Annotated in this window: 46 protein-coding genes, 3 tRNA genes and 1 riboswitch (1 of these 50 only partly in view); of the genes, 29 read left to right on the forward strand and 20 right to left on the reverse strand. The window is 46.1% G+C overall.

Features of this window, described 5'->3' with window-relative positions:
* Window positions 1–4: 4 nt before the first annotated feature.
* From C7475_RS30445 to C7475_RS30455, 3 genes are read left to right on the forward strand one after another with little or no spacing between them, the layout of a single operon-like run.
* Complete coding sequence (locus C7475_RS30445) at window positions 5–358, forward strand: DUF4288 domain-containing protein (protein WP_110057217.1); 354 nt, start codon at window positions 5–7, stop codon at window positions 356–358.
* A gap of 25 nt (window positions 359–383) precedes the next feature.
* Complete coding sequence (locus C7475_RS30450) at window positions 384–1,442, forward strand: sensor histidine kinase (protein WP_199236314.1); 1,059 nt, start codon at window positions 384–386, stop codon at window positions 1,440–1,442.
* On the forward strand, window positions 1,420–2,160 hold the full coding sequence (locus C7475_RS30455) for a LytTR family DNA-binding domain-containing protein (RefSeq protein ID WP_110057218.1): 741 nt from the start codon (window positions 1,420–1,422) through the stop codon (window positions 2,158–2,160). The genes C7475_RS30450 and C7475_RS30455 overlap by 23 nt, the downstream gene beginning before the upstream one ends.
* Window positions 2,161–2,219: 59 nt before the next feature.
* Here C7475_RS30455 and C7475_RS30460 read toward each other — a convergent pair whose 3' ends face one another.
* Together C7475_RS30460 and C7475_RS30465 are read right to left on the reverse strand one after the other, a co-directional pair.
* On the reverse strand, window positions 2,220–4,097 hold the full coding sequence (locus C7475_RS30460) for an Nramp family divalent metal transporter (protein ID WP_110057219.1): 1,878 nt from the start codon (window positions 4,095–4,097) through the stop codon (window positions 2,220–2,222).
* Window positions 4,098–4,195: 98 nt separating this feature from the next.
* The gene (locus C7475_RS30465) at window positions 4,196–4,858 is read right to left on the reverse strand and encodes a metal-dependent transcriptional regulator (protein WP_233260019.1); all 663 of its coding nucleotides are present in this window, start codon (window positions 4,856–4,858) and stop codon (window positions 4,196–4,198) included.
* A gap of 138 nt (window positions 4,859–4,996) precedes the next feature.
* Between C7475_RS30465 and C7475_RS30470 the strand changes: the two genes are divergently transcribed.
* The gene (locus C7475_RS30470) at window positions 4,997–5,917 is read left to right on the forward strand and encodes a hypothetical protein (protein ID WP_146217712.1); all 921 of its coding nucleotides are present in this window, start codon (window positions 4,997–4,999) and stop codon (window positions 5,915–5,917) included.
* A 53-nt stretch (window positions 5,918–5,970) separates the two neighbouring features.
* Here C7475_RS30470 and aat read toward each other — a convergent pair whose 3' ends face one another.
* Window positions 5,971–6,588 carry a leucyl/phenylalanyl-tRNA--protein transferase gene (aat, locus tag C7475_RS30475; RefSeq protein WP_233260020.1) on the reverse strand — a complete coding sequence of 206 codons (618 nt, stop codon included), beginning with the start codon at window positions 6,586–6,588 and terminating at the stop codon, window positions 5,971–5,973.
* Window positions 6,589–6,614: 26 nt separating this feature from the next.
* The gene (locus tag C7475_RS30480) at window positions 6,615–6,923 is read right to left on the reverse strand and encodes an ATP-dependent Clp protease adaptor ClpS (protein ID WP_110057223.1); all 309 of its coding nucleotides are present in this window, start codon (window positions 6,921–6,923) and stop codon (window positions 6,615–6,617) included.
* A gap of 163 nt (window positions 6,924–7,086) precedes the next feature.
* Between C7475_RS30480 and C7475_RS30485 the strand changes: the two genes are divergently transcribed.
* Window positions 7,087–9,243 carry a cation:proton antiporter gene (locus C7475_RS30485; RefSeq protein WP_110057224.1) on the forward strand — a complete coding sequence of 719 codons (2,157 nt, stop codon included), beginning with the start codon at window positions 7,087–7,089 and terminating at the stop codon, window positions 9,241–9,243.
* Between the two features lie 286 nt (window positions 9,244–9,529).
* Window positions 9,530–10,864, forward strand: coding sequence for a glycosyltransferase (locus C7475_RS30490; protein WP_110057225.1), 1,335 nt, complete (start codon window positions 9,530–9,532; stop codon window positions 10,862–10,864).
* A gap of 138 nt (window positions 10,865–11,002) precedes the next feature.
* Here C7475_RS30490 and C7475_RS30495 read toward each other — a convergent pair.
* From C7475_RS30495 to mtaB, 3 genes are all read right to left on the reverse strand, one after another.
* Window positions 11,003–11,077, reverse strand: a tRNA-Val gene (locus C7475_RS30495).
* Window positions 11,078–11,109: 32 nt separating this feature from the next.
* A tRNA-Val gene (locus C7475_RS30500) sits at window positions 11,110–11,184 on the reverse strand.
* Between the two features lie 180 nt (window positions 11,185–11,364).
* On the reverse strand, window positions 11,365–12,642 hold the full coding sequence (mtaB, locus tag C7475_RS30505; protein ID WP_110057226.1) for a tRNA (N(6)-L-threonylcarbamoyladenosine(37)-C(2))-methylthiotransferase MtaB: 1,278 nt from the start codon (window positions 12,640–12,642) through the stop codon (window positions 11,365–11,367).
* 107 nt (window positions 12,643–12,749) lie between these two features.
* Between mtaB and C7475_RS30510 the strand changes: the two genes are divergently transcribed.
* The 3 genes from C7475_RS30510 to priA all read left to right on the forward strand — a co-directional run bounded on the left by C7475_RS30510 (window position 12,750) and on the right by priA (window position 16,464).
* Entirely contained in the window at window positions 12,750–13,202 is a 453-nt protein-coding gene (locus C7475_RS30510; protein WP_158286658.1) for a DUF4258 domain-containing protein, read from the forward strand.
* A gap of 64 nt (window positions 13,203–13,266) precedes the next feature.
* Entirely contained in the window at window positions 13,267–14,007 is a 741-nt protein-coding gene (locus C7475_RS30515) for a 1-acyl-sn-glycerol-3-phosphate acyltransferase (RefSeq protein ID WP_110057228.1), read from the forward strand.
* A 9-nt stretch (window positions 14,008–14,016) separates the two neighbouring features.
* A complete protein-coding gene (gene priA, locus C7475_RS30520) occupies window positions 14,017–16,464 on the forward strand; it encodes a primosomal protein N' (protein WP_110057229.1) in 2,448 nt (815 codons plus the stop codon).
* 3 nt (window positions 16,465–16,467) lie between these two features.
* Here priA and C7475_RS30525 read toward each other — a convergent pair whose 3' ends face one another.
* On the reverse strand, window positions 16,468–17,136 hold the full coding sequence (locus tag C7475_RS30525; RefSeq protein ID WP_110057230.1) for an NAD(P)H-binding protein: 669 nt from the start codon (window positions 17,134–17,136) through the stop codon (window positions 16,468–16,470).
* Between the two features lie 64 nt (window positions 17,137–17,200).
* Here C7475_RS30525 and murB point away from each other — a divergent pair, with 64 nt between their 5' ends.
* Window positions 17,201–18,220 (forward strand): UDP-N-acetylmuramate dehydrogenase, encoded by a 1,020-nt coding sequence (gene murB / locus C7475_RS30530; RefSeq protein WP_110057231.1) that lies wholly within the window; start codon window positions 17,201–17,203, stop codon window positions 18,218–18,220.
* A gap of 19 nt (window positions 18,221–18,239) precedes the next feature.
* Here the strand turns inward: murB and C7475_RS30535 are convergent, their stop codons facing one another.
* The 5 genes from C7475_RS30535 to nagB form a co-directional block, all read right to left on the reverse strand.
* Complete coding sequence (locus C7475_RS30535) at window positions 18,240–19,208, reverse strand: YpdA family putative bacillithiol disulfide reductase (RefSeq protein WP_110057232.1); 969 nt, start codon at window positions 19,206–19,208, stop codon at window positions 18,240–18,242.
* Between the two features lie 21 nt (window positions 19,209–19,229).
* Window positions 19,230–19,928: a type 1 glutamine amidotransferase gene (locus tag C7475_RS30540; protein ID WP_110057233.1), complete on the reverse strand. Its 699-nt coding sequence runs from the start codon at window positions 19,926–19,928 to the stop codon at window positions 19,230–19,232.
* Between the two features lie 321 nt (window positions 19,929–20,249).
* Window positions 20,250–21,143, reverse strand: coding sequence for an SAM-dependent methyltransferase (locus C7475_RS30545; RefSeq protein ID WP_110057234.1), 894 nt, complete (start codon window positions 21,141–21,143; stop codon window positions 20,250–20,252).
* A 130-nt stretch (window positions 21,144–21,273) separates the two neighbouring features.
* On the reverse strand, window positions 21,274–21,705 hold the full coding sequence (locus C7475_RS30550) for an HD domain-containing protein (RefSeq protein WP_110057235.1): 432 nt from the start codon (window positions 21,703–21,705) through the stop codon (window positions 21,274–21,276).
* Between the two features lie 88 nt (window positions 21,706–21,793).
* Window positions 21,794–23,719 (reverse strand): glucosamine-6-phosphate deaminase, encoded by a 1,926-nt coding sequence (gene nagB / locus C7475_RS30555; RefSeq protein WP_110057236.1) that lies wholly within the window; start codon window positions 23,717–23,719, stop codon window positions 21,794–21,796.
* Window positions 23,720–24,049: 330 nt separating this feature from the next.
* On the opposite strand from nagB, the gene C7475_RS30560 reads away from it, so the two are divergent.
* The 5 genes from C7475_RS30560 (at window position 24,050) to C7475_RS30580 (ending at window position 31,515) form a co-directional block, all read left to right on the forward strand.
* On the forward strand, window positions 24,050–24,469 hold the full coding sequence (locus C7475_RS30560) for a hypothetical protein (protein WP_110057237.1): 420 nt from the start codon (window positions 24,050–24,052) through the stop codon (window positions 24,467–24,469).
* 154 nt (window positions 24,470–24,623) lie between these two features.
* Window positions 24,624–25,184, forward strand: a complete 561-nt coding sequence (locus C7475_RS30565; RefSeq protein ID WP_233260021.1) for an RNA polymerase sigma-70 factor — start codon at window positions 24,624–24,626, stop codon at window positions 25,182–25,184.
* Between the two features lie 90 nt (window positions 25,185–25,274).
* Window positions 25,275–26,366 (forward strand): FecR family protein, encoded by a 1,092-nt coding sequence (locus C7475_RS30570; RefSeq protein ID WP_110057239.1) that lies wholly within the window; start codon window positions 25,275–25,277, stop codon window positions 26,364–26,366.
* 263 nt (window positions 26,367–26,629) lie between these two features.
* Window positions 26,630–30,037: a TonB-dependent receptor gene (locus C7475_RS30575; RefSeq protein WP_233260022.1), complete on the forward strand. Its 3,408-nt coding sequence runs from the start codon at window positions 26,630–26,632 to the stop codon at window positions 30,035–30,037.
* An 11-nt stretch (window positions 30,038–30,048) separates the two neighbouring features.
* Complete coding sequence (locus C7475_RS30580) at window positions 30,049–31,515, forward strand: RagB/SusD family nutrient uptake outer membrane protein (protein WP_110057266.1); 1,467 nt, start codon at window positions 30,049–30,051, stop codon at window positions 31,513–31,515.
* 89 nt (window positions 31,516–31,604) lie between these two features.
* Here C7475_RS30580 and C7475_RS30585 read toward each other — a convergent pair whose 3' ends face one another.
* Genes C7475_RS30585 through C7475_RS30600 form a run of 4 tightly spaced genes read right to left on the reverse strand, consistent with a single transcriptional unit; the run spans window position 31,605 to window position 36,071 of the window.
* The gene (locus C7475_RS30585) at window positions 31,605–32,366 is read right to left on the reverse strand and encodes a copper homeostasis protein CutC (protein ID WP_110057240.1); all 762 of its coding nucleotides are present in this window, start codon (window positions 32,364–32,366) and stop codon (window positions 31,605–31,607) included.
* Window positions 32,367–32,372: 6 nt separating this feature from the next.
* Window positions 32,373–33,425, reverse strand: coding sequence for a N(4)-(beta-N-acetylglucosaminyl)-L-asparaginase (locus C7475_RS30590; protein ID WP_110057241.1), 1,053 nt, complete (start codon window positions 33,423–33,425; stop codon window positions 32,373–32,375).
* A gap of 38 nt (window positions 33,426–33,463) precedes the next feature.
* Complete coding sequence (locus tag C7475_RS30595) at window positions 33,464–34,429, reverse strand: ROK family protein (protein ID WP_110057242.1); 966 nt, start codon at window positions 34,427–34,429, stop codon at window positions 33,464–33,466.
* Window positions 34,401–36,071: an MFS transporter gene (locus C7475_RS30600; protein WP_110057243.1), complete on the reverse strand. Its 1,671-nt coding sequence runs from the start codon at window positions 36,069–36,071 to the stop codon at window positions 34,401–34,403. Before C7475_RS30600 ends, C7475_RS30595 begins: the two co-directional genes overlap by 29 nt.
* A gap of 329 nt (window positions 36,072–36,400) precedes the next feature.
* Here C7475_RS30600 and C7475_RS30605 point away from each other — a divergent pair, with 329 nt between their 5' ends.
* The gene (locus tag C7475_RS30605; RefSeq protein WP_233260023.1) at window positions 36,401–37,699 is read left to right on the forward strand and encodes a sugar MFS transporter; all 1,299 of its coding nucleotides are present in this window, start codon (window positions 36,401–36,403) and stop codon (window positions 37,697–37,699) included.
* A 100-nt stretch (window positions 37,700–37,799) separates the two neighbouring features.
* Here the strand turns inward: C7475_RS30605 and C7475_RS30610 are convergent, their stop codons facing one another.
* Window positions 37,800–39,194 carry a Gfo/Idh/MocA family protein gene (locus C7475_RS30610; RefSeq protein WP_110057245.1) on the reverse strand — a complete coding sequence of 465 codons (1,395 nt, stop codon included), beginning with the start codon at window positions 39,192–39,194 and terminating at the stop codon, window positions 37,800–37,802.
* A 320-nt stretch (window positions 39,195–39,514) separates the two neighbouring features.
* On the opposite strand from C7475_RS30610, the gene C7475_RS30615 reads away from it, so the two are divergent.
* The 9 genes from C7475_RS30615 to argH all read left to right on the forward strand — a co-directional run bounded on the left by C7475_RS30615 (window position 39,515) and on the right by argH (window position 50,524).
* Window positions 39,515–41,596 carry an alpha-L-fucosidase gene (locus C7475_RS30615; RefSeq protein WP_233260024.1) on the forward strand — a complete coding sequence of 694 codons (2,082 nt, stop codon included), beginning with the start codon at window positions 39,515–39,517 and terminating at the stop codon, window positions 41,594–41,596.
* A 461-nt stretch (window positions 41,597–42,057) separates the two neighbouring features.
* On the forward strand, window positions 42,058–42,879 hold the full coding sequence (locus C7475_RS33375) for a GNAT family N-acetyltransferase (RefSeq protein ID WP_233260025.1): 822 nt from the start codon (window positions 42,058–42,060) through the stop codon (window positions 42,877–42,879).
* 63 nt (window positions 42,880–42,942) lie between these two features.
* Complete coding sequence (gene argG, locus C7475_RS30625) at window positions 42,943–44,142, forward strand: argininosuccinate synthase (RefSeq protein ID WP_110057247.1); 1,200 nt, start codon at window positions 42,943–42,945, stop codon at window positions 44,140–44,142.
* A gap of 24 nt (window positions 44,143–44,166) precedes the next feature.
* Window positions 44,167–45,150 (forward strand): N-acetyl-gamma-glutamyl-phosphate reductase, encoded by a 984-nt coding sequence (gene argC / locus C7475_RS30630; protein WP_110057248.1) that lies wholly within the window; start codon window positions 44,167–44,169, stop codon window positions 45,148–45,150.
* Between the two features lie 63 nt (window positions 45,151–45,213).
* Window positions 45,214–46,344 (forward strand): aspartate aminotransferase family protein, encoded by a 1,131-nt coding sequence (locus tag C7475_RS30635; RefSeq protein WP_110057249.1) that lies wholly within the window; start codon window positions 45,214–45,216, stop codon window positions 46,342–46,344.
* A 30-nt stretch (window positions 46,345–46,374) separates the two neighbouring features.
* Window positions 46,375–47,325, forward strand: coding sequence for an N-acetylornithine carbamoyltransferase (locus C7475_RS30640; protein WP_110057250.1), 951 nt, complete (start codon window positions 46,375–46,377; stop codon window positions 47,323–47,325).
* Window positions 47,326–47,332: 7 nt separating this feature from the next.
* Window positions 47,333–48,121 carry an acetylglutamate kinase gene (gene argB / locus C7475_RS30645; RefSeq protein ID WP_110057251.1) on the forward strand — a complete coding sequence of 263 codons (789 nt, stop codon included), beginning with the start codon at window positions 47,333–47,335 and terminating at the stop codon, window positions 48,119–48,121.
* Window positions 48,122–48,125: 4 nt separating this feature from the next.
* A complete protein-coding gene (locus tag C7475_RS30650; protein ID WP_110057252.1) occupies window positions 48,126–49,190 on the forward strand; it encodes a M20 family metallo-hydrolase in 1,065 nt (354 codons plus the stop codon).
* A gap of 2 nt (window positions 49,191–49,192) precedes the next feature.
* Window positions 49,193–50,524 (forward strand): argininosuccinate lyase, encoded by a 1,332-nt coding sequence (argH, locus tag C7475_RS30655; protein ID WP_110057253.1) that lies wholly within the window; start codon window positions 49,193–49,195, stop codon window positions 50,522–50,524.
* A gap of 73 nt (window positions 50,525–50,597) precedes the next feature.
* Here argH and C7475_RS30660 read toward each other — a convergent pair whose 3' ends face one another.
* Window positions 50,598–52,145 (reverse strand): DUF6770 family protein, encoded by a 1,548-nt coding sequence (locus tag C7475_RS30660; RefSeq protein ID WP_110057254.1) that lies wholly within the window; start codon window positions 52,143–52,145, stop codon window positions 50,598–50,600.
* Window positions 52,146–52,479: 334 nt separating this feature from the next.
* A complete protein-coding gene (locus C7475_RS30665) occupies window positions 52,480–54,855 on the reverse strand; it encodes a TonB-dependent receptor (protein WP_110057255.1) in 2,376 nt (791 codons plus the stop codon).
* Between the two features lie 60 nt (window positions 54,856–54,915).
* Window positions 54,916–55,008: riboswitch (TPP riboswitch) on the reverse strand.
* Between the two features lie 192 nt (window positions 55,009–55,200).
* On the opposite strand from C7475_RS30665, the gene C7475_RS30670 reads away from it, so the two are divergent.
* The 4 genes from C7475_RS30670 to der all read left to right on the forward strand — a co-directional run.
* On the forward strand, window positions 55,201–55,593 hold the full coding sequence (locus C7475_RS30670; RefSeq protein WP_110057256.1) for a single-stranded DNA-binding protein: 393 nt from the start codon (window positions 55,201–55,203) through the stop codon (window positions 55,591–55,593).
* A gap of 188 nt (window positions 55,594–55,781) precedes the next feature.
* Window positions 55,782–55,853: transfer RNA gene (locus C7475_RS30675), tRNA-Met, on the forward strand.
* A 75-nt stretch (window positions 55,854–55,928) separates the two neighbouring features.
* The gene (gene era / locus C7475_RS30680; RefSeq protein WP_110057257.1) at window positions 55,929–56,798 is read left to right on the forward strand and encodes a GTPase Era; all 870 of its coding nucleotides are present in this window, start codon (window positions 55,929–55,931) and stop codon (window positions 56,796–56,798) included.
* A gap of 12 nt (window positions 56,799–56,810) precedes the next feature.
* Window positions 56,811–57,671, forward strand: partial view of a ribosome biogenesis GTPase Der gene (gene der / locus C7475_RS30685; RefSeq protein ID WP_110057258.1) — the 5' portion only. 465 nt of this gene lie beyond the right edge of the window; only the first 861 of its 1,326 coding nucleotides appear in the window; its start codon is at window positions 56,811–56,813; the stop codon falls past the right edge of the window.

Consider the following 57,671-nt stretch of genomic DNA (forward strand, 5'->3'; position numbering starts at 1 on the left):
TTTTATGCAATGGTTTGTAGCCAAGATCGTTTACCAGATCATCACCGGAAAAGGAGAGCATAACCCACAGTTTGATGAGCAGTTACGACTGATCAGCGCCAACAACCGTGATGAAGCATGGAAACGCGCAAGTGAGATAGGTATACAGGAACAATACGCTTTCAAAAATCAAAGACAGGAACTGGTAGAATGGCGTTTCATTAACGTACCGGAAGTGAACTTGCTGAGCTCTCTGGGAGATGGTATGGAACTCTATTCACGGATAGAAGAACCGGGAGATGCCAAAGCATATATTTCCTGGTTGCAGGTAAAGGCCGCTCACCTGAAAGGCCCGCAACTGCTGGACGTTCACGCTTAATTGTTCAATCCTTATTCCGCACCCTTTGGCAAATCCAATACTGGCAAACAAATCTTTCAGATGGGCTTTAATAGGCACAACGTATGTGTTCACAATCATACAGGCCTATCTGCTGATATGCTGGTTTAGTATAAGCGATAGTATAGCATGGACAGATAGTGTGGTGCACAATGTGTTGCTCGCGCTGACAGGACTGGCAGTTTGTTTCAGTATGTCGCACTACCGGCCTGTAAAAGCTAAATACTTTTTCCTGCTGGTGTACTGCTCCGTACTGACGATCATCTGGATAACGTTCAGCTATTGTATCCTGTATCACACCTTCGGATCAGTAATCTTCTATCAACACTGGTTGTTCTTTGCTTTGCCGGTACGTTTTATAATAGGATGGCTGATCATTACTGCACTCGGTATTAAGACCGTAATGTGGTACAATATGGACGAACAGCGCGAAGAGCTGTCCCGTAAAGAGGCGACAGAACGACTGGCAAGAGAGGCCGAGTTGTATAAGTTAAGACAGCAGTTGCAACCGCACTTCCTGTTCAACAGCCTGAACTCTATCAATGCGCTGATCGCATTACGCCCGCAGCAGGCAAGGGAAATGGTTCTGAAGCTGAGTGATTTTCTGCGAGGTACGCTCAAACGTGAAGATCAGCAATGGATACTGTTACCGGAAGAACTACAGTACCTGCAGTTATATCTTGATATTGAAAAAGTGAGGTTTGGCCACCGGTTATCAACAGCAATTACTGCGGATGATGCTACTGCGCGACTGATGATACCGCCGATGCTCCTGCAGCCCGTTGTGGAAAACGCCATCAAGTACGGATTATACGATACGACAGAATCTATCACGATATCAATTACAGCATGGCAGACAGACGACATGCTTTTCATACAGGTGCAGAACCCTTTCGATCCTGAACTGCAAACACCCGCAGGTACTGGTTTTGGGCTCTCATCTATAGACAGGAGGCTCTATCTGTTGTTTGGCAGAAAAGACCTGCTGGAAACTAACGCAAACGGAAATATTTTTACTACCCTGATTAAAGTGCCACAGCTATATGATAAAAGCAGTAATAATTGATGATGAGCCTTTGGCGCGTGAGATAGTGAAAGAGTACCTGCAATCCTTTCCGCAGGTGCAGCTGATGCAGGAATGCGGAGATGGATTTGAAGGATTAAAGGCTATACAACAACAGCAGCCGGACATTATTTTCCTGGATGTGCAGATGCCTAAAATTAATGGCTTTGAAATGCTGGAACTGGTGGAAGAACTGCCTGCAGTCATATTTACCACCGCTTTCGAGGAACATGCTATCCGTGCTTTTGAAGTGAATGCGGTAGACTATCTGCTGAAGCCATTTTCAAAAGAACGTTTTGATAAAGCTGTACAGAAATGGCTGGACCGCCATGCAGCAGATGAATTGCAACAAACAAGCGCATTACTTGAAACGGCGGCTTCATCGCCAATACAGAGCAATAGAGTAGTGGTGAAGATCAATGGTAAGATCAAGATCATTCCTGTACAGGATATTCACTACCTGGAAGCAGCAGATGATTATGTAAAAATAATAACGCCGGAAGGAGCTTTCCTGAAGAACAAGACTATGCAGTTCTTCGAGAAATCGCTTGACCCGCAGCAGTTTGCGCGTGTACACCGCTCTTATATGCTGAACATAAACCAGGTAACACGTATTGAGCCTTATGAGAAGGAAAACCACCTGGCCATTTTAAAAACAGGTGCGAAAGTACCGGTGAGTAAGACAGGATATCCCCGGCTGAAAGCGGCGTTGGGATTATAAGATATATTGCTTTTTTCAGAAGAAAAGGGAAAGATCTCGTCATCTTTCCCTTTCTTTTTTTATTGTACGACCAATACTGGTATGCGCACTTTATGTCTTACCTGATTGGTGGTTTCACCATAGATCCAGTCTTTGATACCGGTATGTCCATGACCGCCCAGCACAAGGAAATCAGCCCTTTCTTCTTTCACGATCCGCACTATTTCTTCTGCACGATGCCGGTATCCCAGCAGGCCTTTTGCTCTGATGTTTTTTTCATGCAGCAGCCTGATATAAGCATCCATTTGCTCCTTATCTTTCCTTGTTTCAAAGTCGTCCGACTCTCTTCCAAGATACCTTGCAGAAGCGCTTTCAACAACATGTATGAGTAAGTACTCCGTTGATGGATTCCCATGTGCCAACGCATTGGAGATGATCTTTTCATCATCCCTACTGAAGTCAAGCGCCAGCGCGATGCGGTTATATACCGGTGGCTGAATATCTCCCAAAGAAAAATCAGGTGTGGTATGAATACGCGAAGATGCTTTCTGCTGATATCGGCTGATCAGCGGATAGGCAATCGTTATAGCAATGAGCGCCAGAAAACCAACGCCTGCGATAATGATCAGGATATCGATCCAGATGTTGCCGTTGTTGCTGATGTATTTTGCAGCTTCTGTATATACCATGCGGGTATTGAGGTAAACCAGTACGGCTGTGATAACCCAACTGAGAACTTTTACCAGTGGCCCGACTGCATAACTGCCCATGCTTTTTTTATCACTCACGAAATGTATAAGCGGAATGATAGCAAAGCCCAGTTGTAAACTTAAGAGCACCTGACTGAAGACCAGCAGTTCGCCTACTTTTTCCGGACCGGCAATGAGTATCACGAACAGGGCCGGTATAATAGCCAGCAGTCGTGTAAGCAGACGGCGGAGCCAGGGATTGATACGTAACCGGAGATAGCCTTCCATTACGATCTGTCCTGCCAGCGTACCGGTTACGGTGGAGCTTTGTCCGGCGGCAATCAGTGCGATGGCAAAGAGGGCAGGGGCCCATTTATTACCCAGCAAGCCTTCCAGCAGCTGATGTGCATCCTGGATCTCTGCAATATCTGTACGCCCGGTTTTGAAGAACACAGTTGCCGCCAGAATGAGTATGGCCGCATTTACAAAGAAAGCCAGGTTCAGCGCCACAGCACTATCTATAAAGTTAAGCTTCAGCGCCTGCCGGATACCTTTTTCGTCCCGCTGTATCTTACGTGTTTGCACGAGGGCGGAATGCAGATAGAGGTTGTGCGGCATGACAGTAGCGCCGATGATCCCAATGGCAATATATAATGCAGCATTGTCCGGTATGCTGGGTACAAAACCTGTTACTACCTCGCCCATAACAGGTTTGGCCATCATTAGTTCTGCCAGGAAGGATACGCCTACAATGGCTACCAGCGCAATGATAAAGGCTTCCATCTTGCGGATGCCATAGCGTTGTAATATGAGCAGCAGGAAGGTATCAAGCACGGTAATGCTTACACCCCATTGCAAAGGAAGGCCGGTCAGTAATTGTATACCAATGGCCATACCCAGCACCTCTGCAAGGTCTGTAGCTGCAATGGCTATTTCTGCAAGAACGTATAAGATGAAATTGACGCCGGGAGGATAGGTTTCACGATTGGCCTGTGCCAGGTCACGTCCTCTTACAATGCCCAGGCGGGCGCTCAGTGATTGTAGCAGCAGTGCCATGAGATTACTCATTAAGAGCACCCACAGCAGGGTATAGCCGTATTGGCTGCCGCCTGCAAGGTCCGTAGCCCAGTTGCCCGGGTCCATATATCCTACACTGACAAGATAGGCAGGGCCGAAGAAGGATAACAATTTGCGCCAGCGGCTCGTGCTGGCAACCGTAGTATCTACGCTCTGATGAACTTCACCTAACGAAGTATGCTGATGATTCATATATTACTTGTTATGCAGCCGCAGACCGGTGCCGGTTGCCCGTGGGAGGGCTTTCCTGTATGTTTGTACCTCCCGGGATGTATAGTCTGCAGTTTGCTTTAAATCGGTTTGACCATTATATTTTTTGAGACCTGTTCGCTGATGGTAAAGGCAGGCTGATTACGGATCTTCAGTTCAATAGAGTTATCAAACTCGTACCGTTCTATCACATCCAGTTGTGTCCCCAAACGGATGCCTTTAGCATTCAGGAATTCCAGTAATGCAGTTGATTTATCAGAAACGGCCACCACTTCCAGTCGTTTTGCTTTAGCCTTATGCAGTGGCGTTTGTACGCGGGGCTTGCCCAATTTACCCTGGGCGTCGGGAATAGGATCGCCATGAGGATCTATCTGCGGGTTTCCCAGGAACTCACTGAGACGATTGGTCAGCTTTTCGCTGCGTACATGTTCCAGCTCTTCCGCCAGCTCATGTACCTCTTCCCAGCTGAATGACAGCTTATCTACCAGGAAACACTCCCACAGGCGGTGCCTGCGGATAATAGAGAGCGCTGCCTTTTTACCCTCTGGTGTCAGGTTGATACCCTGGTATTTTTCGTATGCAATGAGCTTCTTTTCCTTTAGTTTTTTTGCCATGTCCGTAACAGACGCGGGCTTGGTATCCAGTTCGCCGGCTAATGCGTTGGTCGTAACCGCGTCCTGTCCCTCTTCCTCCAGTTTATAGATTGATTTGATGTAATTCTCCTCAGCAATCGACAAATTCATAATTCCTTAAAATAAAGTTTAGGTAAATCTAAATAAAAGGTGTGAGAATTGCAAATGCAGAAGGTTTTGCAATACCCTTATTTTGATCATATCATTTTTTTCTCTAACTTTTCAGCCATAATAAACAAGCATATACGCATGAATAAGCTCGTGTTAGCACTGTTGACTATCGGTTTACTGGCCGGTTGCGGATCAAAAAACAAGAATTCAGGAAAGGGTGCCTTCACGTTTGAGGATTTCCGTCATTTATTTACAGAGGCGAAATTGCCTTATAAACTGACGCCGGAAACCCTGGTGGAAAAATCAGCCGATTCTGCCGCTATTTCGCCAGAGGTGATGAAACAGTTCCTGACCGATACGTTAGGAATATCCGACTTTCCGGAAGGAACTGTGATCAAATTCTATCCGCTGGCCGCGATAGATGGTGCTGCCGTGAATTATTTTGTGGTGAAAGCTATAGGTAAGTCAACCACTACCGCGTATGTATGCTTCCTTGATAAAAAAGGTCATTACCTGAACCGGCTTGCAGTGGCGAAGGTGGAGAATAAAAAAGACCAGCATTATTTCTCGATAGATACCCGTCAGGTCATCAAGGTGACTAACGAGCATGAGCTTAGCCCCGGACGCACTGCCACCAGAGAAGATTTCTATGGTGTTGGTGAAGATGGAAAGACGACACTGATCATGACTAACTCCAGCGGAGACGCCGCTGCAGGCCAGATCTTTAATCCGATCGACACATTACCAGGTAAACATAAATTGTCGGGCGATTATCTTTCCGGCGAAACCAGCATTGTATCTATCCGCGATGGAGATGATCCGAAGTCATTCCTGTTTTTCATTACTTTCTCAAACGAGAAAACAGGTTGTAAAGGCGAGTTGTCAGGAACAGGACATTTTACAAGTGCTAATAAAGGTGAATACAAAGACAAAGAAACAGATTGTGGTATTGCATTCCAGTTTGCTTCAGGCAGGGTAAGCATCAGAGAGATTGGCGGATGTGGCGCCTATAGGGGAGTACGGTGTTTCTTTGAAGGAAGTTACAGCAAGAAAAAGTAAGTACGATTTAGTATAAGAACAGACTCCGCTTCATGTAATGGGGCGGAGTTTTTTTATTGGGATTTTTTGATGATGGTAAGGAACTCTTCACGGGGTATCATTCTTGCTCCCAGAGAAGCCAGATGCTCCGAATATACCTGGCAGTCTATCATTTCAAGGCCTTGCGCAGCCGCATATTGCACAAAAGTGATAAAGGCAGCTTTGGATGCATTGCTGACACGCGCAAACATGGACTCGCCAAAGAAGCAATCTCCTATCTGGATACCATAGAACCCGCCTACCAGCTCATCATCCTGCCAGCACTCAATTGAAAGTGCATAACCGGCTTCATGCAGGGCAATGTAGGCTTTTTCAATGTCTCTGGTGATCCAGGTACCATCCTGACCGGGCCGGGGCGCCTGCTGGCAGCCTCTGATCACTCCCGGAAAATCTTTATTGATAGTGAAGGTGAACACTCCTTTTTTCAGCACCTGTTTCATGCTGGCAGAAATTTTCAGTTCGCCGGGAAATAGTACGAATCTCGGGTCAGGGCACCACCAGAGAATAGGCGGTTCGTTATACCAGGGGAAAATGCCTTCACTATAGGCTAACAGTAATCTGTCTGACGAAAGATCTCCGCCATAAGCCAATAGTCCATCCGGCTCAGCCAGATCAACGGGCGGGAAAATCAAATCATTGGAGAGTTGAAATACAGGCATTATCTTTCAACCGCTTCTTCAAGAGTAGCGCTGATGCCTCTGTCAAGCAGAGCTTCGCACATGGGGCGTAGGCGGGAGAATTCGCCCTGCTTTACGGCATATTTGCCATTGTGGTGAATGATCAAAGCACATTGTTCAGCCTGTTCCTGGGTATGATCGCACACTTCGATTAAGGATTGTATTACCCAGTCGAACGTATTCACCTCATCATTCCAGACGATAAGGCTGAAAGGGAACTGCTCATCTTCAGCCACCAATACGTCTTCCCATTCTTTTGTCTGCGTACCTGTTTGCTTACGCTGGCTCATAATCCTTTAAAAACTTTACACAAAACTACGGCTAATAATCGTTATATTAAATAGGAAAGTTTAAGGATAACGCTGTAGCATTGATTTTGAGAATCATGTGTTTAACATAATCAGTAAGCATTGGCTGATAATTGTTATTATTGTAATCACTAGAAGCAAGGTTATGAATGTATTGAACGGCAGTAAATTGTTGATGGACATCAGCTTACCATTAAAAGATCCGGTACCAATTTTTTCCCTGGTATTGTTTATCATCCTGTTAGCCCCGATCATCCTGCGTAAGTTCCGTATTCCGAGCATCATCGGTTTGATACTGGCAGGGATGGCCATAGGAGACCATGGGTTTAAGATCATCGAGAAGGGGAGTATAGACCTTTTTGGAAAGGCCGGCTTACTGTATATCATGTTCCTTGCAGGTCTGGAGCTGGATATGACGGAGTTCAGGAAGAACCGGAACCGTAGTCTCGTTTTTGGTGCGTTCACATTTTTCATTCCGCTCATTTCAGGATATTTCGTTTGCACTTATGTACTGCACTTCAACTTTATGGCTACATTGCTGGTATCCAGCATGTTTGCTACCCATACACTGGTAGCGTATCCGTTGGCCAGCCGCCTGGGCATCACTAAAAATGAAGCAGTCACCGTTGCTGTAGGCGGCACCATTATTACCGATACTGCCGTGTTGGTGATCCTGGCCGTTATCACAGGTGCGGCGGCAGGCAACCTGAACACTCATTTCTGGGTCCGCCTGTCCGTGTCACTGGTGGTCTTCGGCGCTATTATCCTCTGGATATTCCCGCTGATAGGACGCTGGTTCTTCAAAAAGATCAAAGACGATAAAACTTCCCACTTCATATTTGTACTTGCATTAGTATTCCTGGCGGCCTTCCTCGCGGAGCTGGCGGGTGTGGAAGGCATCATCGGTGCATTCCTGGCGGGCCTTGCGCTGAACCAGCTGATCCCACATACATCGCCGCTTATGAACAGGATAGAATTCACAGGTAATGCATTATTCATTCCCTTTTTCCTGATCAGTGTGGGCATGATCGTGGACCTGCGCGTATTACTCAAAGGCCCGGAAGCCCTGATGATAGCAGGTGTGCTGACGGGTATGGCATTAGTCAGTAAGTGGCTTGCAGCTTTCTTTACACAGATCTCTTTTGGTTATACACCTAAACAACGTAATGTAATATTCGGACTAAGCAGTGCACATGCTGCAGCCACGATCGCCGTGATACTGATCGGGTTCAACATGGGCATTATTAACGAGAATGTGCTGAACGGTACCGTGGTACTGATCCTGATCACCTGCCTGGTAAGCTCTTTCGTGACGGAAAGTGCGGGCCGTAAACTGGCGATTATAGAGCTTGACAAAAAACCTGTGGTGGAAGAAATGCCTGAAAGGCTGCTTGTCCCTATCTCCCGGCAGGGACATATGGAATCACTGCTTGATTTCGCGCTGATGATCAAAGATCCGGATGCAAGCACGCCTATCTATCCACTGGCCGTTGTACAGGATGATGAAGAGGCTAAACAGAAGGTCGCGCTTACCAGTAAGATCATGGAAGCAGCTGTTATGTATGCCGGAGCGACAGAAAGTAAAGTACAGGCGGTTACACGCGTTGATCTCAACGTTTCAGATGGTATTGCCCGTGCAGCAAAAGAACTGATGATAACAGACGTGGTGCTGGGCTGGACAGACAAGACCACTACCACAGAAAGATTGTTCGGCTCCATCTTCGGTACCACGCTGGATAATGTGTTGCAGAGCGTATGGGAGACTGTCTATGTATGCGACTTCCACTATCCGCTGAATGCAACCCGGAAACTGGTGCTGGTGATGCCTAAGAACGCAGAATATGAACTGGGCTTCCTGCACTATATCCAAAAGATCTTCCTGCTCAGTAAACAGATCGGTGCAAGACTGTTACTGTGTTGTCATATCAAGACGCAGGCCGCTATAGAAGCCTATCTGCAGCAGTTTAAACTGAATGTGGAAATCACCTACAAGCAATTCGACAACATAGAGGAATTGTTACTGCTGGCAAAAGACATTACCAAAAATGATCTCGTAATGGTGGTAGCAGCCCGTAAAGGAACACTGTCCTACCGGCCTTACCTGGATGGTATGCCGGGACGTTTGAGCAGGCATTTCCCGGCTCATAACATCGTGCTGATCTATCCTGAACAAACAGAGATCGACTACATTGAAGCAGGCGTACAACCTGAAGATCTTACGCTGGCGCCGATCCAGGAACAGCTGGCTAATCTGAATAAGTTGGGTAAAGCTGTAAAACGTATCCTCAAAGGGAAAAAATAGTTTACCACATATACTCCGTCTATGACCCCTTCTCCGTATCGGGATGCTTTGCTGCGTCCTGTATATTGCAATGCCTATACCATTCACAGGAAGCAGGATCGGGGGAATGCCTGACCTGAAATAGGGGATGCCTTTTAACCGGATTAGGGGATAGCGGCTTCTTTATACCGGACCTACCTTTGACATTGTAACCCTTCCCAGGAAACAGACGCAGTATAAGACATAACTGTGTGGGTTATATGAGAGCAAAACCTCAGATCAGCAACATCTAAACAACTTTAAAACAATGAAAAACCACAACGAACAATTGAAGGGTAAAAAGGTGCTTTTTGCAACAGTACCTGCAGAAGGGCATATCAATCCATTGACAGGATTAGCTAAGCACTTACAGGAATCAGGATGCGATGTAAGGTGGTATACTTCCCCTCTCTTTGCACAGAAATTTGAAAAACTGGGTATTCATCATTATACGTTTATAACCGCGAAGGATGTGAACCAGGATAACCTGACCATCCTGTTTCCCGAAAGACTATCGATCGAAGATCCTGCAGTAAGGCTGGACCTTGATCTTACGGAAGTCTTTGCCAACAGGGGGCCTGAGTATTATGAAGATATCAAGGGCATTTATCAGTCTTTCTCTTTTGATATCCTGATCGCCGATTCTATGTTCTCGGGTATCCCGTTTGTTAAGCACCTCATGAAGATACCGGTATTGTCCATCGGCATCATTCCGCTGGCCGAGAACTCTGTTGATCTGGGACCTTATGGTATGGCATTGCCACCGGCTACCAACGAAGCTGAAAAGGCTAAATATGCAGAATTAGGGCAGCTGATGATCAATGTTGTGCTGAAGAAGTCGATCAACACTTTCGATGCTATTCTGAACAAACACAACATTCCTCATAAGAACTCAGTGCTGTTCGATCTTTTGATACGTGAAGCGCCTTTATACCTTCAGATCGGAACACCTTCGTTTGAGTATAAACGTAGCGACCTGGGAAGGAACATTCGTTACATAGGAGCGCTGATGGCTCATTCATCGAAAAAACAAGCGGCTGCTCCCTGGTTTGATGAGCGTTTAAAGAAGTATAAGAAAGTAATGTTGCTGACACAGGGTACTGTTGAAAAAGATATCAACAAACTGATCGTTCCGACATTGGAAGCTTTCAAAGGTACTGACGTGCTGGTAGTGACAGCAACAGCCAGTAATCAAACGGCCGCATTACGGGCTAAATATCCGTACGATAACATCATTGTGGAGGATTATATCCCGTTTGATGAGATCATGCCTTATGCTAACGTTTATGTTACAAATGGAGGGTATGGCGGTACGTTGTTAAGCATTAAATACAAGTTACCGATGGTAGCTGCAGGTGTGCACGAAGGAAAGAATGAGGTATGTGCCCGCATTGGTTATTTCAAACTGGGTATTAACCTGGCAACCGATACGCCAACGTCAGAACAGGTAAAAGAGGCGGTTGAAAAGGTGTTTGCTGATAGCAGTTACAAAGAGAACGTTACCAGGCTGGCGGAAGAAATAAATACTTATAATGCCATCGAGACAAGTGTGGGTTATGTGGCTGAACTGATTCAGACGCATGCTACTGCTGCGGTGCTGTAACATAGCTGTCAAGCCATCATGAACAAATAAGCCACGGATCATTGTGTATCTGTGGCTTATTCTTAGGACTGTGTTTTGTGCGCCTGGTATTTCCGGGCATAAAAAAAGCTTCATCTGTTAAGATGAAGCTTTCGTTTGTGGGAGTTGACGGATTCGAACCATCGACCCTCTGCTTGTAAGGCAGATGCTCTGAACCAGCTGAGCTAAACTCCCTTGAAGAAAAAAACAGTAAAAATTTTAAAGAGTGGGAGTTGACGGATTCGAACCATCGACCCTCTGCTTGTAAGGCAGATGCTCTGAACCAGCTGAGCTAAACTCCCTCTTTTTTTCTTCGTTACCGTCAGGCCTTTCGTCTGATGGGATTGCAAAGGTATAAACTATTTTTATTCTGCCAAATTTTTTTGAAGATATTTTAAAAAAAGTGATCAGCTGTTTTACTTGTTATGCTCTCAAATACCTTGCAGTAAAGGGTTTGAGAGTATGTAAGTTTATAGTGAACATTATTTCAGTTCCCATGCTATCAACTGATTTGTCCATTCCTGACGGTACGGAGTTGTCACTTTGATATAGTTATCTGTATACCCTTCCATCATACCATCCTTACCATGTTTTTCAAACAGTACTTTTCTTGTTTCACCGAGGTGTTGTTCATTGAAATACTGTTGTTTTTTGTGGCTCAGGTTACGCAGCATTTTATTACGTTCATTCCGCACGTTTACGGGTACCACTGGCGTAATATCAAGCGCAGCGGTATTGGCTCGTTCTGAATAGGTAAATACATGCAGGTAGGAGACGTCCAGTGAATGCAGGAAGTCGTACGTTTCCTGGAAGTGTGCGTCAGATTCTGCAGGGAAGCCAACGATCACATCCACGCCGATGGCGCAGTGTGGCATAAACTGTTTGATCAGGGCTACTTTCTCTGCATACAGCTCCCGGCGGTAACGGCGGCGCATCAGGCCAAGTATTTCATTACTGCCGCTCTGTAAAGGAATATGGAAATGAGGCATGAACTTTTTGCTGTTCGCTACAAATTCAATGATCTCATTACTTAACAGGTTAGGTTCTATAGAAGAGATGCGGTAACGCTCAATGCCTTCCACCTGGTCCAGTTCCTGTATCAGTTCAAAGAAGCTCTCTTCCCTTTTTTTACCGCCTTCCAGTCCTTTGCCAAAGTCGCCCAGGTTAATACCGGTCAGCACGATCTCTTTCACACCGCTGGCTGCCAGTGAATGCGCATGTGCTACCACACTGGCAACACTGTCACTGCGGCTTTTACCCCGCGCCATCGGGATGGTACAGAACGAGCAGGTATAATCACAACCATCCTGCACCTTCAGGAAGGTCCGGGTACGGTCGTTCAGTGAATAAGAGGCATGGAACGTGTTCACATCTTCGATATCGCAGGAGCAGATCTTCGCGCTGTCACCTTTGGTGAGTGTTTTCAGATGATCCACAATATTGAACTTCTCTGCCGCGCCAAGTACAAGGTCCACACCCTCGATCTCTGCGATCTCTTTGGGTTTCAGCTGTGCATAACAGCCGGTGATCACGATCATACTTTCGGGTGCTCTGCGCTGGATGCGGCGCACCAGGTGCCGGCATTCCTTGTCAGCGTTGTCTGTAACAGAGCAGGTATTGATCACATAGACATCGGCCCGCTCCTCAAAATCTGTCTTCACAAATCCATCCTGTTCCAGCAGCCTGCTCAGGGAGGAGGTTTCTGAAAAATTCAGCTTACAGCCGAGGGTATGAAATGCTACTTTTTTACCTGTTGTCATAAGGAGGGCAAAGGTAGCACCTTTTTTTTATACTGGTTATGTTGCCAAAATTGTATAGATTGCCGCCCGGCATGAGCAATGCTAAATATCGTAACAGGAGCGTAACCATGAAATCTAAGGGCAAGTATGTACCTATGTTGTTATTAGGACTATTGTTGTGGCTGGCCTGGCAACAACAATGGTGGAAGGGACCACAGCGGCAACCGCGTGTTTCTGCCCCCGGTAACACCAGCATCACTGAGACAAATCACAAAAAAATTAACACCGGCAATGATCCGGCTGCACTTGACCGGCATGCCATCCTTAAATATACCCGCCACGCCAGGTGCCGTATGGCCTGCCGGCACGTTACCGAAGATGAGGTGGTAGAGATCCTTGAAAACGGTAGCGTTAATACAGAAAAATCCAATCCGCACGACGAGCCTTGCCCTACCTATGCCCTGGAAGGCTATTCCGATGAAGGACAGCACCTCCGGGTCGTCTTCGCGCCCTGTGAAGACACAACAAGCGTTGTAACATGTATTGACCTGGACAAGGACTGGGCTTGCAGCTGTAATTAGGTATTTCCATCTGTAAGCAGTAATTTTCCGGCTTGCATCCGACTAAAAAGAGACTGGCATTATTATGAAGTTATTGCTCAAGCCGTTACATGTGGTGTATATGATATACGCCGCAATAGTATTCCTTGTGATCATGTTCCTTATCCTTCCGCCCATTTTTGTGGCTTCTTTCTTTGGAAAAGTAAAAGGTGGGAACGTTGTCTTCTATTTCCTGCGTTTTTGGTCTCATACATGGTTTCCTGCTGTTGGTATAAGAGTGAAAAGAATTTACAAACATGACAAAAAGGATAAGACTCCTTACCTCTATGTTGTCAATCACCGTTCCTACCTGGACGCCGCTCTTGCAGTGCAGGTAATGCGTCTTCCTTTCCGTCCGCTGGGAAAGATCGAAATGAAAAAGATCCCCTTTTTCGGGTTTATCTATAAACAATCTGTCGTACTGGTAGACCGTAAAGATGCGAAAGCCCGCTCCCGCAGCGTACGTGAGATGATAGCCGCCATTAAGGAAGGTATCTCTATCCTCATATTCCCTGAAGGCACTACCAACGAAACAGAAAAACCATTGCAGCCATTCCATAATGGCGCTTTCCGTATAGCCATTGAAACACAAACACCTATTCAGCCTGTTTTATACCTGGATAACGGCGACCGCCTGCATGCCAAAAGGTTCAATCTGAATCCCGGCCGTTGCAGAGTAGTGTATCTGCCACCTGTTCCTGTCACAGGACTGACAATGGACGACCTGCCGGTGCTGAAACAGCAGGTTTTTGATATTATGGAACGGGAATTGAAGGCTAGTGTATAACAATTACAAATGAAGTTTGCTGACGTCATACTGCCATTGGCCCTGCCAAAGAATTACACTTACTCGGTACCTCCGCATATGGAGGAATCTCTTAAGGTAGGCAGCCGTGTAGCCGTACAACTGGGCAAACAGAAGAAATATGCAGGCATCGTAAAAGCCATCCATGAGCAGGCGCCGGCCGATTACAGGACCAAACCTTTGCTGGATATGCTGGATAAAGATCCTGTCGTATATCCTACACAGCTGTCATTCTGGCAATGGTTGTCTGCCTACTACATGTGCAGTGAAGGTGAGGTGTTAAATGCAGCCTTACCTGCACACCTGAAACTCTCCAGCGAAACATTACTCCTTTTTAATGATGCCTACGGCGACGATTTCTCTGCCCTGGATGATGATGAATACCTGGTAGCAGAAGCACTGCATATACGAAAAGAACTCAGAATCGACGAAGTACAGCTTATCCTCGATAAGTCGGACGTGTACTCTACTATCAAAAAGCTGATAGAAAAGAAAGTGCTGCTGGTATACGAGGAGCTGAAGGAAGTTTATAAAGAGAAGAAAGAGAACTACGTGCAGCTGCACGCGCAATATGAAGATGAGGAACTACTGGCGCCGCTCTTTAATGAACTGGCCAGGGCGCCGAAGCAGATGGAACTCCTGCTGGCGTATCTTCATCTCGTAAAAACACAGGGCAGTGTACTGCAGAGTGAACTGCTGAAGAAATCAGGCGCTACCGCCGCACAGCTGAAAGGCCTGGTGGAAAAGAACATCGTGTGGATCGAACAGCGGGTGGTAGACCGGGTGCCCGGCAACGGTAAAGCAGAAGTGCAGATAGATTTTGTGCTCAGTCCTGCACAGGAGAAAGCCCTGGCAGAAGTGCGTGACAGCTTTGCTGCAAGACCTGTTACATTATTGCATGGCGTTACCTCCAGCGGTAAAACACAGTTGTATGTAAAACTGATAGAAGAATATGTTGCCAATGGTAAACAGGTGTTATATCTCCTGCCGGAAATTGCGTTGACTGCGCAGATCATCCGCCGCTTACAGAAACATTTTGGTAATAAGATCGGGATCTATCATTCCCGCTTTAATAATAACGAAAGAGTAGAGATCTGGAACAAGGTAAAGACCGGCGAACTGCAAATACTGCTGGGCGCACGTTCCAGTTTATTACTGCCTTTCCGTGACCTGGGTATGATCATCCTGGACGAGGAGCACGATACTTCCTATAAACAACAGGACCCCGCTCCACGTTATCATGCCAGAGATGCCGCTATTTACTATGCAGGTCTCTTCGGAGCAAAGGTCTTGCTGGGATCCGCCACGCCCTCCCTGGAGTCTTATTTTAATGCACAACAGGGTAAATACGGATTAGTGGAACTGTCTGAACGTTTCGGCGGACTGGAAATGCCGGAAATAGAAATTGTGGATGTAAAGAAGGAACGTGCAGAGAAGAATATGCAGGAAAACTTCACACCACAGCTCAACGCTGCTATCCATAGCAGCATGGCGGCACACAAGCAGGTCATCCTTTTCCAGAACAGGCGCGGTTATGCACCTTTTCTGATGTGTACGACCTGTGGCTGGATACCCAATTGTAAGAACTGCGATGTATCCCTGACCTATCACCGTAACCAGGATAAACTGCATTGCCACTATTGTGGTACCCGTTATCCTTATCCGCAGACCTGCGCCGCCTGTGGCAGCCAGACGCTTATTCCTAAAAGCTTTGGTACAGAGAAGATAGAAGATGATCTGCAACAGCTGTTCCCGAAGGCTCGCATCGCCCGTATGGATATGGACGCTGTACGCAATAAGGACAGTCATAACAAGATGATCCAGCTGCTGGAACAACGGGATATAGATATCCTGGTAGGTACGCAGATGGTTGTAAAGGGGTTGGACTTTGATAATGTGAACCTGGTAGGGATCTTAAGTGCGGATAGTTTACTGAGCTTTCCCGACTTCCGTGTGAATGAAAGGGCCTTTCAGCTAATGGAGCAGGTGAGTGGCCGTGCCGGCAGGAAACATGGAAAAGGTAAAGTGGTCATACAGGCCAGCAATACACGGCATCCCATATTACATTACGTTACAACGCACGACTATAAAGCGATGTACGCATCGGAAATAGCGGAGCGTGAGCGTTTCGGATATCCTCCTTTTTACAGGCTATTGAAAATAACCCTCAAGCATAAAAATCAGCAAACGGTAGAACAGGCGGCACAGGTACTGGGCAACTGGTTGCGGCCGCATATCGGGCCACGGCTGGTAGGACCTGCGGTACCATTGGTCGGCCGCGTACGCAACAACTATCTGCAGGAAATGCTGATCAAGTTGCCCCGTGATACAAAAGTGATTGCCAGCACCAAACGGCTGATACAGGAACATTTTATCAAACTGCTGGCAGAAAAGCAGTTCCGTTCTGTTTTCATTGTGCCGGATGTGGATTGTATATAACACTCATCTTTCCCTTGATGCCAGCTCTTTAATAGCATCATATTCATAAATATGCGTGCCGTCGGGCGCTTTCTTCGATGCGCTGAGCATAGCACGGGCTACATTTGCGGCCTTTACAGGACGATATTTTCTCCAGCGTCCCTGCCACAGGAAATAGAATACCATGACCACTACTTTTATGAGCCATTCCTTGAAACGGAACACTTTGCGTGCGCCCAGCAATATAGAAGGGCGGAAGATGTGCAGCGAAGGGAAGCCCAGTCTTTCTATGGCCTGTTCCACTTCTCCTTTGGTACGCTGATAGAAATTGCGGGAACGTGGGTTAGCGCCGGAGGCGGAGATTAGCTGAAACTGCCGGATACCATGCCTGCGGGCAAGGGTGGCACAACGTACTGGTATTTCAAAATCGACTTCCCGGAACCGTTCTTTTGTGCCCGCCTTACGAATGGTGGTTCCTACACAGCAAAAGATCACGTCCCCCTGCAATGCTTCGGAGAGGCTTTCTTCGTCGTTAAAATCTACCAGCACTGTTTCCAGGCCGGGCCGCTGTTTAAAGGACGGGGTACGCAACAATACCCTGACCTTACTGAAATGAGGGTCGTGTAGCAGTAAGGTGACCAGGGTCGTCCCCGTGAGTCCGGTTGCGCCTATAACAACAGCAGTTTGAGGCATGGTTTTATTATATTTGTCGGTTGTACAATGCTGCTGTGCAGCTTTAGACTAAATTTACGATCATATGCGCATATCCGAAAATGTTTCGCTCAGGTCTTATAATACGTTTGGCATTAGTAGTCAGGCGCGTTTCTTCGCGTCTTTTTCTTCTGTAGATGAATTGAAATATCTGCTGGAAAATCCACCGCTACCGGAACTGTCAACATTGATATTAGGTGGTGGTAGTAACATTCTCTTCGCCCGCAATTTCTTTGACGGCATTATGTTGAAGAATGAAATAAAAGGCATTGAGGTAGTAAGGGAAGATGACGAGTATATTTATGTGAAAGCGGGGGCAGGAGAGAGCTGGCACAGATTCGTTATGGATTGCATCGCCAATAACCGTGCAGGACTGGAAAACCTGTCTTTGATACCTGGTAATGTCGGCGCCAGCCCAATGCAGAATATCGGCGCATATGGTGTGGAAATAAAGGATTGCTTTCATGAACTGGAAGCTTATCACATGCAGGACCATACACTCGTTACTTTCAATAGTGCAGACTGTCAGTTCGGATATCGTGAAAGTGTTTTCAAACGCAAATACAAAGGCCAGTTTGCTATTGTTTCGGTGACCTATCGCTTATCAAAACATCCGAAGTTCAATACCAGCTATGGTGCTATAGAAGAGGAACTGAAACATATGGGCGTGAAAGAGCTGAGTATAAAAGCAATCAGCCAGGCGGTCATTAACATCCGCAGTTCCAAACTGCCTAACCCGGCAGAGATAGGCAATGCCGGCAGCTTTTTCAAAAATCCGACAGTAGATGCGGCAAAACATACAGCATTAAAAGAAGCGTTTCCCAACATTGTTGCCTATCCTATTGCAAACGGCGACTATAAGCTGGCAGCAGGCTGGATGATAGAGCAGTGTGGATGGAAAGGTTTCAGGGAAGGGGATGCAGGCGTGCATGAACGCCAGGCGCTGGTGCTGGTGAACTATGGCAATGCAACGGGCGATGATATCTATCGCTTGTCACAGCGCGTGCTGGATAGCGTGCAGGAAAAGTTCGGAGTGGAACTGGAAAGGGAAGTGAACATCATATAAAAGCATCACAGGTAAGCGCCTAACGGGGCTTACCTGTAATATGTGCAATGATCTTATCTGCATGGTCCCTGGAGTTTTCAATGAACCAGACATGCGTATCCATACCGCCGCATACGACGCCGGCCAGATAGATGCCGGGCATGTTGGTCTCCATGGTATCCGGATCGTAAGTAGGATATTTCTTTGCATCACGGGTTAGCGTAATGCCCGTCTTCTCCAGGAAATTAAAGTTAGGCTGGTAGCCTGTCAGCGCCAGCACAAAATCATTCTTAAGCGTGATCATGCCATCCGGCGTAGATATATCCACTTCATTTTCCCTGATGGCTTTTACGTTGGAATGGAAGTAGGCCTTGATGCTGCCTTCTTTGATACGGTTCTCTATATCAGGTTTCACCCAGTATTTCACCCGTTTGCCGATCCCTTCTTCCCTGATCACCATTGTTACGTCCGCACCTTTCCGATAAGTTTCCAGCGCCGCATCTACAGAAGAATTATTTGCGCCGATCACTACCACCTTTTGTGCCGCATAAAAATGGGGGTCTTTATAGTAGTGATTTACTTTAGCCAGATGCTCTCCCGGTACATGCAACATGTTCGGGATATCGTAAAAGCCCGTGGCAATGATGATATGCCGGGCATTATAAGTAGTTTTATCGGTCGTGACCTGGTAGATCTCTCCATCCCGTTTAATCCCTTCTACGGGCTCAAATAAACGCACATTCAGGTGATTGGAGATAGTTACCCTGCGATAATACTCCAGGGCTTCCGGACGCACTGGTTTGGCGCTGATGGAAACGAAAGGGATACCGCCGATCTCCAGCTTCTCCGACGTGGAGAAGAAGGTCATGTATAGTGGGTAATTGTAGAGGGAATTAGTGAGACATCCTTTTTCCGCAATAATATAACTTAATCCTGCCTTTTGTGCCGCCAGCCCGCATGCAATGCCAATCGGACCAGCGCCTACTATGAGTATATCGTAAGTGTCCATAATGGTTAAAATTACGAAGGATCACGCGTAATTGCTAGTAAGGAAGTCCAGCAAACGGTACATTGTTATGTTACTGCCCTCCAGGTACCGTTGTTCGGCCCTGATGGTATCAGCATCCTGTACATAAGCAGCAGGAACAAGTTCGTCCATGCCATGCTGCACCATTTCGTTGAGCGAATCGGGCGTTACCTCAAAATGGTATTGCAATCCCATTACCTGGTGCCCTATCAGGAAGGCCTGGTTAGGAGTTACTGCTGTGGATGCAAAACAGGTTGCACCGGCGGGCAGGTCAAACGTATCGCCATGCCAGTGGAAAACTGTCTGTGCTTCCGGCAGTTCAACCGCCAGAGCAGGAGGAAGCAGCGCGGTGGAATATGCAACAGGGTACCAACCTATCTCTTTTTGCGTGTTGGCATATACGCGGGCTCCCAGCGAGGTGGCTATCAGCTGCGCGCCCAGGCAGATGCCCAGTACTCTCTTACCCGCCTGAATGGCCTGCCTGATACATTCCTTTTCCGTTTTCAGCCAGGAATGAACAGTTTCATCATTTACACTCATCGGACCTCCCATGACCACCAACAGGTCCACGGCCGTCATATCGGGCCGGGCGGGATTCTCATACCATTTCGTAAAACTTACCTTGTGATGATGCGTATTGGCCCAGTCAATAATACACCCTGGACCTTCAAATGGTACGTGCTGAAAAATGTGAATAAGCATGATATGAAATATTTCGTCACTATAAAATGTGCAATAAATGAATGCTGTATATAATAGATGTTTTATACTGTCTTCGCAAAGCCTTTATAGTAGCCTTATCTCAGAGATAACCCGTATATAACCCGTATATAAGCCGTATATAAGCCGTATATAACCCGTATCTATAAAGATATGGGTTATATACGGCTTATATACGGGTTGTATATGACTTATAGGAAACAATCGTACGGGTTTTAACTAACATAAAAAGCCTGCAGAAGACATATCTGCAGGCTTTAGGTGTTTATGTTGAGTAAAAGTTAAGTAGGGGAGAGTGGCAAATTACCCCTCGGTGACCCGTGCCATGGCTACGCGGTAGAATTCATATCCTTTCATGCTGGCTGCTTCTTCACCGTAATACATACGACGGTATACGTTGCAATCCAGGTTATGCATCAATTCCATGTTGTAGGAGGCCAGAAATTCCTTTATCGTGGCCGGGTCGATACCGAAGTTCCAAAACTCATTATTGCGGCGTAAAAGCTTTGTAACGCTGGCTGCGCCGGTAAATTTTTCGGGATGTTCAAGCACTTCTTTGTCTACATAGGTAAAGACGATGATCGTGCCGGGCTGGAAGGTTTTGAAGTATTCAAATACTTTGGGCGCAATGGGAGCGGTCAGAATATTGGTCACACCTTCCCATATGAACATGGTCTTATAGTGGCCCTGCTGGAAGATCTGTGGTATTACATGGTCCAGGTCCTGGGTAAGCAGGTCTACCGGCACATAGTTGATCATGGCTTCCATACCGTTCCTGCCGGGATTTTTAGCCAGTGTATCCCGCTTTTCCGCCTGGAAGTCAGGATGATCTATCTCAACGAACTGTATACGCTTCTTCATTTGCAGCCGTAAGGCCCTGCAGTCATAACCCGCGCCAAATACAATGACCTGGTTGATGCCTTCGTCCTGCACGGTGTTTACAGTCATGACGTCTACTAACCTCGTTCTGGCAGCGCAGCAGGTAAGTGCTCCCGTCCAGTATCTGTCTATAAACCAGTGAATGAACCTGTTCATAAATGGAATACGGGACAGTTTTTCAACCAACTTGAAAGAAGTGGGCAGGAAAAGTTTAGCATAAGGGTCGTAGAACAAACGCTTATTTTCAGGACGGTTGGATTCAATGGCGCGCAATAAAGCTAAATAGGCCGCAGCCTTGCTGGTAATAACCAGGCTCATAACGTTTCTTGGTTTTTAAAATGGACGACTTGGCAGATTACAAACTTGATCAGGTTTAGCAACGGATCTCTACATGAACAGACAGATATTGGTCTAAATTTTATAGTTCCTAAATGTAGCGAATATTTAACTATTGCGAAATGACAGCCGCAATTTTATTATAAGCCCTGATGTATTTATTTAAACGCGGTATATCCTTTTCTGTTATTTCGGGTATACGTCTGATATCCATGTTATCAGTCAAATCGTTGATCTTCACAAGGCAGGCAAGACGGTTAGGAATGATGCGGTCAATGAAATGATCATAGTCTTCATCGTCGGAAAGTTTGGTCACGCAACGTAGTGCTTCCAGCTGATGGGGTGCTAAACCCTTCTCTGTAAGTTGTTCGAAGGTCCAGGAGGTGTCTTCCACTACATCGTGTAGCACGCCAACGATCTTTTCGTCTTCGGTTTTACCGAGCTCCATTACCCGCATCACGTGTTTGAGATAAGGGGCTCCGTATTTATCTGATTGGCCGGCGTGGGCGTCAGTGGCGATAGATATGGCTGTAGCAAGTGTCATGCAATAAAACTAGCAAAAAAGCGGCCAATTAAAAAGCCCCCGTTCATCTTACAGAGAACGGGGGCTGAATGTATTTTAAAGCTTGTGCTTACATGAAATGATATCTCACAAAAGCTTCCATTGCCGCGTATTTCTGCAAACCTAACTGATCGTACAGGTTAGCGGTATTAGCGTTACGGTCTTCCGCTCTTTCCCAGAACTCACGAAGATCGGTACCCATGAAAGGCACCACGTCTTTCTGGCTCTGGTGGATGAAGATACCGAGGCGTTTCTGCAATACCTGGTCAGGGCTCATTGGAACAGCCATTTCAATTTCATGAACGTTCCATTCCTGCCATGCGCCTTTGTACAGCCATACCCAACAGTCTTTCATGAAGTCTTCGTGTTTCAGTCTTTCCAGTGCTGCAAAGATGATATCGAGACATACTTTGTGAGTACCATGTGGATCGGCCAGGTCGCCTGCGCAATAGATCTGTTGAGGTTTCAGCTCGCGGATCAGGTCAACAGTGATCTGGATATCTGCTTCGCTCATTGGTTTCTTCTCTATCAGGCCTGTTTCATAGAAAGGGAGGTTCTGGTAGTGAATATTGGTTTCAGGGATACCTACGTAACGGCAGGTAGCCTTTGCCTCACCACGGCGGATCAGACCTTTAATAGCGCGGATCTCGGGAGTATCTTTCTGGCTAGGCTTCTTCACACGGAGGAATGCTTTCGCATCTTCCAGGATCTGAGAGCTCTTGCTACGGTCGATGTCAAACATACCTTCAAAACCTACGGCGAAGTCGATGAAGCGCAGTACGAATTCGTCTGTTACAGCAATGTTACCGGAAGTCTGATAAGCAACGTGTACATCGTGTCCCTGTTCGTGCAGACGGATAAAAGTACCTCCCATGGAGATGATATCGTCGTCCGGGTGAGGGGAGAAGATCAGTACACGTTTATGTTGAGGTTCTGAACGTTCAGGATGGCTTGGCAGCTGTGCGCCTGGTTTACCACCTGGCCAGCCGGTGATGGTATCACGGATGCCGTTGAACTCTTCGATGTTCAATTCATAGGCGGAACCGTACTGAACGATCAGGTCATTCAGACCGTTTTCGTTGTAGTCCCTGTCTGTCAGCATCAGGATCGGCTTGTTCAGTTTCACAGCCAGGTTTGTTACCGCTTTACGGCGGAGTTTTGGCGTCCACTCACAATCGCCGGTCAGCCAGGGCTCTTTGAAACGGGTCAGCTCTTCAGCTGCCTGCTCATCGATCACGAATTTACAGTCAGAGTGCTGTTGCAGTAAGGATGCAGGTACCTGATCGGAGCTATGTCCTTCTACAGACCTGCGTACGATCTTAGCCTTGTGCGTACCCCATGCCAGCAGTACAATGCGTTTGGCTTTGAAGATAGTGCTGAGGCCCATTGTGATGGCCAGACGGGGTACCTGGCTCATATTGGCAAACTCAAATGCGTTAGCCTGTCTGGTAGCGTTATCTAACGTAACCAGACGGGTGTGGGAGGTCAGGGTTGAACCAGGTTCGTTGAAACCGATATGACCGTTTGTTCCGATACCCAGGATCTGAAGATCGATACCACCGGCAGCTTCTATGCGGCGCTCATATTCAGCGGCATATTCTTTCACTTTTTCTTTTGGTAAAGTGCCGTCCGGAACATGGCAATTCTCTGCAGGAATATCTATGTGATTGAACAGCTGCTCTTTCATGAACCTGTTATAGCTCTGAAGGGCATCAGCTTCAATCGGATAATATTCATCCAGGTTGAATGTGATCACATTTTTAAAACTCAGCCCCTCTTCTTTGTGCAGCCTTACCAGTTCTGCATAAAGGTATTTAGGGGTAGATCCTGTTGCTAGGCCAAGCACTACCTGCTTGTTAGCTGCCTGTCTTTCCTTAATCAGTGCTGCTATTTCCTGCGCAACTGCCCGGGAACCGTCTTTAGCGGTAGGATGTATATCCACGGCTATTTGTTCGAAACTGTCAATCAGTTCAATTTCCTGATGATTAAGCGTCATGATTAATGTTTTGGATTAGATGCGGTTTAAAAACGAGACGGAAAATTAAAAAAAATCTCTCTATCCACATAGAAGTTTGGGGCTTTGTTTAAGTAATAATCATAAGAATTCGATAAATGTATAGAATACCCTTAACATACTATACATAAATGAGATAAAACCATCAGTGGCCGAAACGCGTTAATTACTAGAGATATACATCGGAACCTGCGAATAATAAAATACGGTCAGAAGGGCATGACCGCTGAAAAACCTCAAACCATCCGTCGGAAGCGCTACAAGTAGTCCTGTTGTTACGTACCGGCAGTTATTTCTAAAAAAGTTCATGTTATGAAAAAGCTGTTTTTGTTAATGCTCTGCGTTTGTATCATCCCCGCTGTAAAAGTAAAAGTGAATGCAATGGCTCCCGGCCCCGTAAGCTGCAAGTATGTGGCAGAAGAATGGTCTAAAGCAAAAGATGGTATCTGGCACGGGGTAAAGGACAGGAAAAATTACTGGTATAAGGTAGATAAAGAGGCAAAGGTATGGTGGAGCGGTAACGGGAAAAAATGGATGGCCGTAGAAGATGGCATGTGGGCCGATAAAGTCGGCAACTGGCTGAAGATAAGTGACGGCAAACTAATGTGGAGCGCCGATAAAGGAGCCAGCTGGGGGGAAGTGCCGGAATGGAAATGGGAAGGCCCCAAAGGTGAATGGTATAAATTCGATAAAGACTGGAGCCTCTGGGTAACCGGTTTAGGAACGATGTAATTAAACCGGAACAATTTATTTCAAATGCTTAATATTGAACAGGTGTTCAATATTGAGCATTTTTTATTTTAACTTTATCTGCCACCAGCAGAGAAGTAATAACAGTAAGCAGAGAGATTTCTGAAAACCTTATATCAACCAAGTTCGTATCGTAGTGCAGTCAGATCACGCCACTATACAGATGCTCGCCGGAAGGGTAGCAACAGGGGACGAAAATGCATACAGGCAATTATTCCGGCTGTTTTATAAGCCGCTGTGCCAGTTTGCAACCTCCATTGTAAGATCCGAAGAACAGGCCGAGGAAATAGCTTCAGATGTATTTGTAAATATCTGGAAGAACAGGGAACGCCTCTTACAGGTCGGTAACCTCAAAGTATACCTCTATGTGTCTGCACGTAACACGGCACTTAATTATCTGAACAAACAACAGCTGCAGTATTTCAGTATAGATACGTTATCGGTAGACCTGACCATAGCCGACAACACGCCTGAACAACTGATGATCTCAGGAGAAATGGCCCGTAAAATGGCAGAAGCGGTCAATAACCTGCCTCCCCGCTGTAAGATCATTTATAAGCTCATTCGTGAAGATGGATTGAAATATAAGGAAGTGGCCAGCATCCTGGAAATATCTGTAAACACAATCGATGTACAGATGGCCATTGCCTGCAAAAAGATCAGTGAAGCCCTCCGTTTATACCTGCCCAAACGCTAGCATTTACTTTTTGTTATTTTTTTTTGAAAAGACTTAGTAGATACTTTTAAATCCTTTGTCTTATTAGATGTAAAGCCCATAAAAAAGTTTATGAGTCAAGACAGAACCTGGATATTGCTGGGAAGGAAAATATCAGGTGAGGCTACATTAGATGAACTGAGGGAACTGGAGATGTTGTTGAAAGAGGATGCACAACTGAGTTATCAGGCATCACTGATCAAGGAGCTGGAACTGAGTACACCTGACAACACCGGAGATACGGAAAACGCGCTGGAAAAACATATGCTGCGTATGCAGGAACTGTACCCTGAAGATTTTCAGGTGCCGGTAGCGATATTCCCGGAAACACCGGAAAACAGGTCCTGGATAAGAAAGAACGGTATTCCGGCACTGGTAGCAACTGTGCTGCTGATAGTGGTCGTACTGGGCGGAATATGGAGCCTGCGTGACCGTAAACAAGGCGGTAAGGAACTGGTGAGTGAAATATCCACCCGTCACGGTTCACGTACGATGGTTACATTGCCGGATGGATCTGTTGTTTTCCTGAACGTAAGCAGTAAGTTAACCTACGATTACGGCAAAGAAGACAGCAGGCAGGTAGTACTGGAAGGAGAGGCTTTTTTTGACGTACATAAAGATGAACAACGGCCGTTCATTATCCATACCAGGAAGATGGACATTACCGTATTAGGGACGACCTTTAACGTCAGGGCATACGAAGAGGACAAAACAGTAGAAACCTCTTTAATACAGGGAAAAGTAGAAGTAACAATAAAAGGGGAGGTACCAAAGAAGGTCATTTTATCCCCCAACCAAAAGATAATTTTATTCAACGAAGCACAACAACAACCGAAGGTGATATCAGTACCTGTCACAGAAAACCCGGACAAGGAACCATATCGCCTAGAAGAAGTGACCGTCAATCCTAATGACAGCCTGGTAGCAGAAACTGCATGGAAAGAAAACTGTCTTGTATTCAATGATGAGCGCTTTGCAGACATAGCCCTCAAAATGGAAAGGTGGTATGACGTGCGGATCATCTTTGAAGATAAGGAGGTGGAAGATTACCGTTTTACAGGGACTTTTATTAACGAAACAGTGGCCCAAACTTTAGAAGCGCTGCGGTTTACATCTCCATTCCGATACAACATTGACAAGAAGAAGATCATCATAAAAAGATAAACAGCCCATACTGAATAAAGCTTATGGAGTTAACTATTGAACTTTAACTATTGAACTATTTGAATTTTAACAACTAACAAAAAGTAAGGGGAAATGCGGCAACATTCCCCCTCAACCAAGATCAGCGTAGACAGGTGTTTCATTTGGAGATGAGGCCTGTCAGGCATTTTATTGACCTTAAACAATCTAAAAGTATGGAAAAAACCAGACTTAATCTGTTTCTTTTACCTAAACCGAAGTCTTTCCTAAAAGCAATCCTCTTGATGAAACTGGCCTTTTTGCTGACGCTCGTGACCTGCATGCAGGTGTCTGCCAGTGTATACTCACAGAAAAGGTTTACCCTTAACCTGGAAGATGTAAAGCTGGCTAAATTGCTTAAGATCATTGAAAAGCAAAGCGACTACCGTTTTGTTTACAGCAATGACGTAATTGCTGCTGATACAAAGGTGACGGTAGCTGTAACAGATAAGACTGTGGAGCAGGTATTGGACAAAGCGCTCAGCAGCACCGGACTTACCTTTCGTGTAATGTCCGACAAGCTGGTAGGCATCGCTCCTAAAAGTGAAGTAATTGCAGATATCAATATCAAAGGCCGTGTAACCGATGCTGCCGGTGCGCCGCTGGTAGGTGTAAGCGTACGTGTGGCAAAAGGCAATAAAGGTACTGTTACCAATGCCAGAGGTGAATTTGAGCTCGATGCCCCATCTACCGCAACACTGGTATTCAGTTATATCGGTCATATCGACCAGGAAGTTGTGGTGAACGGACGTTCGGCACTTAGTGTGGTATTGCAGGTCGATACCAAAGGTCTGAACGAAGTAGTAGTGATCGCCTATGGTACTGCGAACCGTAAGACGTTTACCGGTTCTCTTACACAGATAGATGCCAAAGCACTGCAAACACGTCCTGTTACGAATGTGTTCAATGCACTGGAAGGTGCTGCTCCCGGTATACAGGTAAACTCCGGTAGCGGTCAGCCAGGCGATGGTCCTGCCATCCGCATTCGTGGTGTGGGTTCCATCAATGCATCCAGTGATCCGTTGTATGTAGTGGATGGTGTACCTTTTACCGGTAATATCTCCAGCATTAACACTGACGACATCGAGAGTATGTCAGTCCTGAAAGACGCCTCTTCTTCCGCACTATACGGTGCCCGTGCTGCTAATGGTGTAGTGATCATCACTACCAAAAAAGGCAAGCGCAATGGTCATCACATTCAGTTCAAAGCCATGCAGGGTGTTACCTCCCGTGCTATTCCTGAATACGATCGTGTAAATGCTTTCGAGTATTATCCGCTGATGTGGGAATCTTACAGGAACAGTTTGATATCTAATACTGTCACCCTGGAACAGGCCAGCCAGACTGCCACCGCCGGTGTAAAAGGCCGCCTGGGCTATAATCCGTTTAACGTTGCCGATAATGATATTGTACGTACGGATGGTACGATAAATCCTGATGCCAAATTACTGTATGAAGATGACCTGGACTGGACTAAAGCTGTTCAGCGTACAGGCAGCCGTGGCGACTATGGTGTAAGCTTCAACGGAGGATCAGATAAAAGTGATTATTTCATTTCCCTGGGATACGTGAAAGAAAAAGGCTTCGTGATCAAATCTGACTTTGAAAGGATCACTGGTCGTGTGAACGTGAACACTACTCCGCTGAAATGGTTCAGGACCGGTATTAATGTAAGCGGCGCTTATGTAAATTCAAATCAGGGTAATACTGATGGCAGCTCCTCTTATATAAACCCGTTCAACTTCACAAGAGGTATGGGGCCTATTTATCCTGTTCACGTACATGACGCTGCTACAGGAGCGTTTGTATTAGACCAGTATGGCAGCCAGATATATGATCGTGGCGATGGCTCACAGGGTGGGCAGGCTGCAAGACCTGCCGGCGCCAATGCAGGCCGTCATGTGATCATGGAGACTGAACTGAATAATAACAGCTTTAAGCGTAACAACTTATCTGCAAGGACATTCGGCGAAGTATCTTTCCTGCGCGATTTTAAATTCACTACAAACATCAGTGCAGATATAACTAATGACCTGGTAGGTACTTTTGATAATACCAGCATCGGCGACGGCGCTCCGGCAGGACGCGGCAGCCGTACTAACCGTATGAGAACAGGTTTCACCTTTAACCAGTTGCTCAACTATAACCATGCTTTTGGTTTGCATCACATAGAAGTACTGGCAGGTCATGAGAACTATGACATGACATATAATTACTTCTATGGCATCAGGCAACAGATCATCCTGGATAACAGTAACTCTGAGCTGGGTAATTTCACTACCACAAACAGCCTGACATCCCGTACTGACAAGTATCGTACTGAAGGTTTCTTCTCTCGTGCAAATTATAATTACAATGAGAAATACTTCGTATCTGCTTCCTATCGTCGTGATGGTACGAGTCGCTTCTCGCAGGACCTTCGGTGGGGTAACTTCTGGTCTGTAGGCGGAGCATGGAAGATCAACGGTGAGAACTTCATGAAAGATGTACGTTGGATAGACCTGCTGAAAGTACGTTCTTCTTATGGCTCTGTTGGTAACGATGCATTGCTTGACGCTGGTTCTGCTGACATCTACTACGCATGGCAGGCCCTATACGAGCCTTATGCAAACGCTGATGAACCGGGTATGTTACAGAGCTCACTCACCAGTAACCTGGTATGGGAGCAGAATAAAACTTTTGATATCGGCGTTGACTTCAGTTTCCTGCATGAACGTATCAGCGGTAGTCTTGAATACTTCCACCGTCAGTCAGACAACCTGTTGTTCCGCGTACCATTGCCACTTTCCAGCGGTTTGAAAGAACAGAACGCGAACGTAGGTTCTATGTGGAATAAAGGCTTCGAGCTCCAGGTAGGTATTGATGTGGTGCGTAATAAAGACTTCAAATGGAATTTGAACCTGAATGCTACCACGTATAAAAACCAGGTGACCAAACTGCCGAAAGAAGAGATCATCAATGGTACCAAAAAACTAATGGTAGGTAACTCACAATATGAGTTCTGGCTGAGAGAGTATATGGGTGTGGATGAAGCAGATGGTTCTCCGTTATACAGAGCGCAGAATACAGCGTCAACGCCAGCAAATACTACCCGTATCACCAAGAACGGAGATACTGTAACCACACTGTTATCTAATGCCCGTTACCATTACTCAGGCAGTGCGATACCTGATGTATATGGTGGTATTACCAATACATTTAACTACAAGAATTTTGAGTTGTCCATCCTGGTGAGTTACCAGATAGGTGGTAAAGTATATGATCAGACATATCTGGCATTAATGCATGGCGGCGTATATGGAAGTGCATTGCATAAAGACGCATTGCAGCGCTGGCAGAAGGCTGGAGATGTAACAGATGTTCCTAAAATGAACTTCGGTAATCCTACCAATATCGGCGCCGGTACATCTGACCGTTGGCTGACTGACGCGTCTTTCCTGAATTTGAGACGAGTGAGCCTGGGATATAATCTGCCTAAAGCATATACCTCCTTATTACACCTGTCAGGCGCCAGCATTTTTGCGAGTGGCGAGAACCTGTTCCTGAAAACAGCGCGCAAAGGGATGAACGTGACACAAGCTTTCACGGGTGTTACGTCAAACGTTTATGTGCCTGCACGCGTAGTCACCCTCGGTATTAATGTTACACTCTAAAAATGGAAAAGATGACGAAGAAATTATTATATACACTTATAGCAATACCTGTTTTAGTTTTCAGTTCATGTAAGAAGGATTATTTAGATACTAATCCGACCGACGCTTATCCATCAGAGGCTGTATTTACGACAGTAAATAATGCATGGTCGGCCATCAATGGTATTCACCGTTCCTTGTACATCCAGTACGATGCGCAGGACCAGGGAGGTCAGGGAAGTATCATGATCAATAATGATATGCTGGGAGATGACCTGGTAATGACAGCAGCTGGTAATGGCTGGTTCAATGCAAATTATCAGTGGTTAACGCATCGTAGCGCTTCAAATGCATTTCTGAAATTCACCTATTTGTTTTACTACAAGATCATCGCCAATGCGAATATGATCATTGATAATATAGACAAAGCAACAGGTGATGATGGTGATAGAAAAGTAATAAAGGGACAGGCGCAGGCCTACCGCGCATGGGCCTATTGGAACCTGGTGCAGATGTATGCGATACGTTATGATGCAACGACCAACAACTCACAGGATGGTGTGCCGCTGGTACTGACCAGTACAACTGAAGGCTTGCCAAGAGCTACAGTGGCGGAAGTGTATACACAGATAGTGAAAGACATTGATGATGCTATTGTAAACCTGGCCGGATTTAATTCAAGACCTAAATCACATATCAGTATTAATGTGGCAAAAGGCCTGAAAGCGCGTATTGCACTGACTATGCAGAACTGGGCGGATGCTGCGAAGTATGCGGAAGAAGCAAGAGAAGGAGTGGAACTGATGAGTAATGCGGATTACAAGGGAGGTTTCAATGATTACAGCAATAAAGAATGGATGTGGGGTAGTCATCAGATCTCTGAGCAAACCACTTATTTCTATTCATTCTTTGCCTTCATGTCGTCCAATTACAACTCAACTAATATCAGGACTAATCCGAAGGCGATCAATTCAGCACTGTACGCCAAAATAGCAAATACAGACGTACGTAAACAGGTATGGAGCTCTGATGGTGAAGATGTTCCGGTACCTCCGGGAGGCGTGAGGTTTCCTTACATCAGCAAGAAATTCATGGTGGCGACGGCAGCGAGTATTGGAGACGTTCCTTTGATGCGTGCAGCAGAAATGTACCTGATAGAAGCTGAAGCAAAAGCGCGTCTGAACCAGGATGCAGCAGCGGCTGACGCGTTGTATGAGCTGGCAGTGAACCGTGATCCGCAGTATACAAAAAGTACAGCCACCGGCGATGCGTTGCTGCAGGAGATCCTGACACAGCGCCGTGTAGAACTGTGGGGAGAAGGTTTCCGCTTTTATGACCTGAAACGTATGCATCTGGCGCTTAACAGGACTGGTGCTAATCATACGCCTGCACTGACAGCAAACGTGCTTGAAGTACCGGTAGACGACATTCGTTGGGAGTTCCTGTTCCCGCAAGACGAGATCAATGCTAATAAAGCAGTTGATCAGAATCCGATCTGATGAATGTACAGCAAATCTGAACCGATAAAACAAAAGGGCGTCCGCTTAAGCGAACGCCCTTTCTGCTGTATGAATATCTTGTTAAAGATTTAATTAGCTGCGGCCTCATGTGCCTGTGCAATGATCTTCTTTACCTCTGTTACCTGTGTTTTGGAAATACCATATTCAGGAACGCCGGGAATACCGCCCATGCTTACATTCGGGTTACGGTACTGCATACCGCTTTCTTCATAAGTTTTGGCGGTTGTGTGAAACTCAGCAGCGCCAGTCTCTTTTACAAGTTCCGCAATATTGTGTGCCCGCACACCCGAGCCCACCATGATGGCAATACGTCCTTCCGCTTTCTCTACCAATGTTTTCAGCAGCGGGATACCTTCAGTTGCAGTATTGCGCTGGCCGGACGTAAGTATACGTTCACAGCCGGTTGCAATTACATCTTCCAGCGCCTGCAGAGGGTCTTCCGTCATGTCGAACGCACGATGGAAGGTAACGCCCATAGGCCAGGCCAGTTGTACCAGCGCTTTTGTACGGGGTACGTCTACTTTACCATCTGCCGTTAACAGCCCGATCACCACGCCGTTACATCCCAGTGACTTGCACAGTTTGATGTCTTTCTGCATGAGGGTAAACTCCAGGTCATCGTAGAGGAAATCACCACCACGGGGGCGGATGATAGGGTAGAGGTCTATCTTTACTTTCTCACGTGCCACGGCTATGGTAGCATAGCTGGGGGTGGTACCGCCTTCCAGCAGGTTATCGCATAATTCTATTCGCTGTGCTCCTCCTTCTTCTGCAGCAATGCAGGAAGCTACCGATGCGGCACAAATTTCAAGCGTAATTTTCTTATCCATTTTTTATTAGAAATAGTGTTTGCCGTCTATCAGGACGTTATTTTCCTTTTCGGACAACACTGCATAATTGAATCCTTTCTGCAGGCAGTAAGCGCCATGTTCTCCTTTTTTATTGATGGCAAGGAAGCCTACCTGTAGGCCTTTAGCTCTCTCTTTGTTCTTCTTTACGATACGTGTCACCGCTTCTTTGCAGGCGGCTTCAGGAGAGTAACCCTGACGCATCAGTTCCACCACGAGAAAGCTACCTACTACGCGGATCACTTCTTCACCTACGCCTGTGGAGGTGGCAGCACCTATTTCATTGTCCACATACAGGCCGGCGCCGATGATAGGGGAGTCGCCAACACGGCCGTGCAGTTTAAATGCCATGCCACTGGTAGTACATGCGCCGGACAGGTTGCCATTGGCATCCATAGCGATCATACCGATGGTATCATGGTTATATACGTTTCCTGGCAATTTAAGGGGGTTAAAAGCCGATTCCTTCTCCGGACCATAGGAAGTGTTCTCTATGTTCATGATAGGCTTGTATTCGGACTTTTTGAGCCATTCGCGCCATGCCTTCTCTGATTCCGGTGTGAGCAGGTTCTCTTTTTTGAAGCCATTGGCTAAAGCGAACTGCAAAGCGCCATCACCTACCAGCATAACGTGCGGGGTTTTCTCCATTACAGCACGAGCTACGGAAATAGCATGTGTAACATGTTCCAGGGCAGCAACGGAGCCACAGTTTCCCAGTTCATCCATAATACAGGCATCCAGCGTTACACGGCCATCACGGTCAGGGAACCCGCTGTAACCTACGGTATGATTGTTAGGGTCGGCCTCCGGTACTCTTACGCCGGCTTCTACGGCGTCCAGTGCACGGCCTCCTTTTTTCAATACTTCCCAGGCAGCTTCATTGGCAGCGCGGCCGAAGTCCCAGGTAGATATTACAACAGGTTTTGCCTTTGGAGCTGTTGCTAAAGGCGCTGCTTGTGCCGGTTTAGATGTAATGCCATCTAAAGATAAAGCAGCGGCACTTAGTGCCGCTGCTTTCAGAAAATGTCTGCGATCTTGCATAATGCTTTATTTATGATACCGGAAAACCGGCCGAAAGTTTAATCTTTCATTTCCCAAGCCAGTGCACTTGCGCCTAATATGGCTGCATCACTTTCTTTCAGCTCGGAGAATACCAGCTTCACCTTGTTCTGGAAGATAGGCAGCAGGTTTTTCTCCATATGCTCACGTACAGGCTTCATGATCATGTCGCCTGCTTTTGTAAGACCACCGAACAGGATGATCGCTTCCGGACTGGAGAACATGACGAAGTTAGCCAGCGCTTCACCCAGTATCTTACCGGTGAACTCGTATACTTCCACAGCCAATGGGTCGCCCTTCATAGCTGCTTCATATATTACTTTGGAATTGATCTCTTCTTTGGTATGATCGCGCAGGATACTTTGGGTATCCGGACGGTTAGCCAGGAATTCCAGCGCTGTGTTGGTTACACCGGTAGCGGAAGCATATGCTTCCAGAGAACCGTGAGCACCGGTACCCGGATGGTATCTGCCGCCTGGTAATACGATACAGTGGCCCAGTTCACCGGCAAAGCCGTCGTGACCGTATATCAGCTGGCCATTGGCTACGATACCGCTACCTACGCCTGTACCCAGGGTAATAACGATGAAGTCTCTCATGCTTCTTGCTGCGCCATACTGGAATTCGCCCAGTGCCGCTGCATTCGCATCGTTAGTGAGGATAGCCGGTACGCCGAACTTCTCACCCAGCAATTTAGCTAAAGGAATGATGCCTTTCCAGCGAAGGTTAGGAGCATACTCAATGTTTCCAGTATAAAAGTTACCGTTTGGTGCACCTACACCAATACCTCTGATATTATCGATACCACCTACCTGTGCTATCAGTACGGAGAGATGCCCATGCAGCTCATCCAGGAAGCCGTGAACGTCTTCGTGTTGATTTGTAAGCATACGGCCATCACACAGAATATTACCTCTGCGATCTACTATGCCAAACTTTGTATTGGTTCCTCCAATATCAATGCCCACCGCTAATTGCTGACTCATAATCTATTCCCTGTGATTTTAATATGTTTTTAACTCTGAATGCAAAGAAAGCCAGGTATGCGAAGCATATCACCGGTATGATGTAAGAATAATGAATACCTATGGAAGGGATATCCGCCAGACCACCTTGTACAGGAGGGATCAGCGATCCGCCCAGGATCATCAGGATCAGGAAAGAAGATCCCTGACTGGTGTATTTACCTAAACCTGCTATAGACAGGGCGAAGATACAAGACCACATTACGGAGCAGAACAGACCACCGCTGATGAAAGCGAAGATGGCGACTGAACCGGTGGTGCAAAGACCGATGATCATAGCGAGGATACCGAGCAGGGAGAATATCATCAGCGTTTTAGCTGGCTTTTCCTGTCCGGCGAAGAAACCGATGATCTGTATTATCAGTACGAAAGCGTAAGGATATAATACGCTTACATCTGTACCTTTCAGATGGTTAGCACCGAGCACCACACCATAGGCGATGAACGGAACGATCACAGAAAGCACCTTACGGGCACCTGCGGAGAGATTGAATACAGTAATAGCGCCAGTCCAACGACCCACCATCATGCTACCCCAGAACAGGGAAACATAAGGGTCGATCTGTGATTCAGCCAGGCCTTCCGTAGTGAAGAAACCAGGATGCTTCAGCAGGGCGCCCATGTTGCTGGCAATGGTTACTTCCACACCAACATACACGAAGATGGCGATCATACCGAGGATCAGCTGAGGATATCTCATAGCGCCCCAGCCACTGCCGTCTTTCTGAGCAGACATCCTTGCATTGAACAGGATACCCAGGATACCCACGATACCAACAACAAAGAAAGGCAGTCCTACTTCGGCAGTTGGGGAGAAACCTACAGAGGTCTTAACCGCATTGAGGATAATACCAACCATGATCAGTACGAACATAGCAGTGATACCGCTTAATGAACGACTTGCTCTTGCTGACTGTTCAAATGGCTCGTCAGAGGTTTCTTTCGGCATTTTAGAGAACCAGAAGATCACCGCAGCAACGAGGAACAATACGATCAGCAATATGTACAGCGTATTGATCTTGCTGATGTCCGTATCTGCAGAAACAGAGGCATCTTTGGCAGAACCGAAAAGCAGGATGCTCACAACCAAAGGCCCGATAGTAGTACCGAAGGAGTTGATACCACCAGCCAGGTTCAGACGGTGAGTACCTTTAGCCGGATCGCCTAATAAGATGGCGAACGGATTGGCAGCAGTCTGCTGTAAAGAGAACCCGAGTGCCACAATGAAGAAAGCACCAAGAATAAGATAAAAGGCATAGGTCGTATTTTCCATACTGTTGCCAATGTTCACTGCAGCGATCAACGCTATCGCACCTACTACGGAAATAAGAAGCCCATAAATGATACCTTTCTGGTAGCCGATCTTGTTTAAGATATCTACGCCCCGCAACGCTGAAAAGAGATACAGCAGTAACGAGCCGATAAAGTAAGCGCCGTAGAACGAGAAATCGATCAATTGTGATTCCAGCTGTCCCAAATGAAAGTGGGCCTTACAGAAGGGAATAAAGATGCTGTTTGAAGCAGCAACAAATCCCCAGAAAAAAAATACAAGTATCAGTACAAAGAAAGATGGATGTGTACTTTGCTTTGTTTGTTGAGCCATAAACGTGTTAAATTACTGTAATTTTTGCGCGATAAATGTATAAATTATTTTTCGAGAATTCCTAAATTTTCAAAATAAATATGCCTATTTTCCTGAAGCAAAAACGTTTTAGCTAATATGTTGTAAAATTTCTATTTATTTTAAATAGAGACTGATAAAAATTCCTGATTGAGATTAAAAAAGCGTACTTTTTGAACTATTTAGAATGGGAAATTAACTTATATCTACCAGAAAAGCGCATTTAGTGGGAAATAACTATGAAATGCAGAAATTGTTGGTTAAGTTCGCAAAGATCAATCAAAATCATTTAATATTAATCAATCAGCAGTATGGCTAATTCCGTTTCGTCTCCTAAAGGGCCAGTCTCTATGCCACAAACCAATCAGTATGGCAAGGCAATGGGAGTAATCGGTACCCTTTTCTTCCTGTTTGGCTTCGTTACATGGCTCAACAGTGTATTGATCCCTTTTTTGAAGCAGGCTTGTGAGTTATCTGACTTCGAAGCCTACTTTGTGACGTTTGCCTTTTACATCTCCTATATGGTGATGGCTATCCCATCTTCTATGATCCTAAGGAAGATAGGGTTCACTAAAGGTATGTCACTCGGATTACTCATTATTGCCATAGGGTCAGCGTTGTTCATTCCTGCAGCTTATGCACGTTCTTATCCTTTGTTTCTGGTAGGACTGTTTGGCCAGGGTGCCGGGTTGACCTTGCTACAGGCTGCCTCTAATCCTTATGTAACCATACTGGGACCGATTGAAAGCGCTGCCCGTCGTATAAGCATCATGGGGATATGTAATAAGGTAGCTGGTATGATCGGTATCTTCGTTCTGAAAGTGTTGTTGTTCAGTGACACCGAGCAGCTTTCTGAAAAAATAAACCAGCTCGCAGGCGCTGAAAAAGAGGCCCAGTTACAATTACTGGCTGAACGTGTGGTTGGTCCCTATATCGTCATCACTGTTGTCCTGATCATTCTTGTTTTTGGTATTACAAAGGCTGCATTGCCTGAGATCAATCCCGAAGAGGAAGACACCACAACCGCGGAGGAAACTTCAGGCAAGACTTCCGTATTCCAGATACCTCACCTGATGCTGGGAGTATTGTGTATATTCATGTACGTAGGTGTGGAAGTACTGGCTATTGATTCATTAACATTATACGGTGAATACTATGGCTTCGAGAAGAACGTGGCGGGTAACTTTGGTATCTATAGCCTGATCTGCCTCTCAATAGGTTATCTACTGGGCGTTATTGCAGTTCCGAAATACCTGACACAGAAAAATGGGTTAATCGGCAGTGCTGCCCTTGGACTGATTTTCTCCATTGGAGTTCTGGCCACTACCGGAGTAGTTTCCATCGCGTTCATGATTGCGCTCAGCTTCTCTCACGCCTTGATGTGGCCGGGGATCTGGCCACTGGCAATGAATAAACTTGGGAAATTCACGAAGCTGGGAGCGGCACTGATGGTAATGGCTATTGCAGGTGGCGCTATCATTCCGCTGGTATATGGTGGACTTGCAGAGAGCATGAACCGTCATTCAGCATATATAGTCTTTATTCCCTGCTATCTGTACATTCTTTATTACGGATTCAGTGGCCACAAGGTAGGTTTGAAAAAAGCATAACATGACCATCCTGTTAACAGGAAAAGATATCTGAAACTGAAAAGGGCTGTCCCAATTATGTGGACAGCCCTTTTCAGTTTCAGATATCTTACGGAATGTATTAGTACTGGTCATCCAGTGCGAAGATCGGTTTCCTGTTCATCCATCGCCCGCGGGTGAAGTCCGGAATGTACTGCACATTTCCACCTTCAGCTACCGATTGCTCGCTCAAAGGCGTAATAGCATACCAGGTAGCCAGATCATATACGTCGAGCGCATAAGGAGCGCCTCGTTTTACACTTTCTATAAAGGAATTGATAACATACCAGTCCATGCCTCCATGACCGGCGCCGGCGGCGCTGCTGGTATACCGTTTCCATAGCGGATGGTCGTACCTCGCCATGTAACTGTTCGGGTCTTTTTCAGAGCCTGCTTTTTCCCACTCATCGTACGGGCTTTTTCCTTCTACATAAATAGAGTCCAGATCATCCATCCACAGGCCATTGGTGCCCTGTACGCGGAAGTTAAGCGAGTAGGGGCGGGGAGAGTTGGTATCGTGCGACAACATGATGGTCTCACCATTGTTGGTGCGGATCAGTGTTGTGACGATATCACCCAGTTTGAATTCCACTTTAGCATTCGGATGCTCCTTACCGCCATTGTCCACAATGTACTTATGTAATCCTCTTGATTTGGTGGCTACGGAAGTGAGGGACAACAGGCGGTTGCCTCGGTTGATGTTGATCATATTGGCAACAGGGCCAAGACCGTGTGTAGGATACAGGTCACCGTTACGATGTACGCTGTGATTGGTGCGCCATTTGGCTTCCGACATAGCGTTCTCGCCAAATTCAACACCGCCGCCATACAGTTGCTTGCCGTTGTTGAACTTCACTTTACGCAGGTCATGCTGATAGCCGCCCTGGAGATGTGTCAGTTCGCCGAAAAGGCCTTGTCTTACCATGTTCAGCACTGCCATAACATCCCGGCGGTAGCATACGTTTTCCATCCCGAACAGCGGAACGCCGGTATCTTCGCTGGCATTGACCAGGTTCCAGCATTCCTGTACATCGGAGGCGCCGCATACTTCTACGGCAGGTGTTTTACCTGCTTTCATGGCAGCGATGGCCTGAATGGAATGCCATTCCCAGGGAGTGGCAATGATCACGGCATCGATATCGTCGCGTTTCAGCATGTTGTAGAAGTCTTCCGGACCGTTGCTGTATTCAGCTACTTTCTTTTTTCCGCCATAGGCTTTTGTGATCAGCTCGCGCGACTTTGGAATGGCCCATTTGGTGTCCGGGTCGCAAATGGCAGTAACGTCTACATCGTCGCGGTGAAGGCATAACTCCAGGTGCCCTTGTCCGCGGGCGCCTACTCCGATGAGCCCTACTCTTACTTTTTCTTTCCGGGTGTTTGCAAAGAGGCGTGCGGGCGTATTGAGGAGGGTCAATCCTACACCTGCGGCCACAGTGGTTTTGAGAAAGTTTCTCCTGTGAAATTGCTGCTTTTTCATGCGTTGTTTGGTTTTAGCTCTTGCTAAAAGAAGACTGCTGGTGTATTATAGATGATGTCTAAAAGTATAGAAAATGCGGTATAGTTGCTATAGCTGTTCATAAAATAGTTTAACGGCTGCTAAATAGGTTCTCCTGTATTTTAGCTTTCCCTGCATCAATTTTCTCCTGTTGTATACTAAACCCTTTATTAAGCATTATTTTTAGATGTGAAGCTTCGGATATCATGACCGGACAGGTCAGATCAAAATAAATCACAGGTCGTTTAAACCACAGATCGCGCCGGAAGCGATTCCGGTTCCACGAAAGACAAACATTGGCAATGAGAAAATTTTTATTGATGGCCGGGCTTTGCAGCACCCTGGCAACTGCTCATGCGCAGGAAATCGCTCCTTATGGTGCGCTGCCTTCCAAAGCCCAGTTAGACTGGCAGAACATGGAATACTACATGTTCATCCACCTGGGTCCGAACACCTTTACTGACAATGAATGGGGACATGGGGATGAAGACCCGAAGGTATTCAACCCTACTCAGCTGGATGCCCGCCAGTGGGCGCGTACTGCGAAACTGGCAGGAATGAAGGCGATCATTATCACAGCTAAACACCATGATGGCTTCTGCCTCTGGCCCAGTAAGTACAGCACGCATACCGTAAGGGAAAGCGCCTGGAAGAATGGTAAAGGGGATGTGTTGAAAGAACTGTCTGCCGCCTGTAAGGAATATGGCCTCAAGTTCGGGGTGTACCTGTCGCCCTGGGACCGTAACCATCCTGCCTATGGCACCCCGGAATACAACCAGGTGTTCTCCAATACGCTGAACGAAGTGCTCAGCAGCTACGGACCTGTTTTTGAACAGTGGTTCGATGGCGCTAACGGAGAAGGCCCGAATGGCAAAAAGCCTGTATATGACTGGGACCTCTTCCATAACACTGTTTATAAGAACCAGCCTAACGCGGTTATTTTCAGCGACGTCGGCCCGGGTTGCCGCTGGGTAGGTAATGAAGACGGTATAGCCGGCACTACTAACTGGGCTACCCTGAATGTAAAAGGCTTCACGCCTGGTAAAGGGGCGCCTGCACAATCGGTGCTCAACGAGGGAGATATGAACGGAGAGAAATGGGTACCGGCAGAATGTGACGTATCTATCCGTCCGGGATGGTTTTACAGTGCTTCCACAAACGATAAGGTAAAGAGCGTGCAGCACTTGCTGGACATCTACTATGGTTCCGTGGGCCGTAATAGCAACATGCTGTTGAACGTACCGGTGGACAGGAGAGGGCTGATCTATTCGGCAGACTCTACCCGCCTGATGGAATTTAAAAAGTTCCGGGATGCCAGCTTTAAAACAAACCTGGCGCTGAAAGCGAAAGTAACAGCAACTGAGACCCGCAAGAATAACGTGAAAGTGAAAGTAGCAAACCTGAACGATGGTAAAGGAGATACATATTGGGCTACGCCGGACAATGTGCTGAAAGGCACTATTACGCTGACCTTTGCTCAGCCAACGTCTTTCAACAGGCTGGTGCTGCAGGAATATATTGCGCTAGGTCAGCGGGTGAAAGCATTTTCTGTAGAGGTACTGGAAAACGGTGCATTTAAGGAGATCGCAACCGCTACTACTGTTGGTCATAAGCGGATATTGTCATTCCCTGATGTGACCACTACGCAGGTGCGTATCAATATACAGGATGCGCTGGCTTGTCCGGTGATCAGTGAAGTACAGCTCTACAAAGCACCGGGATTACTGGACGTACCTGTTATCAAACGTAATAAGCAGGGAGATGTAAGCATTGTCTGCTCTTCACCTGATCCTGAGCTGCATTATACCTTAGATGGTAAGGAGCCGGTGTACAGCTCTCCCAAATATACAGGCGCCATTTCCCTGCCGGAAGGAGGCGTGGTAAAGGCTAAAGCATTCCTCGAAAATGGAAAGAGAGCCAGCGCTACGGTGACAGCTGCATACGACATTGCACCTGCGAAATGGAAAGTGACCTTCACCGATGGACAAAACAAAGGTGCTGATCCGGAAAAAGCGATAGATGGTAATCCGGAATCTTTCTGGGCTTCTCCTTATCAGCCGGAAACAGCGAAGTACCCACATGAGATCCAGGTGGACCTGGGAGAGGAGTTAACGCTGAAAGGGTTCACGTATACTCCAAGGCATCTGCTGGAAAAGTCAGGCACAATTTATACATATGCCTTTTATGTAAGCGAAGATGGGAAGTCCTGGGGTGAACCGGTAGCACAAGGAAACTTTGCGAACATAGCAAACAATCCTGTGACACAATCGGTGAAATTCAGTAAATCCGTGAAGGGCCGATTCGTAAGATTAGTGGCTGTTGCACCTGCCAATGAAAAAGAACATTGGGCCAGCGTGGCAGAGCTGAGTGTGATCACTAAATAGTTAAATTATTGATTTTCAATAACTCCCTGTCCAACAGACAGGGAGTTTTTTGTTATATGTATTTTTAAAAATCTATGTTGGCCCGTAATTTGCAACTACCTATCTGATAATTTAACGTACCGTCTTTAATTTTTTTAACCGCGAAAAAAAATAATAGTATAACTTTGCGTTTGATTTTATTAAAGACAGTTTTTAACAATTTAATGCTGAACTGAAGTTGGAAAACTTTGCGGCCCATAATCTTTCTGCATATCATCCTTCTCTGATGGAAGGAGAGTACTCTATTGGGTTCAATGTCTTTAGATATCTTTCCCGACGACCTCGTATTTGATAGCGTTCGCTTACATAATGCACGCTATCGCAACACCGTGATAAGTCTCAATCACATACAAAAAGGTGTTTTAAATCCAGCAATGGATTCCAGATTATTAATTTATTGATTACGTTTTCAATTGACAAAATTGGAAAATCCAAATATCATTGTCAGGGTTGCTACCACTGACGATAAGCATTATGGCAAAACCATCACTGACGAGATGGAATCATCCGCCAAAGCACGTGGAACAGGTATTGCCAAACGTTCTCCTGAGTATGTCCAACTTAAGATGGAAGAAGGAAAGGCTGTTATAGCAGTAACAGATAAAGGCGAATGGGTAGGTTTTTGTTATATAGAAGCCTGGGGACATGAGAAATTTGTTGCCAACTCGGGGCTTATCGTGAATCCTGCCTTCAGAGGACATGGTGTGGCCAAGGCCATCAAACATCGTGTGTTCGAGCTATCAAGACAGAAGTATCCTGACGCTAAAATATTTGGTCTGACTACAGGGCTTGCAGTGATGAAGATCAACTCGGAACTGGGTTACGAGCCTGTAACATATTCTGAACTGACCGACGATGAAGAGTTCTGGAAAGGATGTCGTAGTTGTGTGAACTTTGACGTGCTGACCAGCAAGAACCGTAAGAACTGTCTGTGTACAGCTATGCTTTACGATCCTGTAGAAAAGGCAAAGGAAGAGGCGGAGAGAGAAGAGCTCAGAAAAGCAAGCGCTACGCTGAGCATCAGGACCGAATCAGAAGCACAGGCACATCCACAGGTAATGGTGGCTGTGAACGGTCAGATAAAACAGACAAAGAAAGGCAGGAAGTTCAAAGAGAACTTCAAGCTGTTCGAAAGATGGCTGCGCTTTAAAAGATTTGTGTTGTTGAAGAGTGGTAAAGATGGCGTCAGTGGCGGCGCCGCACCATCCAACAAACGGAAATTCTTTCTGTTCAATTTATTTTGAGAGATCATTTTTTATTATAACGCATCACCCATACGGCAGTGTGGAGCACAATCTTATCTATAAATGAAAAAAGTAGTACTTGGATTTAGCGGAGGACTTGATACTTCCTATTGCGTAAAATACCTGACAGAAGAAAAAGGGTATGAAGTGCATTCAGTAATCGTCAATACCGGTGGTTTTTCAACAGAAGAACTGGAGGAAATTGAGAAACGTGCATTTAGCCTGGGAGTAAAGAGTCATAAGACGGTAGATGCAGTACGTTCATATTATGATAGTGCTATCAAGTACCTGGTATTTGGTAATGTGCTGAAGAATAATACTTACCCTCTCAGCGTAAGTGCTGAGCGCGTTACACAGGCGCTGGTCATTGCACAACATGTGAAAGAACTGGGCGCTGATGCAGTAGCACATGGTAGCACCGGGGCCGGTAACGACCAGGTGCGTTTTGACATGATCTTCCATATCATGATCCCAGGTGTTGAGATCATCACTCCGATCCGTGATATGCGACTGAGCCGTGAAGAGGAAATCGCTTACCTGAAAGGTAAAGGCGTACAGATGAACTTCGAAAAAGCAGCTTATTCTATCAATAAAGGTATCTGGGGTACATCCGTAGGTGGTAAGGAAACGCTGACATCAGACGGGTTCCTGCCTGAAGATGCATGGCCTACTCAGTTAACTAAAAAAGATGCTGAAAAGGTATCCCTGCAGTTCGTAAAAGGTGAACTGACCGGTGTGAACGGTAAGACGTTCAGTCATCCGTCAGAAGCTATTCAACACCTGCAGGCTATTGCCGGGCCGTTCGCTATTGGCCGCGATATCCACGTAGGCGATACCATTATCGGTATCAAAGGCCGTGTAGGTTTTGAAGCAGCAGCGCCTGTTATTATTATCAAAGCGCATCATGCACTTGAGAAACACGTGTTAACCAAATGGCAGCTGAGCTGGAAAGACCAGCTGGCACAGTTCTATGGCAACTGGTTGCACGAAGGACAGGTAATGGACCCTGTAATGCGCGACATTGAAGCCTTCCTTCAGCACAGCCAGGAACATGTTACAGGTGAGGTATATGTTAGCCTGCTGCCTTACCGCTTCCAGGTAACAGGTATTAAATCTGAATATGACCTGATGAGCAGCAAGTTTGGTAAATATGGTGAAATGAACAGTGGCTGGAGCGGAGAAGACGTGAGAGGCTTCAGTAAAATATTCGGTAACCAGACAATGATCTGGCATCAGGTAGCAGAAAGTGTGAAGGATAAATAGCCGGAGGCGTAAAACAGACTAAAAATGGCAAACGATAAAAAAATAAAGGCAGGGATCATTGGTGGAGCAGGATATGGCGGCGGTGAAATGATCCGTCTTTTATTGAACCATCCCAACGTAGAGATCTCTTATGTAAATAGCCGGAGTAACGCCGGTAATCCCTTGTACGCAGTACATGCCGACCTGCTGGGGGAAACAGAACTTACCTTTACGGGAGACGTAAACAGCGATATTGATGTATTGTTCCTGTGTCTCGGACATGGAGAAGCAAAAAAGTTCCTGGAAGAAACGGAGATCGCTCCAGCTGTAAAAATAGTGGACCTCAGTCAGGACTTCAGACTGGGAGAGACGGTGAAAGGAAGGGAGTTCGTGTACGGACTGCCTGAAATGCAGCGGGAGAAGATCGTTACCGCCAATAATATTGCCAATCCCGGTTGCTTTGCAACAGGTATCCAGTTAGGATTGTTGCCATTGGCTAAAGCAGGTTTGCTGCAGGAAGTGCATACCACCGGTATCACAGGTTCCACTGGTGCAGGACAGAGTTTACAGGCCACTTCCCATTTCACATGGAGGGCCAATAACCTCTCTACTTATAAAGTACTGAACCATCAGCATTTAAAAGAAATACGACGAAGTTTACAGCTGTTGCAGCCGTCCTTTTCCGGAGACGTGAACTTCGTACCGGTACGCGGGGATTTTCCAAGAGGTATCTGGGTTACCTCTTACCTGCAGAGCGATTTGTCGCTTGAAGAAGCGCAGCAGCTGTATAAAGCCTACTACGCAGGACATCCGTTTACACATGTAAGTGATAAACAGATAGACCTGAAGCAGGTCGTGAACACCAACAAATGCCTGCTCCAACTGGAGAAGGTAGGAAACAAACTGGTGATCCATTCCATAGAGGATAATCTGCTGAAAGGTGCATCCGGACAAGCCGTGCAGAATATGAACCTCATGTTCGGACTGGATGAAACTGCGGGATTAAGGCTGAAGTCGATCGTATTTTAACTATACCCAACCTGGTGCCAATTTTCACAATCTTCCGTGTAAACGGGAACAATCTGAGCTATAATGCAATTATTTGACGTCTATCCCATTAACGATATCACAATAGAGAAAGCTGCGGGTTCCAACGTATGGGATGCGCAAGGCAATAAATATCTTGACCTGTATGGCGGTCATGCTGTAATTTCTATCGGTCATACACATCCTCACTACGTACAACGTTTAACAGATCAGCTACAGAAAGTAGGGTTCTATTCCAACTCTATCAAAATACCATTGCAGCAGCAGCTGGCAGAGAAATTAGGTAAGATCTCCGGTAAGGAAGATTATCAGCTGTTCCTCTGCAACTCTGGTGCAGAAGCCAATGAGAATGCATTGAAACTGGCGTCTTTCCACAACGGAAAGAAGAAAGTGATCGCATTCAGAAAATCTTTCCATGGCAGAACATCACTGGCAGTAGCGGCTACGGACAATCCGAAGATCGTGGCTCCGGTGAATGAAACTGACAACGTGGTATTCCTGCCATGGCAGGATGAAGCGGCTTTGGAAGCGGCTTTTAAACAATATGAAGTGTCTTCTGTTATCATCGAAGGCATTCAGGGCGTAGGTGGTATCCAGGTAGCAAGTGAATCATTCCTGAAAAAGATCAGAAGTCTTTGTGATGCATACAACGCAGTATTCATTGCAGATAGCGTACAGTGCGGTTATGGCAGAAGCGGCAAATTCTATTCTCACGATTTTGCCGGTGTAAATGCCGATATCTATACGATGGCGAAAGGAATGGGTAACGGTTTCCCGATCGGAGGTATCATTATCGCTCCGCATATCAAAGCTTCTTATGGTTTGCTGGGAACCACCTTCGGTGGTAATCACCTGGCTTGTGCTGCAGCACTGGCTGTACTGGAAGTGATAGAAAGGGATAACCTCATCGCCAATGCTGCGAAAGTGGGCGGTTACCTGATTGAGCAACTGAAAGCATTCCCACAGGTAAAAGAAGTAAGAGGAAGAGGATTAATGATCGGCATAGAACTGCCCGAATCATTGGCCAATGTGAGAAAGGAATTGTTATTCAAACACAGGATCTTTACCGGCGAAGCAAAGCCAAACGTAATAAGACTGTTACCTTCCCTGGCATTGACCATGGAACATGCAGATCAGTTCCTGTCTGCATTCAAACAGGAAGTAGAGAAAAACTAAATAATCATCATTACAGAGCCATACATTAAAATGAAACAATTTATTTCCGTAGATGATGTGCCAAGTGTCCCGCGTTTAGTGGAGATCGCACTGGACTACAAAAAACAGCCTTTCAAAGACAAAACATTAGGACAGAACAAGACGCTGGGAATGATATTTCTGAACCCCAGTCTGCGAACACGATTAAGTACGCAGGTGGCGGCGAAGAACCTGGGAATGGAAGTAGTGGTATTTAACATCGATAAGGAAGGCTGGCAGCTGGAAATGAATGATGGCGCTATAATGAACGGAAATACTTCAGAGCACGTAAAAGAAGCTGCTGCCGTAATGGGACAGTACTTCGATATACTGGCTATCCGTACGTTTCCGGGACTGAAAGACAAAGAGTCTGATTACAAGGAAAAATATATCAATCAGTTTATCAAATACGCAGGCGTACCCGTATTGAGCCTGGAAAGCGCGACCCTGCATCCTTTGCAGAGTTTAACAGATGTGATCACCATTAAGGAGCAATGGCAGCAGCCACGTAAACCGAAAGTGGTATTGACCTGGGCGCCGCATGTAAAACCATTGCCACAGGCTGTTCCTAACTCTTTTGCAGAGTGGATCAATGCCTGGGGTGAAGCTGATTTCGTGATCACACATCCTGAAGGATATGAGCTCGATCCGAAATTCACCGGTGATGCGCAGATAGAATACAACCAGGATAAAGCCCTGGAAGGTGCGGATTTTGTGTATGTAAAGAACTGGTCTTCTTATAAAGATTATGGCAAGATCACCTGTACAGACAGCAGCTGGATGGTGACCAACGACAAGCTGAAAGGTACGAACCAGGCGAAAGTAATGCACTGTTTGCCGGTAAGAAGGAACGTCGTGATCGCTGATGAAGTGCTGGACGGGCCTCAGTCTATCGTGATCCCTGAAGCGGCTAACCGCGTATGGGCGGCACAGGCAGTATTAAGCCAGATCTTAAAAGGTTAATAATTGTATGATCGATCTCTTTGTAATAAAAGTCGGCGGTAACGTCATCGATAATCCTGCATTGCTGGATCAATTCCTCGGGAATTTTGCAGCTATTAAAGGAAAGAAAATACTGATCCATGGGGGTGGCAAAATTGCCACCCGCCTTGGAGATAAGCTGGGCATTGAATCAAAGTATGTCAACGGCCGCCGCATCACTGATGGAGCTACCATAGACCTGGTAACAATGGTTTATGGCGGATTGGTAAATAAACAACTGGTTGCCAAATTACAGGCAAACCGCTGTAACGCCATTGGGATGACAGGTGCCGACGCTAATATCATCCCCGCAGCAAAACGTCCGGTGAAAGAGATCGATTACGGTTTTGTAGGAGATATAACAACGGAAGATATACAGGCTACACAGCTGAAGGCATTGCTGGAAGCTGGTCTGACACCAGTATTTGCACCACTGACGCATGACGGTCAGGGACAAATGCTGAATACAAATGCAGACACTATTGCCTCATCTCTCGCAACAGCTTTATCGAAGTTCTATACTGTAAGACTGATCTATTGCTTCGAGAAGAAAGGTGTGCTGCATAGCCCTGATGACGATAATTCTGTCATCACCCTGATAGACCGTATGATCTATGAGGAACTAAAGGCTGATAACGTGCTGACGGACGGTATCCTGCCTAAACTGGAAAATGCTTTCGCAGCTATAGAAAGTGGTGTGGCGGAAGTACTGATTGGTCACGCTGATGACGTACAGAGCAACACCACAGATACAGTAGCGGGTACTTTAATACGCTAAACCTATGTGGAACCAACAACTGTATGATGATGCAGTAAAATTATTGAAAGGGCTGATCTCCATTCCCTCTCTGAGCAGGGAGGAACAGGGGACTGCCCAATTGATCGCTGATTTCCTGAAAGAGCGGAATATCCCTTATCAGCAACACCTGAATAACATATGGGCAAAGAACAAACATTTTGATCCTGCCAAGCCTGTAATTGTTTTTAATTCTCACCACGATACTGTAAAACCCAATCCGCAATACACACGCGACCCATTTTCTCCCGATGTTGAAGACGGTAAACTGTACGGTCTTGGCAGCAATGACGCAGGCGGATGCCTGGTAAGTCTTATCGCTACTTTCCTGCATTTCTATGAACGCAGCGATATGGCCTATAATATCATTCTGACTGCTACAGCGGAAGAAGAGATCAGTGGAGTGAACGGTATTGAGAGCATTCTTTCACAGTTGCCTGCTATTGAATTTGCGATAGTGGGAGAGCCAACTTTAACACAGCTGGCTACTGCAGAAAAAGGCCTGATGGTGCTGGATTGTACAGTGACTGGTAAAGCAGGGCATGCAGCGCGTGATGAGGGAGAAAATGCATTGTACAAAGCATTGCCTGATATTGAGTGGTTCAGGACCTATCGTTTCCCGAAAGTATCTGATACTTTGGGACCGGTTAAGATGAGCGTAACAGTGATCAACACTTCCAATAAAGCGCATAATGTGGTGCCGGCGGATTGTACCTTTGTGGTAGACGTGCGTGTAACAGAGCAATATACGCTGGAAGAAGTGCTGGAGATCATCCGTGCGAATGTAAAATGTGAAGTGAAGCCCCGTTCATTGCGTATGCGTCCTTCGGGTATCCCGATAGACCATCCGTTCGTACAGGGAGGATTACGTCATGGTAAGACGACCTATGGATCGCCTACCACGTCAGACCAGGCGCTGATACCGGCTACATCTATCAAGATGGGGCCCGGCGATTCTGCCCGGTCACATACAGCAGATGAATACATCCACCTGGATGAGATCCGTCAGGGTATTGATAGTTATATTAAATTACTGGAAGAAATCTTGTAGATATGAAAATCTGGCAAAAGGATAAAGCTGCGCTGGCAGAAGTGGACCGGTTTACAGTCGGTAAAGATCGTGAAATGGATGCTTACCTGGCGCCATTCGATGTGCTGGGATCCCTGGCGCATACAACCATGCTGGAAAGCATCGGTTTGTTGACAGCAGACGAACTGGCGATCCTGCAAAAGGAATTAAAACAGATATACAAAGAGATACAGGAAGGTAATTTTACACTGGAAGATGGGGTAGAAGATATCCATTCGCAGGTAGAACTATTACTTACCCGCAGACTGGGTGAAGTAGGCAAAAAGATCCACAGTGGCCGTTCCCGTAACGACCAGGTGCTGGTAGACCTTAAGCTGTTCCTCCGTCATGAACTGGAAGTACTGGTAGGCGAGGTGAAAACCTTGTTCGACCTGCTGCAACAGAAAAGTATCCAATACAAAGACCACCTGATACCAGGTTATACGCATTTGCAGATAGCAATGCCATCGTCTTTCGGATTATGGTTTGGCGCATATGCAGAAAGCCTGGTGGATGATCTGACGGTTTTGCAGGGTGCATATAAAGTAGTGAACAAAAATCCATTGGGATCTGCTGCAGGGTATGGTTCTTCTTTTCCGTTGAACCGTACAATGACCACACAGTTGCTGGGTTTTGACGATCTGAACTACAACGTGGTGTATGCACAAATGGGCCGTGGTAAGACAGAAAAGATCGTTTCATTTGCGCTTGCAGGAATCGCTTCTACGCTGGCTAAAATGTCTATGGATGCATGCCTGTTCATGAACCAGAACTTCGGCTTTATCAGTTTCCCTGATGAACTGACAACCGGTTCAAGCATTATGCCTCATAAGAAGAATCCTGATGTATGGGAATTGATCCGTTCACATGGTAATAAACTGCAGGCATTGCCGAATGAAATAACCATGATGATCACGAACCTGCCCAGCGGTTATCATCGTGATCTGCAGCTACTGAAAGAGAACCTGTTCCCTGCATTTGGCGTGCTGAAAGATTGTTTACGGATGGCTGGTTTAATGCTGGAAAACATCCGCGTTAAAGAAAACATCCTCGATGATGAGAAATACCGTTACCTGTTCAGTGTTGAAGTGGTGAACCGTCTTGTACTGGAAGGTGTACCGTTCCGCGAAGCATATAAGCAGGTGGGGCTGGATATAGAAAAAGGAAACTTCGCACCTGAACAAACCGTGCAGCATACGCATGAAGGAAGTATCGGTAATCCAGGCAACGAAGAAGTGAACAGGATGATGGCAGAAGTGCTCAAAGGATTTCCTTTTGGAAAAGTAGCGGGCGCAATAGAGAAGCTGTTGAGTTAAGCAAAGATCTATATATAAAAGAAGAAGCCTGAAAGTATTGTACTTTCAGGCTTCTTCTTTTATACCGTATTTACTAAATAGCTTCGATAGATAACTTAGTGGATTTCTCCTTTTCGTCAAACTCAGAAACAATAATGTGGCCATCCTTTGCAGGATAGATATTTGTTTTCATCTGATTATTTTTCCTTGTTATTTTCCGTACGATCTTTTTCTCGTTGACATTGTAGATAATGATGTCTTTCTCGCCCTTAACGATCAGGAAGGAAGTTTTTGTATCCTGGTTGGTTAAGGAATAAAAACTGCAGTTATCCATAGATGGTGCTACATTCTTTTGTTTGTATTTTTCAGTACCGATACTGTCAATGTAGTTGATCTTACCGTTTTTATCCATTTGCATCAGCAGCACATCATCGTAAGAATAGGAGCCGAATGCACCGCAACCTTGCAGGATATAATAGGGGATCAGCGTTGGCAGTAAGACCATACCGGCGATGATAGCTCCCTTGTTTTTCTTTGCAGTAAGATGGCTTCCCAGAAAATAAGTGTTACCGTCAAAATCCCTGAAAGAAGGGCGTGGCACGATATGCCCTTGAGCACTGTTGATGTAACCTTTGGCGGTGATATCTTTACTGGCGCTATCGGCCCAGCAGGAATAAACAGTTTTCACATCTTCTTTATGAGCACTGTTTATATCCATTTTGAAAATACCCTGGAACTCTCCGTTGTAGATACGATAAATGTCGCTTGTGGTGCTATTCCAGGATTTGCCGACAACGCCGGAGATGTATAGTTTGCCGGTGGCAGGGTCGTTCCCGAAACCGAGGATATCCAGCATACGTTGTTTTTTATCTTTCAGCTGCAATTTCAGTGTAGGAGAGTTTGCGGTACCGCTGTATCCGTACAGGGTATAACCGCTGCGGGAATCCATATCTGCTTTTTGGGTCAGCAGGTAAATATCATCACCGGCAGTATGCAGATAATAACTGCCTGCGATCTCTTTTACCTGCCTTTCACTGATCTTTTCGCCGGCTGCATTGAAAGTGAGCAAAGGTTTTTTAGTCTTATCACCGTAGAAGGCGGCAAAACCCACGCCTGTGATATTTTTCAGCTGGATGTCTTGTTTAAACGGGCGTATTCCCATTTCATATTCTTTCAGCGCTACATAAATATCGACGTCTGCCTTCTTTTCAAAGGTTTTCGTGATCTCGCCCTGAAGGTTGATGAACTGTGCGAAGAAAGATACATAACCTTTCCTTGCTGCTTTTTTGTAAGAGATCTTATGTCTCGGAGTTGTGCCTAATACATCACTTTTAATGTAGGCGAGGCAGAGGATGTCCTGTTCGAAGGATACATCCCGCAGGTTCAGCTTCTGCTGACGGAACTTCACCTTTCCGATGTCGTTCAGGTTTTCGTCCATGATGACGATCTCGTAATTAAAAGAGTCCTTGCTGGCTTTTTCCAGTTCAGTGAATGTCAGGTAACCTACGAGACTTCCATCCTGCAGAATGCTGTGCAGGGAGGTGGAAATGCCGCCGCTTACCTGTTTGAATACCCTGGATTGGGCATGGGCACTGAATACGATAAATAAAGTGTACAGGAATAATAAAAAGTGTTTTTTCATCTTGAATGTTTGAAGAGTGCTACTATGCAGTATGGGTTTAAATGTTGTTTGTACAGGGCCTGTACCGGTCTGAAAGGATGATTTGCAATAAAAGTCTTACTTCAGGGCTTTTATGTTTAAACGCGCTGTCAGGTATATGGACAGTTATGGTCACATGTGACCAGGTATAGAGTATCATGCAATGTCCCCTTGAAGGTATAGGTATGAGTTTCAATGCAATATAGTAAAAATTAATACTATGTAACAGGAAAAGATTTTTAAGTGCAGTCAGGGGAACAGTAGGAAATAAAAAGGGCTGACCCGAGGCCAGCCCTTTTTCGATTTTAAGGCTAAATTAGAAGGCTATATTGATGCCGGCGAAGAAATTGGTGCCAGCCATCGGATAATACCCGTTTGTTGATTTTTCAACCCCTTCCTCTTTAAATGCGTATGTCCATCCGTTGGGAGAGTACTTCTTGTTCCAGATGTTGTTCAGCATAAACTGTAAACCGAGCTCTTTGAACAGCGGTTGAGGTATCACGTAGTTGATGCGGAGATCGTTTGTATAATAACCGTCCAGGCTGCGTTCTTTAGTGCTGGTATTATCCAGGTACTGTCTGCTTACATACTTGCCTATCAGGCTTATTTCCATGTTCCTGATCGGTTTTGCAGTGAGCGTATAACCGCCTACAAAAGAAGGAGAGAAGGCAATATCGCTGTTGCTGTAAGTAACGGTGTCCTGCAGCCCGTTATCGTAGTTATCAACAAAGTTGCTGAAGTCTTTTACTTTGTTGCGACTGATAGCTGCATTGGCCGACAAGGTAAAGAGGTGACCCAGTCTGGTACTGGCCTGCAGCTCTAAACCTGCACGGTAGCTCTTTGGAATGTTAGTGCGGGTATAAGCGCCTACATCGTTCAGCTGACCGGTTTGCACCAGTTGGTTTTTGTAGTCCATGTAGTAGGCTGTAGCCTGGAATACAAGATTGCCGGTACGGTAGGAATATCCTGCTTCCACATCACGCAATGTTTCGTGTTTTGGTGTATTGTTCACACCTGCTTCGAAGTCATCACGGTTTGGCTCTTTATTGCCGACAGCAAAGGAAGCGTACACTTCCTGGCGATCGTTCAGCGTGTAAGATATACCTGCTTTCGGATTGAAGAAGTTGTAATCGTTATGTTGTATCAGGTGCGGATTATCATCAAATCCGTCGATATTATATTTAACTGTGCGGTATTGCAGATCGGCGAACAGGCGAAGGTCATGCGTCAATTTGTATTCGCCTTTCCAGTATACGTTCAGATCGCGTTTGAAAGCATCGTTGTTGTAATATTGATGATCTTTACCTATACCGTACTGTGCCCAGATGATCTTTCCAAAGTGTGCGCCTTCATAGCGGTTCCAGCCGCCGCCCAGGCTCCAGTTCAGTTTGTCGCCTTTATAGTTCACGGAAAAGATGCCGCCGTAGAAATCGTTTTTCAACCATAGCTGACGGATCAGGTCTGTTGTTGTTACAGGCGCGCCATTGATGACAGGGTCTGGCAGGCCATAGTCAGCAAATGCTTCGCCTTCCCTGTATTGCTCATAGTAACCTCTGCCATGCGTATAGTGTGCTGCAACGTTGAAGTCGAGCTTTGAACTGAGGGATTGGTTCAGGAATAACTGGTAATGGTCCTGTTGGTAGTTATCAGTTTCGTTATCATAGTAGGAACCGTCAGCACGTTGACCGGCGGAATTATACGTACGATGTGTTCTCAGTGAATCGAAAGGTACGCCGTTCCATGCCTGGTAAGTTTTTTCTTTACCTGAAAATACATTGAGGCGGATAGCGGTATTCTTTGAAATATAGGCAGCGGAAGTATAGAAGGAACGAAGATCAGAAGTAGCACGGTCAATATATCCATCAGAAGAGATCTTGGATAATCTTGCATCGATGGTGAAGTGATCATTGATCAAACCGGAACCTGCTTTCACTGTGTGTTTCCAGGAGTTAAAAGAGCCATAGCTGTTGCTGATCTCACCATAAGCTTTATCTCTGAAATCGTTGGTACTAAGGTTGAGCGAAGCTCCAAAAGCACCGGCGCCATTGGTAGAAGTACCTACGCCACGTTGCAACTGGATGCTGCTAACGGAAGAAGCAAAGTCGGGCATATTCACGAAGAAGGTACCTTGTGATTCGGCATCATTGATAGGGATACCGTTTGCGGTGACATTGATACGGGTGATATCCGATCCTCTCACACGGATACCGGTATAACCGATACCTGTTCCTGCATCGGAATTAGTGACTACACCCGGTTGCTGATTGAGGAGGAGCGGCAGGTCCTGTCCGAGGTTCTGCTTTTTGATATCTTCCGCAGTCAGCGTAGACTGTGTGAAGGGCGAATGTTCTCCGGCGCGCAGACTGGTGATCTCAACAGGTTTTACAAAGAGGCCTGTTTCTTCCAGGGAGATGTCTGTCTGGACGGTATTGCCGGCAGCATTGATATTTGCAGTGAATGTTTTGAAGCCAAGATAGCTGGCCTGTAAAGTATACTGACCTTTCGAAGGGATAGTGAAACGGTATTGGCCGTTTGCATTAGTATGTACGCCGTTGCCGGCGGAAGGGATACTCACAGACACACCCTGCAGTGGTTTGCCACTGTTCTTGTCGGTCACTGTTCCTGTCAGCACAGTTTGCGCGTGCACAGTACTTAAGCTGCAGAGCAGCAAAAGAAATAAAAATTGTCTCATGGACTATGACGGTTTAATAGCTTACAATCTGTAGCTTCTTTCAACATGTGGGTAAGGAAGAGATTGTTCGCTTACCTTTCCTAAACAGCATTACCTGGTCAGGTTCAACGGGTCTGATCTCAGCCTGATAGTAAGGCACCCCGAGGTGAAACCGGGAGTTTTGAATGCTAATTTGCGCCAGTGCGCACTCCTGTTTCCAGGAGCAAAGTTATAGCTGCTTCGATTAAAAAGAGAAAATATTTTTCACAATGACAGAAAATGTATAATTTTCATTCATTATACATCTCTCCACAAATTGAATCCTCCCTGAACTTTTTTATTGTTAACCAATAATTTGAATCTGTAATGATCAGACTACAGTTAATCGGGCATCTTGGACATGATGCAGTTCAGCGGTATGTGAATGGTAAGACCGTACTGGGCTTTCGGGTAGCGCATACGGAGCGGTACACCAACAGGGAAGGCATATTGCAGGAAAAAACAATTTGGGTGGATTGTTCCTTTTGGGAGCATGAAAAGGTGGGGCCTTATCTTACTACGGGCACACGTGTGTATGTGGATGGCAATCCATCTGCGGAGGTGTATGTCAATGCTCAAGGTGAGCAGGTCAGCACAATCCGGTTACGTGTGGTTACTCTGCAATTACTTTCAACCCGGCGCGACACCGGAAGGAAAGAAATGGATGGGGAAGAGGCTGCAAAAGCCGAAACGGATGTTACAGACGACCTTCCTTTTTAAGGATGAGTTGCCGGCTGCAAACATTCTATCGTTGTAGCGAACGTGACAGTGATGGGGTTGAAACCCTTTGCTGTGAAGCGTTTCAGAGAAAGCAAAAGGATGAATGCTTTGAGTTTTCTATCTTTTTCAGAGTTTTTTCAGAAAAAGATTTGGCTGGAATGATTTTAATCCTATCTTTGCACCCTCATTGCGAGGTAGAGCAGAGGTAGCTCGTCGGGCTCATAACCCGAAGGTCAGGGGTTCGAATCCTCTCCTCGCTACAAAAAATCAAAGCAAAAAGAAGCCGAAGTGATTCGGCTTTTTTTATTTCAGGAAGTTAAGGAAATTCGTTGTGCATGCATAAAGCTGGTTTTGTAAATATCTTCGGTAAGGCCAATGCAGGGAAAAGCACCCTGATGAACGCGCTGGTGGGCGAGAAGCTTGCTATTGTATCTCCGAAGGTACAAACGACCCGGCATCGTATCACGGGTGTAGTGACTACACCGGAATACCAGATCGTATTCTCTGATACCCCCGGTATTATCGATCCCCGTTACAGGCTGCACGAAAAAATGATGGGTGCTGTTAAGTCAGCGCTGGAAGATGCTGATGTGGCTATGCTGCTCATGGATGCAAAGGAAAACCTGGATGAGAACCTGGAACTGTTTGGATCTTTGAAACTGAAGGCCCGCAGCATCCTGGTGATCAACAAGTCGGACCTGTTGCTGAAAGAGGAGCTGGACGCAATGGTTAAGAAATGTGAAGAGTGGGGAAAAGCCGAAAAGGTGGTGGTGATTTCTGCCATGCAGAAAAAAGGCATTCCGGCATTGCTGGAAAATGTGGTAGCCATGCTTCCCGAAAGTGACCCCTTCTATCCGGAAGATACGTTAACCGATAAGTCTACACGTTTCTTTGTAGCCGAGATCATCCGGGAAAAGATATTCCATCTGTTCGACGAAGAGATCCCTTATCACACTGCAGTAGTTGTTACACAGTACCAGGAGAAGAACACGCTGATCAAGATCTCAGCAGAGATCATTGTAACACGCGAGACGCAGAAAGCCATCATTCTGGGTGATAAAGGTGCTTCCATTAAAAAGATCGGTACGCTGGCCCGCCAGGATATCGAGAAATTTGTGGGTTCGAAAGTTTTCCTTGAACTATTTGTGAAAGTGCGTGGTAAGTGGCGGGATAATGATATTTATTTAAGGGAATACGGTTATTAATTTTATTTAGTTATGGCAGGATTTACAGTAGCAATCGTCGGTCGTCCAAATGTGGGTAAATCTACCCTGTTCAACCGTTTGCTGGAGCAGCGTAAGGCCATCGTTGATGACGTGAGCGGCGTAACGCGTGACAGACAATACGGTATTGCGGACTGGAACGGAAAATCGTTCAACGTGATTGATACCGGTGGTTTTGTATCCAGAAGTGAAGATATTTTTGAGCGTGAGATACGCAAACAAGTTAAAATAGCCATGGAGGAGGCCAACCTCCTGTTGTTCATGTGTGACGTGGCTACAGGTATTACTGATCTGGATTCGGAGATGGCAGACATATTGCGTCGTTCTTCCAAACCGGTGATCCTGGTAGTGAACAAAGTGGACAACAACACCCGTCAGCTTGAAGCTACAGAATTCTACAGCCTCGGGTTCGAAAAGGTATTTTTCATGTCATCCATGAGTGGCAGTGGTTCTGGTGAACTGCTGGATGAAATAGTAGGGCAGATCCCTGAAGATGATGAGACACTTGAAGCAGCCCAGGAAGCAGCCGAGCTGCCAAAGATCGCGATCATTGGTCAGCCGAACGTGGGTAAATCATCCCTGCTGAACGCTCTGATCGGTGAAGAAAGAAACATTGTTTCTGATATTCCCGGTACTACCCGCGATACGATCCACACTCACTATAAGATGTTCCAGAAGGACTTCATACTGATTGATACTGCTGGTTTACGCCGCAAGAACAAAGTACAGGAAGACCTGGAATTCTATTCCGTGATCCGTGCCATCAAGGCGATGGATGAAGCGGATGTATGTCTGTTGCTGCTGGACGCTACTAAAGGTGTTACTGCACAGGACCTAAGCATTTTCAGCCTGGCT

This window comes from Chitinophaga sp. S165 (genome assembly GCF_003182155.1).
Lineage (GTDB): Bacteria > Bacteroidota > Bacteroidia > Chitinophagales > Chitinophagaceae > Chitinophaga.

Bases quoted from the DNA above. Each gene is read 5' to 3' on its own strand.
- C7475_RS30445 (WP_110057217.1), top strand. From the start codon at position 5: ATGCAATGGTTTGTAGCCAAGATCGTTTACCAGATCATCACCGGAAAA.
- C7475_RS30455 (WP_110057218.1), top strand. From the start codon at position 1,420: ATGATAAAAGCAGTAATAATTGATGATGAGCCTTTGGCGCGTGAGATA.
- C7475_RS30460 (WP_110057219.1), bottom strand. From the start codon at position 4,097: ATGAATCATCAGCATACTTCGTTAGGTGAAGTTCATCAGAGCGTAGAT.
- C7475_RS30465 (WP_233260019.1), bottom strand. From the start codon at position 4,858: ATGAATTTGTCGATTGCTGAGGAGAATTACATCAAATCAATCTATAAA.
- C7475_RS30470 (WP_146217712.1), top strand. From the start codon at position 4,997: ATGAATAAGCTCGTGTTAGCACTGTTGACTATCGGTTTACTGGCCGGT.
- C7475_RS30480 (WP_110057223.1), bottom strand. From the start codon at position 6,923: ATGAGCCAGCGTAAGCAAACAGGTACGCAGACAAAAGAATGGGAAGAC.
- C7475_RS30485 (WP_110057224.1), top strand. From the start codon at position 7,087: ATGAATGTATTGAACGGCAGTAAATTGTTGATGGACATCAGCTTACCA.
- C7475_RS30490 (WP_110057225.1), top strand. From the start codon at position 9,530: ATGAAAAACCACAACGAACAATTGAAGGGTAAAAAGGTGCTTTTTGCA.
- mtaB (WP_110057226.1), bottom strand. From the start codon at position 12,642: ATGACAACAGGTAAAAAAGTAGCATTTCATACCCTCGGCTGTAAGCTG.
- C7475_RS30510 (WP_158286658.1), top strand. From the start codon at position 12,750: ATGAAATCTAAGGGCAAGTATGTACCTATGTTGTTATTAGGACTATTG.
- C7475_RS30515 (WP_110057228.1), top strand. From the start codon at position 13,267: ATGAAGTTATTGCTCAAGCCGTTACATGTGGTGTATATGATATACGCC.
- priA (WP_110057229.1), top strand. From the start codon at position 14,017: ATGAAGTTTGCTGACGTCATACTGCCATTGGCCCTGCCAAAGAATTAC.
- C7475_RS30525 (WP_110057230.1), bottom strand. From the start codon at position 17,136: ATGCCTCAAACTGCTGTTGTTATAGGCGCAACCGGACTCACGGGGACG.
- murB (WP_110057231.1), top strand. From the start codon at position 17,201: ATGCGCATATCCGAAAATGTTTCGCTCAGGTCTTATAATACGTTTGGC.
- C7475_RS30535 (WP_110057232.1), bottom strand. From the start codon at position 19,208: ATGGACACTTACGATATACTCATAGTAGGCGCTGGTCCGATTGGCATT.
- C7475_RS30540 (WP_110057233.1), bottom strand. From the start codon at position 19,928: ATGCTTATTCACATTTTTCAGCACGTACCATTTGAAGGTCCAGGGTGT.
- C7475_RS30545 (WP_110057234.1), bottom strand. From the start codon at position 21,143: ATGAGCCTGGTTATTACCAGCAAGGCTGCGGCCTATTTAGCTTTATTG.
- C7475_RS30550 (WP_110057235.1), bottom strand. From the start codon at position 21,705: ATGACACTTGCTACAGCCATATCTATCGCCACTGACGCCCACGCCGGC.
- nagB (WP_110057236.1), bottom strand. From the start codon at position 23,719: ATGACGCTTAATCATCAGGAAATTGAACTGATTGACAGTTTCGAACAA.
- C7475_RS30560 (WP_110057237.1), top strand. From the start codon at position 24,050: ATGAAAAAGCTGTTTTTGTTAATGCTCTGCGTTTGTATCATCCCCGCT.
- C7475_RS30570 (WP_110057239.1), top strand. From the start codon at position 25,275: ATGAGTCAAGACAGAACCTGGATATTGCTGGGAAGGAAAATATCAGGT.
- C7475_RS30575 (WP_233260022.1), top strand. From the start codon at position 26,630: ATGAAACTGGCCTTTTTGCTGACGCTCGTGACCTGCATGCAGGTGTCT.
- C7475_RS30580 (WP_110057266.1), top strand. From the start codon at position 30,049: ATGACGAAGAAATTATTATATACACTTATAGCAATACCTGTTTTAGTT.
- C7475_RS30585 (WP_110057240.1), bottom strand. From the start codon at position 32,366: ATGGATAAGAAAATTACGCTTGAAATTTGTGCCGCATCGGTAGCTTCC.
- C7475_RS30590 (WP_110057241.1), bottom strand. From the start codon at position 33,425: ATGCAAGATCGCAGACATTTTCTGAAAGCAGCGGCACTAAGTGCCGCT.
- C7475_RS30595 (WP_110057242.1), bottom strand. From the start codon at position 34,429: ATGAGTCAGCAATTAGCGGTGGGCATTGATATTGGAGGAACCAATACA.
- C7475_RS30600 (WP_110057243.1), bottom strand. From the start codon at position 36,071: ATGGCTCAACAAACAAAGCAAAGTACACATCCATCTTTCTTTGTACTG.
- C7475_RS30605 (WP_233260023.1), top strand. From the start codon at position 36,401: ATGGCTAATTCCGTTTCGTCTCCTAAAGGGCCAGTCTCTATGCCACAA.
- C7475_RS30610 (WP_110057245.1), bottom strand. From the start codon at position 39,194: ATGAAAAAGCAGCAATTTCACAGGAGAAACTTTCTCAAAACCACTGTG.
- C7475_RS30615 (WP_233260024.1), top strand. From the start codon at position 39,515: ATGAGAAAATTTTTATTGATGGCCGGGCTTTGCAGCACCCTGGCAACT.
- argG (WP_110057247.1), top strand. From the start codon at position 42,943: ATGAAAAAAGTAGTACTTGGATTTAGCGGAGGACTTGATACTTCCTAT.
- argC (WP_110057248.1), top strand. From the start codon at position 44,167: ATGGCAAACGATAAAAAAATAAAGGCAGGGATCATTGGTGGAGCAGGA.
- C7475_RS30635 (WP_110057249.1), top strand. From the start codon at position 45,214: ATGCAATTATTTGACGTCTATCCCATTAACGATATCACAATAGAGAAA.
- C7475_RS30640 (WP_110057250.1), top strand. From the start codon at position 46,375: ATGAAACAATTTATTTCCGTAGATGATGTGCCAAGTGTCCCGCGTTTA.
- argB (WP_110057251.1), top strand. From the start codon at position 47,333: ATGATCGATCTCTTTGTAATAAAAGTCGGCGGTAACGTCATCGATAAT.
- C7475_RS30650 (WP_110057252.1), top strand. From the start codon at position 48,126: ATGTGGAACCAACAACTGTATGATGATGCAGTAAAATTATTGAAAGGG.
- argH (WP_110057253.1), top strand. From the start codon at position 49,193: ATGAAAATCTGGCAAAAGGATAAAGCTGCGCTGGCAGAAGTGGACCGG.
- C7475_RS30660 (WP_110057254.1), bottom strand. From the start codon at position 52,145: ATGAAAAAACACTTTTTATTATTCCTGTACACTTTATTTATCGTATTC.
- C7475_RS30665 (WP_110057255.1), bottom strand. From the start codon at position 54,855: ATGAGACAATTTTTATTTCTTTTGCTGCTCTGCAGCTTAAGTACTGTG.
- C7475_RS30670 (WP_110057256.1), top strand. From the start codon at position 55,201: ATGATCAGACTACAGTTAATCGGGCATCTTGGACATGATGCAGTTCAG.
- era (WP_110057257.1), top strand. From the start codon at position 55,929: ATGCATAAAGCTGGTTTTGTAAATATCTTCGGTAAGGCCAATGCAGGG.